The sequence below is a fragment of the Alteromonas sp. BZK5 genome, assembly GCF_014349115.1.
GTDB lineage: Bacteria > Pseudomonadota > Gammaproteobacteria > Enterobacterales > Alteromonadaceae > Alteromonas > Alteromonas macleodii.
The window spans coordinates 1-43,926 of sequence record NZ_JACSOE010000036.1 but is presented as its reverse complement, the minus strand read 5'-3'; the positions used below and the strand labels follow the sequence as shown (position 1 = coordinate 43,926).

General features: G+C 45.3%; 35 protein-coding genes. 24 read left to right on the top strand and 11 right to left on the bottom strand.

The genetic code is table 11. The features are described from left to right. Positions 1-233 precede the first annotated feature (233 nt). The 4 genes from BIZ39_RS11955 to nspC all read left to right on the top strand — a co-directional run bounded on the left by BIZ39_RS11955 (position 234) and on the right by nspC (position 4,749). Positions 234-1,268, top strand: coding sequence for an AraC family transcriptional regulator (locus BIZ39_RS11955; RefSeq protein ID WP_222936566.1), 1,035 nt, complete (start codon positions 234-236; stop codon positions 1,266-1,268). Positions 1,269-1,529: 261 nt separating this feature from the next. Beyond that, a complete protein-coding gene (locus BIZ39_RS11950) occupies positions 1,530-1,940 on the top strand; it encodes a hypothetical protein (protein ID WP_187447066.1) in 411 nt (136 codons plus the stop codon). Between the two features lie 299 nt (positions 1,941-2,239). Continuing rightward, positions 2,240-3,442, top strand: a complete 1,203-nt coding sequence (locus BIZ39_RS11945) for a saccharopine dehydrogenase family protein (protein WP_014950514.1) — start codon at positions 2,240-2,242, stop codon at positions 3,440-3,442. A 176-nt stretch (positions 3,443-3,618) separates the two neighbouring features. Continuing rightward, positions 3,619-4,749 (top strand): carboxynorspermidine decarboxylase, encoded by a 1,131-nt coding sequence (nspC, locus tag BIZ39_RS11940; RefSeq protein ID WP_187447065.1) that lies wholly within the window; start codon positions 3,619-3,621, stop codon positions 4,747-4,749. Positions 4,750-4,977: 228 nt separating this feature from the next. Here nspC and BIZ39_RS11935 read toward each other — a convergent pair whose 3' ends face one another. The 3 genes from BIZ39_RS11935 to rsmI all read right to left on the bottom strand — a co-directional run bounded on the left by BIZ39_RS11935 (position 4,978) and on the right by rsmI (position 7,283). Beyond that, entirely contained in the window at positions 4,978-5,814 is an 837-nt protein-coding gene (locus tag BIZ39_RS11935) for a glycosyltransferase (protein ID WP_187447064.1), read from the bottom strand. A gap of 270 nt (positions 5,815-6,084) precedes the next feature. Further along, a complete protein-coding gene (locus BIZ39_RS11930) occupies positions 6,085-6,348 on the bottom strand; it encodes a hypothetical protein (protein ID WP_014950517.1) in 264 nt (87 codons plus the stop codon). A gap of 98 nt (positions 6,349-6,446) precedes the next feature. Then, positions 6,447-7,283: a 16S rRNA (cytidine(1402)-2'-O)-methyltransferase gene (rsmI, locus tag BIZ39_RS11925; RefSeq protein WP_014950518.1), complete on the bottom strand. Its 837-nt coding sequence runs from the start codon at positions 7,281-7,283 to the stop codon at positions 6,447-6,449. A 141-nt stretch (positions 7,284-7,424) separates the two neighbouring features. Between rsmI and BIZ39_RS11920 the strand changes: the two genes are divergently transcribed. From BIZ39_RS11920 to BIZ39_RS11875, 10 genes are all read left to right on the top strand, one after another. Next, positions 7,425-9,425: a penicillin-binding protein activator gene (locus BIZ39_RS11920; protein ID WP_187447063.1), complete on the top strand. Its 2,001-nt coding sequence runs from the start codon at positions 7,425-7,427 to the stop codon at positions 9,423-9,425. A gap of 4 nt (positions 9,426-9,429) precedes the next feature. Further along, complete coding sequence (locus BIZ39_RS11915; protein ID WP_014977255.1) at positions 9,430-9,771, top strand: YraN family protein; 342 nt, start codon at positions 9,430-9,432, stop codon at positions 9,769-9,771. Between the two features lie 181 nt (positions 9,772-9,952). Further along, positions 9,953-11,041 (top strand): glycosyltransferase family 4 protein, encoded by a 1,089-nt coding sequence (locus BIZ39_RS11910; protein WP_014977256.1) that lies wholly within the window; start codon positions 9,953-9,955, stop codon positions 11,039-11,041. 178 nt (positions 11,042-11,219) lie between these two features. Next, positions 11,220-11,816 carry a phosphoheptose isomerase gene (locus tag BIZ39_RS11905; RefSeq protein WP_014950522.1) on the top strand — a complete coding sequence of 199 codons (597 nt, stop codon included), beginning with the start codon at positions 11,220-11,222 and terminating at the stop codon, positions 11,814-11,816. A gap of 23 nt (positions 11,817-11,839) precedes the next feature. Beyond that, a complete protein-coding gene (locus tag BIZ39_RS11900) occupies positions 11,840-12,415 on the top strand; it encodes a BON domain-containing protein (RefSeq protein ID WP_014950523.1) in 576 nt (191 codons plus the stop codon). A gap of 19 nt (positions 12,416-12,434) precedes the next feature. Beyond that, positions 12,435-13,817: an MFS transporter gene (locus BIZ39_RS11895; protein WP_332306399.1), complete on the top strand. Its 1,383-nt coding sequence runs from the start codon at positions 12,435-12,437 to the stop codon at positions 13,815-13,817. Between the two features lie 125 nt (positions 13,818-13,942). Beyond that, the gene (locus BIZ39_RS11890) at positions 13,943-14,539 is read left to right on the top strand and encodes a DUF7010 family protein (protein ID WP_014977258.1); all 597 of its coding nucleotides are present in this window, start codon (positions 13,943-13,945) and stop codon (positions 14,537-14,539) included. Positions 14,540-14,567: 28 nt separating this feature from the next. Then, positions 14,568-14,897 (top strand): DMT family transporter, encoded by a 330-nt coding sequence (locus tag BIZ39_RS11885; protein ID WP_014950526.1) that lies wholly within the window; start codon positions 14,568-14,570, stop codon positions 14,895-14,897. A gap of 16 nt (positions 14,898-14,913) precedes the next feature. Continuing rightward, positions 14,914-16,104 (top strand): sensor histidine kinase, encoded by a 1,191-nt coding sequence (locus BIZ39_RS11880; RefSeq protein WP_187447062.1) that lies wholly within the window; start codon positions 14,914-14,916, stop codon positions 16,102-16,104. Next, entirely contained in the window at positions 16,101-16,721 is a 621-nt protein-coding gene (locus BIZ39_RS11875; protein ID WP_014950528.1) for a DNA-binding response regulator, read from the top strand. Before BIZ39_RS11880 ends, BIZ39_RS11875 begins: the two co-directional genes overlap by 4 nt. 7 nt (positions 16,722-16,728) lie before the next feature. On the opposite strand, the gene BIZ39_RS11870 is transcribed toward BIZ39_RS11875, so the two are convergent. The 3 genes from BIZ39_RS11870 to BIZ39_RS11860 all read right to left on the bottom strand — a co-directional run bounded on the left by BIZ39_RS11870 (position 16,729) and on the right by BIZ39_RS11860 (position 19,776). Further along, positions 16,729-17,061, bottom strand: coding sequence for a hypothetical protein (locus tag BIZ39_RS11870; RefSeq protein WP_014950529.1), 333 nt, complete (start codon positions 17,059-17,061; stop codon positions 16,729-16,731). 51 nt (positions 17,062-17,112) lie between these two features. Further along, complete coding sequence (locus BIZ39_RS11865; protein WP_187447061.1) at positions 17,113-17,385, bottom strand: hypothetical protein; 273 nt, start codon at positions 17,383-17,385, stop codon at positions 17,113-17,115. 126 nt (positions 17,386-17,511) lie between these two features. Beyond that, positions 17,512-19,776 (bottom strand): TonB-dependent receptor, encoded by a 2,265-nt coding sequence (locus BIZ39_RS11860; protein WP_014950531.1) that lies wholly within the window; start codon positions 19,774-19,776, stop codon positions 17,512-17,514. A gap of 797 nt (positions 19,777-20,573) precedes the next feature. Here BIZ39_RS11860 and BIZ39_RS11855 point away from each other — a divergent pair. From BIZ39_RS11855 to BIZ39_RS11830, 6 genes are all read left to right on the top strand, one after another. Then, entirely contained in the window at positions 20,574-21,236 is a 663-nt protein-coding gene (locus tag BIZ39_RS11855) for a GntR family transcriptional regulator (protein ID WP_014977261.1), read from the top strand. A 65-nt stretch (positions 21,237-21,301) separates the two neighbouring features. Next, positions 21,302-22,177 carry a methylisocitrate lyase gene (prpB, locus tag BIZ39_RS11850; RefSeq protein WP_014950533.1) on the top strand — a complete coding sequence of 292 codons (876 nt, stop codon included), beginning with the start codon at positions 21,302-21,304 and terminating at the stop codon, positions 22,175-22,177. Positions 22,178-22,436: 259 nt separating this feature from the next. Beyond that, positions 22,437-23,561, top strand: coding sequence for a 2-methylcitrate synthase (prpC, locus tag BIZ39_RS11845; protein WP_187447060.1), 1,125 nt, complete (start codon positions 22,437-22,439; stop codon positions 23,559-23,561). A gap of 18 nt (positions 23,562-23,579) precedes the next feature. Next, positions 23,580-26,171 carry a Fe/S-dependent 2-methylisocitrate dehydratase AcnD gene (acnD, locus tag BIZ39_RS11840; protein WP_187447059.1) on the top strand — a complete coding sequence of 864 codons (2,592 nt, stop codon included), beginning with the start codon at positions 23,580-23,582 and terminating at the stop codon, positions 26,169-26,171. A gap of 11 nt (positions 26,172-26,182) precedes the next feature. After that, positions 26,183-27,364 (top strand): 2-methylaconitate cis-trans isomerase PrpF, encoded by a 1,182-nt coding sequence (gene prpF / locus BIZ39_RS11835; RefSeq protein WP_168462803.1) that lies wholly within the window; start codon positions 26,183-26,185, stop codon positions 27,362-27,364. A gap of 121 nt (positions 27,365-27,485) precedes the next feature. Next, positions 27,486-28,742, top strand: coding sequence for a response regulator (locus BIZ39_RS11830; protein ID WP_049588096.1), 1,257 nt, complete (start codon positions 27,486-27,488; stop codon positions 28,740-28,742). 10 nt (positions 28,743-28,752) lie between these two features. Here the strand turns inward: BIZ39_RS11830 and BIZ39_RS11825 are convergent, their stop codons facing one another. The 5 genes from BIZ39_RS11825 to BIZ39_RS11805 all read right to left on the bottom strand — a co-directional run bounded on the left by BIZ39_RS11825 (position 28,753) and on the right by BIZ39_RS11805 (position 36,256). Beyond that, positions 28,753-30,330, bottom strand: coding sequence for a sodium:solute symporter family transporter (locus BIZ39_RS11825; protein ID WP_187447058.1), 1,578 nt, complete (start codon positions 30,328-30,330; stop codon positions 28,753-28,755). Positions 30,331-30,431: 101 nt separating this feature from the next. Beyond that, entirely contained in the window at positions 30,432-32,138 is a 1,707-nt protein-coding gene (locus BIZ39_RS11820; protein ID WP_187447057.1) for a PH domain-containing protein, read from the bottom strand. After that, positions 32,138-32,692, bottom strand: a complete 555-nt coding sequence (locus BIZ39_RS11815) for a PH domain-containing protein (protein ID WP_187447056.1) — start codon at positions 32,690-32,692, stop codon at positions 32,138-32,140. Before BIZ39_RS11815 ends, BIZ39_RS11820 begins: the two co-directional genes overlap by 1 nt. 174 nt (positions 32,693-32,866) lie before the next feature. Next, on the bottom strand, positions 32,867-35,221 hold the full coding sequence (gene arcB / locus BIZ39_RS11810) for an aerobic respiration two-component sensor histidine kinase ArcB (RefSeq protein WP_187447055.1): 2,355 nt from the start codon (positions 35,219-35,221) through the stop codon (positions 32,867-32,869). Positions 35,222-35,320: 99 nt separating this feature from the next. Further along, positions 35,321-36,256 carry an N-acetylmuramoyl-L-alanine amidase gene (locus tag BIZ39_RS11805; protein WP_156086855.1) on the bottom strand — a complete coding sequence of 312 codons (936 nt, stop codon included), beginning with the start codon at positions 36,254-36,256 and terminating at the stop codon, positions 35,321-35,323. Positions 36,257-36,918: 662 nt separating this feature from the next. On the opposite strand from BIZ39_RS11805, the gene gltB reads away from it, so the two are divergent. From gltB to BIZ39_RS11785, 4 genes are all read left to right on the top strand, one after another. After that, positions 36,919-41,385 carry a glutamate synthase large subunit gene (gene gltB, locus BIZ39_RS11800; RefSeq protein ID WP_187447054.1) on the top strand — a complete coding sequence of 1,489 codons (4,467 nt, stop codon included), beginning with the start codon at positions 36,919-36,921 and terminating at the stop codon, positions 41,383-41,385. Between the two features lie 13 nt (positions 41,386-41,398). Continuing rightward, positions 41,399-42,814 (top strand): FAD-dependent oxidoreductase, encoded by a 1,416-nt coding sequence (locus BIZ39_RS11795; protein ID WP_187447053.1) that lies wholly within the window; start codon positions 41,399-41,401, stop codon positions 42,812-42,814. Between the two features lie 201 nt (positions 42,815-43,015). Then, positions 43,016-43,465 (top strand): hypothetical protein, encoded by a 450-nt coding sequence (locus BIZ39_RS11790; RefSeq protein WP_187447052.1) that lies wholly within the window; start codon positions 43,016-43,018, stop codon positions 43,463-43,465. 209 nt (positions 43,466-43,674) lie between these two features. Beyond that, the coding region (locus BIZ39_RS11785; protein WP_187447051.1) for a DUF2726 domain-containing protein at positions 43,675-43,926 on the top strand (252 nt) is incomplete at its 3' end.

The following is a 43,926-nucleotide window of genomic DNA, read 5'->3' as shown; positions in this document are numbered from 1 at the left end:
GCAGTATAGATGGCACAAAGGCGCTGCCCGAAGGGGTCGTTATGGAAGCCTTTTACTCTTTGTCACAGTCCTTTAACTTAGCCCGCTAGGCTTGCAGGAATGTTTCGCGATTAAAAGGCTTCCATTTAGACCAAAATTCGTACACCAAAGGTCAACAGGCCCTAGCATAAATTGACATTTCTATTTTATCTTGCGTTAATGCGACAGTGTTTTTGTTATTTTGCGACAAGCATATGCCATCAGTTTCCTCAGCCTATATCCAAAGTACGGTGAGCTATTTAGTTAGCTTAGGCGTTAATGCCGACAATGTTTCGTTAACTACCCAAAAGCATGACTCACTGTCTGGCTCTTCACGTGTTGATATGAATGTATACGTTGAGCTGTTAAACCAAGGGGTCGCATTAACCAACAATTCGCTATTTGGTTTTGAGTTGGGTAAACATATTCAGGCGAAAGATTACGGAGTACTGGGTTATCTTGTTGAAAGTTGCGAAAACTTAGCTCAAGCCATTAATGCGCTAACCCGCTTTGACGCTTTAGTCGCTGACATTGGCACCACTAGCGTGTTTTTCGAACCTGACAATACCCGCGTTGAGTGGGTACCCAAAAGCGCCGATTGCAAGCAGATGGTATTGCGCAACACCACAGCCTGGGTAGCAACTGTCTACAAGATATTAGGTTCTGCCTGTAAACTGAATGCCGTCACCTTTACGTTTCCTTTGAGCGATTCGGAAAAAGCCATGCTAGCGATGTGGTTCAATTGTGAGGTGGTTGATAACGCCAACACCAACGCCATTATTTTTCCTCAGCACCTTTTACATATTCCATTTACCAGCGAGAACAAAGCGATGTTTAGTGCGCTCGTAAAAGTGACCGAAGAAGAACTAATGGCGAGCAAAGGCGGCGACCGTGTTCAATTTGCCAATAGCCAGTTCACCGACAATCAGCATGAAGACATAAGTCACAGAGTCGTTGCGCTTTTAAAAGCCAATCCAACCTTAAAAGGCTGCGATCAGCAACGCGTAGCCAATGCACTTTTTATCAGTCCGCGCACCTTACAGCGAAAATTGAAGCAAAGTGGCACCAGCTTTCAACAAATTCTCAATAATGAGCGCAAAGCTCGCTTAAACGAATTACTGAAACATCACTCCATCGCTGATACCGCAGATTTATTGGGGTTTCAGGAGCAATCATCATTTACCCACGCCTTTAAAAAGTGGTACTCAACAACACCACTGAAATACCAAAAACAACTTTTAGCGCCTTAAAGCTAAAGTCCACTTCCTCATCGCTGAACTAATAAGTCGCGTTGAAAAACAACCGATAAAAAACATTCGCCTTGTCTAGATGGCACACAGACCGCTGCAAAAATGTACAACAAAGGTCAAAAGGCCCTAGGTTAGTCTCTTAATCTTTTAGTATGAAATGGTAATGTTTAGCTATCGCAATGGTGAATATTAAACTAATGTGACGTAGTAAGCGTAGGTATTAGCAAGTGTCCAGCAACGCTAACTCACAGGAGATGCGCTATGATCGACCGTCCAGTTACATTGCCAACGCCATTAAACGTACTCGTGTCGAAGTCACTAAGCTTATGTGAGCTTATGTTACCCGTATGCGATGTGTTTTACCCCTTTGCGGCCATCTATGAAAACGGCCGAGTAGGTTGTATTTTCAACGACGAAACACAAGGTCAAAAGCGAGAGTCACAGCTTATCGAGCAGCTTCAGTGGCGAATTATCGATACCACCACCGACACAAACAGCTACAGCGTATTGGTTTATGCTGCGGCAGTTAATACCCAAGACAGTAAAACCCTCGACGCCATTGCCATAGCCACTGCTACATCAAATCATGAAGAGCGTTTGATTCTTTACCCTTATTACAAAGTTGATGATAAGGTAGTCATATCGCCACCAATTGATACGGTTACCCGCTGAAACTCGAGCGACTTTATATTTTAAACCGAGCAGAATTGCAGATACGTTATTAATTTTAAAAACGTGTCTGCTTTCGTATTAGCTCAAACTTTTATTGAACGACGTATCTCGGCGTGAACCATAAACGGTCAATAATGAGGGCTTTGAAAGGTAGGCCGCTAGTAGGTGTGCAATACCTTTTACATTCGTTGTTACGATTAAAATTTTTTGTCTGTCATGGGCTGTCTTTGCTTGCCAAATCCCATTGGTCTGCTAGCATTCAGCCCAAAATTCATTAGCAAAATTAGGGATTAGTTATTATGTCTCGCGTTTTAATTATTGGTGCTGGCGGTGTTGCGTCGGTAACTGTGAAAAAATGTGCACGTTTACCGCAACATTTCGACGAAATTTACTTAGCAAGCCGCACGGTATCTAAGTGTGAAGCGCTACAGCAAGAAGTAGGTGCAGATCGCGTTAAGGGTGTTTTCGCTGTTGATGCCGACAACGCAAAAGAAGTGGAAGCACTTATCAACGAAGTAAAGCCAGACCTAGTAATCAACCTTGCGTTGCCATATCAAGACCTTCCAATCATGGATGCATGTCTTGCAACTAATACTGATTACCTAGACACCGCCAATTACGAGCCTAAAGACGAAGCGAAGTTTGAATACTCGTGGCAGTGGGCTTACCAAGACAAGTTTAAAGACGCGGGCATTATGGCCCTTCTTGGCAGTGGCTTTGATCCAGGTGTAACTAACGTTTACACAGCATATGCAGCTAAGCATTACTTCGACGAAATCCACTATCTTGATATCGTAGACTGTAATGGCGGCGATCACGGCCAGGCTTTCGCGACTAACTTCAACCCTGAAATCAACATTCGTGAGATTACCCAACGCGGTCGCTATTGGGAAAACGGCGAGTGGAAAGAAACCGATCCGTTAAGCGTACGTGAAGATCTGGACTATCAAAACATTGGTGTTCGCGCATCTTACCTGATGTTCCACGAAGAGCTAGAGTCTATTGTTAAGCATTTCCCTACCCTTAAGCGTGCACGCTTCTGGATGACCTTTGGCGATGCTTACCTTAACCACCTGCGTGTACTTGAAGGTATTGGTATGACTAGCATTGAGCCAGTTGAATTCCAAGGCCAGAAGATTGTACCACTAGAGTTCTTGAAAGCAGTACTTCCTAACCCAGGCTCACTTGCTGAAGGTTATAGCGGTATGACGTGCATTGGCACTTACATCACAGGTATTAAAGATGGCAAAGAAAAAACTATCTTTATCTATAACAACTGTGACCACGCGAAATGTAACGAAGAGGTAGGCGCGCAAGCAGTATCTTACACCACAGGTGTTCCTGCGATGATTGGCGCAGCGCTTATGCTTAACGGCACATGGAAAGAAGCAGGTGTATGGAACATGGAACAATTCGATCCAGACCCATTCATGGATATGCTTAACGAGCACGGTCTGCCATGGCACGTACTCGAATGTGAAGGTAGCCCTTTCACTAAATAATTGAAATATCGGGGCGCTTAATTCAAGCGCCCTTTTTTATTAACGCCACTATTTAAATCTAGATCAAATTACTGGAATGTAGGATACAGAGTAGTTTTGAGCTACGACCTGTAATGTAATACATTAGGCGTTTGATAAATGTTGAAAGCCGTTTTATTTTTTGGAGCTTTATCCCATTGACCGATTTAACTCAACGTACTGATATTCCCTCTCCTTGCTACGTGCTGGAAGAAGCAAAATTAATTAAAAACCTTGAGCTGATGAAACGGGTTCAAGACGAATCTGGCGCGCGTATTATCTTGGCGCTTAAAGGCTTTTCTATGTGGTCTTGCTTCGACATCATCAAACAGTACTTGCACGGAGCAACGGCCAGTTCGGTTTGGGAAGCGAAACTTGCTGCAGAGATGGGTAAAGAAGTTCACGCATATTCTCCTGCGTACAAGGTTAATGACGCAAAGGAATTGGCGGGTCTTGTTAATCACCTGTCCTTTAATAGTTTGACCCAGTGGAACGCGCATAAAGACGTGCTAGCAGGCGTGTCGTTAGGCCTTCGCATAAACCCTGAGCATCAAGAAGCAGATACGCCACTGTACGACCCAGCTGCACCAGGTTCTCGCTTAGGCATACGTGCTAGTGAGCTAGAAGGCGTAGACTTATCGGGTATTGAAGGTTTTCACTGCCACAACCTTTGTGAGTGTGATTCTTTTGCTACTGCACGCACCCTTGAAGCCATTGAAAAGCGTTTTGGCAAATGGCTTGGTCAATTAAAGTGGTTAAACCTAGGTGGCGGGCACCTGATGACCCGTGAAGGGTATGATGTTGAGCACCTCATCAACACACTAAAAGACTTTAAAGCCCGTTACCCACACCTAGACGTAATTCTTGAGCCAGGGTCTGCGGTAGCATGGCAGACAGGGCCATTAATTTGCGAAGTGGTTGATATGGTAGAAAATGACGGTGATATCGCTATTCTAGACATTTCAGCTACTGCACATATGCCAGATGTGTTGGAAATGCCTTATCGCCCTACAATTTTGGGCGCGGGTATGCCTAGTGAAAAAGCATATAATGTGAAGCTAGGTGGCAATTCGTGCCTTGCTGGCGATGTCATTGATACCTACTCATTCGATGCGCCGCTTAAGGCCGGCGATCGATTACAGTTTGAGGACATGATGCATTACACCATGGTAAAAACCACCTTCTTCAACGGTGTAGAACATCCTGCTATCGGTATTCTGCGTTCTAACGGCGACTTTGAGCTGGTTCGCGAATTCAGCTACGAAGACTTTAAAGGTCGTTTGTCTTAATTAGCTTTTTTGTAATTGGCTAATTGTTAATGAGCCTTTTTACGGGCAAGCTGTTTGATTAAACAAACAGCTTGCTAATTTGCACGGCTCACACAGTAAATTCCCTACTATCTGGTTCACCTTAATCAATGAACCCCTCATTTTTCTCAGGTAAATATTAAACCCAAATATGAGTTAATAGTCACCAGAGTAGACTGATGCGAACACTAAGTAGTTTTAGATAACTACTTAAGAAAATAACGCCCTCTTCATCAGCTTAAAATTCACCTTCCAATTTGTCTTAATTTTATGCTTTAGCGCGCTTTTTCTACTGATTTTGGGATCTTCAACGTTTGCAATAACGTCTTCAAGGGCAGCAGGGTGTAAATTAAAATCTTCAACCCTTTCTTTTGGAACATTTCCATAACCTTTATATTCATTCACCTTGTTTTCAAAATGAATAATCGACATCCACATTCGCTTTCCTCTGACAGGCGTCAGTTCTTTTACACCACTCCAATATCCGTGCCTTTCTTGACACCAGATGGTTTTAAAATCTTTACTTTTTTCAATTAAACTCATAAACGGATTATGCACATGTGAGTGCAGGCCTAGCCTTACACGAGGCGCTACCTGCAGCGTATATCCATCAACAAAGTCAATTGCCATAAAAGATTGCTCTGAAAATTGACTCTGTACTTCTTTAACGAAGTCTTGGTGAAGGCTATCATCGTTATCAAGCCTCGTCGTAATAAGAAAGGGGGCTGTTAATCTGGACGCTATTTCTTTTTTTATAGACGGGTAAAAGTTTTCCATTCCGTCTGCGTAAATAGGGATAAAATTGGAGAATTTTGAAGCTAGCTCGTTTATTTTTTCGCGATAAATTTCTGGTGTATTCGTATCGAAAAATACTAGCCATTCAAAGTTTTTTACCGTTTGAGATTTTATAGACGAATAACAGTACTGCTCAAACAGCTTCAATCTGTTTTCCATCCAGCTATCAGTTAAAACTTTGGATTGAGATTTGGTTTCATCCCAACCTTTTTTTCGAAGATTAAAGCGCGTTAATATGAAATGCTGAAACATGATAATGCCGTTGAATATAAGAAAATGAATTTACAAAGAAAAAGAATGCAAAAGGCATATTGAAATAATACCAATAAAAACTATTCTTTTACGAAATTTTTTCTTTTTCTTTGTTAACTAAGACCCACAAAACGTTAATTCGCTCACATTATTTCCTGAAAAAGGAAAAACTGAATTGATTTCAGGTCAGAGCGAGGCCTTAGCATTCAAGTAAACAACGTAGAAATTCATCGCGCATTGATTTTTATGGCGGCGCGATGGGGTCAGTGACTATACAACCCCACTTCCCGACGCCGCCTCAGATTTGTCGATCTCACCTTCAGCAAGCACTTCGTCATCTAACTCAATTTTAAATGACGTTCCTGCTTTTCCATGCAGGCTATAACGAAAGCCGTACATTTCGCCTTCATTAAGAGAAACTTCCGCAAAGGTATTAGGGTGGATTAAGTCGTAAACACCTGAGTCGTTAGCTTGAGAAAATATATCAACTAACCATTTTCCTTCTGACATGGTGATTTTGAGTGTTTTTGTCATATGAGCCTCCATAAACCTCAGTCCTTTTTGAACTGGGCAGTTGACGTGAATTACACTCCTTTGTATTTATTCTAAGGCCCTTAAGATCAACAACGTGTTTACGCTTTTGCGTCTAGCCCAGCTTGATAAAGCGCATTCTTTTTCAAGTCATAGTGAGTGGCGACCACCGCCGCGGCCTTTTTAAGCGGCATGTGCTCACACAATACACTTAGCAACGACATTGCCTCACTGGGTATCGCCTGGTCACTTACCTTCGCAGGGCCAATCATGACGACGAATTCGCCTTTCTGGTGCGCAACATCCGCATTGAGATAATCAATTACATCTTGCGCGCTGCCACTCACGTAGGTTTCGAAGGTTTTGGATAGCTCTTTCGCTACCACAATCTGGCGTTCGCCTAAAACGCGCTGTATATCAGTAACGGTGTCTAAAATTCGACGTGGCGCTTCATAGTAAACAGTGGTGAACGTTCTATCTATTAGCGCTGACAACACGCTTTCACGTGCCTGCACTTTAACCGGTAGGAATCCTTCAAATATAAACTTGTCTGTTGGCAGTCCCGAAGCACTTAATGCTGTAATTGCAGCACATGGGCCCGGCAGAGCGCTAACCGGAATACCTTGCTCACGGCACTTGCGTACCAAAACAAAGCCCGGGTCGCTGATTAACGGCGTTCCAGCATCACTTATTAATGCTACCGACTCGCCGCCCTTTAAACGCTCACAAAGCATTGCTGTGCGCTTATCTTCGTTATGCTCGTGCAGAGAAAGAGTTTTCGTTCCAATGCTAAAGTGCTGTAAGAGTCGAGCGCTGTGACGGGTGTCCTCGGCAGCGATCCAGCTTACTTCACTTAATACGCGTATTGCTCTGGCACTTATGTCGTCTAAATTACCAATAGGTGTTGGAACAATATATAAGGTGGCGGTGTCTGTCATAACAGTGATTAAGTCTTACGTTAATTTTGAAGAATATGCGATAAGTGTATCACGCCATTAGTCCAGATTATGCTGGCAAGCGTAGATTTTCACACTGGTTAAGATAAACTTGGCCTATAACGATGTAAAAGGAATGAAACTGTGCGTCATATTGGACAAGCTGGAAAAATCTTTACGCTATCAGCCGTCGCTTCTGTATTGGTGCTAACGGGCTGTGGAAGTACACCTAAAACCCAGTCAAAGCCTGTGGTAGTGGAACCTACCCCAATTGAAACCACACAGGTTGAAGATAACGTCACGCCTGAGCACAAACTCCTTGAAGCAAAAAAAGTATGGGAGCGCACCCGCAACAAAGAACAGCGCGATACGCTGTTGCTGCAAGCGGCTGACCTGTACCTTCAAAATCAACAGCCCGTTTTGGCTCAGCAAGTGCTATATGAGGTAAAAGAAGACGGTATTTCAGGTGTAAATCAATCTTATTACTCCCTTCTGGTAACCAAAGCCTATGCGGGAATGCCTGATGCCTCGGCAGAAGAATTGCTGGCTATGTTGGATGGCGTAACCGGTACAGGCGAAACCGCATTCCAAAAAGCGGAGCTTCAAACCCAGCTCTTCACGCAGCAAGGCAACCTGGCTGCGGCAGCGAATAGCGTATTAAAGACCAATCTTACTGACGATGAAAAAGTGCAACAAGTTTGGCAGTGGATTACCTCCATTCCTGCATCGTCACTAGATTCAGTAGGCAGTGCTTATCCCGACCTTTCTCCTTTCATTACTCTTCGCGAACTAACCGAAGAAAACGCGTCGTCACCGGAAAAATTAGCCAAAAGCCTACAGCAATTTAAGCAGGTTTATCGCGGTCATGTATTAGAAAACGCTTTGCCTGAAAACGTAATTGAAGCAACCCAGCTTACCGATGCTGGCGCCAACGATATTGCGGTTTTACTAACACTTTCTGGCAGGTTAGCTCGCACAGGACAAGTCGTTAAAAATGGCATCATGGCGGCTTATTACACCGATGTTGAAAAGCGCCAAGATGAACACCTTCTACCTCGTCTTCGTTTTATCGACACCAACGAAGTAGATACACAGCATTTACTCAGCGAAATTGGCGATACCAAGTTCATCATTGGCCCTCTTTTAAAAGACACTGTTGAACGTTTAATTCCCAGTTTGCCGCTTGGTGTGAACGTACTTGCATTAAACAGGCCTGACGAATTGCCAGACAATGCGTCTACTAAAGGGTTGGCAACAGGATCGTCAAATCCGGCGGTAGCCGATGATGCTCTTGCCTCTGGTACAGGTCTCGCAGGTGATGACACACAAAATGAACTCCACTCATTAGGCTTGCCTACCTCGCTGAATTATTACGGGCTAGCACCAGAAGATGAAGCAAAGCAGCTTGCTGAATTTATCTTTAATAAAGGATATCGTGCGCCTATCGTTATTGCCGCACAAAGCAGTCTGTACCAGCGAATGGACGACACCTTTAAAAAGCACTGGCGAATACTCAACAATCAGGAAAACAAGCAGCGCGCCAACATAACGTCGGTATCGTTTAACGACAGTAATTCACTTCGAGAGGGAATTACACAGGCGCTAGATGTGGCGCAAAGCAACGAGCGTATCAATCAAATTGAGTACATGACAAATGATGAAGTGTACAACATGCCTCGCAGTAGGCGTGATATTGATGCCATTGTTGCATTTGCCTCACCTCAAGACACAGAACTGCTTAACCCCATTATCGAAGCGAGCTTAAACCCATACGATGGCAAACAAGTCCCCGTGTATGCCACCTCTCGTTCAATGGATTACGACAGCGGGAAAAACCAATGGCGTGACCTGCAGAATGTACACTTTATCGACATGCCTTGGTTAATGCCTTCACATAGTTGGCAACCTCTTCAGCAGGAGGTTGAACAGGCTTGGCAAAATCAAAATACTATGCAAAAACGTTTATTTGCGTTCGGTTTTGATGCCTATCAGTTGTTGCCTCAGCTAGGCATGCTTAACACGCTGAAATATCTTTCATACGAAGGGTTAACGGGTACACTTTCCCTTAATCAACAAGGTGAAGTAATACGCAAACAGCCTCAGGCAATTATTCGTAACGAAAAAGTTCAAATGCTTTCGGAGTAAAATTATGTCAACACTGCAAGGGAGTGCAGCAGAAGACAAGGCCTGTAAATATCTGATGGAACAAGGCCTTACTCTTCGATGCCGAAATTACCACACTCGGCGTGGCGAGCTCGACATTGTTATGCAAGACGGCAGCACCATAGTGTGCGTTGAAGTTAAATACCGAAGACGAAATCAGTTTGGCAGTGCTCTAGAGTTTGTGACTGCCAAAAAGCTCCAGCGAATTCAGGCTGCGTTTGATTTCTATTTGTTAGATAATGGCTTAAATCCAGCGTCTACTTCTCTGCGAATAGACGTTGTTGCCATAGACGGAGACAACCTTCAGTGGTTGAAGAACGTGGGCTAAAGACTGACAATATCCAGCTTTTAAACTGATGTCCCCCAAAGAGGGCTAGAAGCGTACGCCAACGATGGGCGTGGCCGATATTGATGAAAATGTCTTTATGTCAGACGTATTCCGTTTGTTTTATCTTATGATTTGCAACCCTTCATCGGTTTGATGAAAGTTTCTTAGGTTCCCACAAATAATGAGTCATCCCAACAACAAGGTTTCGTCCAGCAGCGTTGATAACCAAGAAATAGAGCTAATAGTCGGCAACTCCAGCTCTAATTTTTCTGGCGTAACGTCTACGATGCTGCAAGTAACATCGCTACAGAAGCATATGATTAATTTGCGGATAATGGGCAAGCATTTTGTTCCAGACCCATCAATGACTATTACTTTTTGGGAGGTCGCCAAAATGTGTCGACGCCCGCTTAGTAATGGTAAGTGGCGAATTTTTCATGCACGTCGCGTTGACGAGATGATTCAGGGTGTGATCCTCAAATACGTGTTTCGCGCCAAGATAAAGCTTGTATTTAGCTCTGCCGCTCAGCGAAAGCGTTCGGCTTCTACGGTGTGGTTAAGCAATAAAATGGATGCGGTTATTGCAATGAGTAATCGCTCTGCAAAATATCTAAATAAGCCCCCCGCCAAGATAAATCTACACGGTGTGCAAATAGACAACTACACGCCAGCAGAAAACAAGCAAGAAGCATGGCAAGCATTAGGCTACGGCGGCAAGTACGGCATTGGTATTCTGGGCAGAGTTAGAGAGCAAAAAGGCGTTCATCTATTTGTTGAAGCATGCATCAAAGTATTGCCCAAATACCCTGACGTGAACGCAGTAGTTGTAGGTGCCATATCCTCGAGTAACCAAGAATTTGTAAACGAGCTTAAAGAAAAAATTTCTAAAGCCGGGTTAACTGACCGAATTGTTTTCACCGGTGAATTGCCGTTTGAGCAAATTCCTAGAATCTTCAGTGCACTGTCATTAGTAAGTGCACTTAGCTATAACGAAGGGTTTGGATTAACTGTACCTGAAGCCATGAGTGCTGGGGCTGCGGTATTAGCTACTCAGGCGGGCGCATGGGAAGACATCATCAGGCCAGGCGTTGATGGGTATATTGTTCCTACCAAAGACCAGCAAGCTGTCACAGAAAAGATGGATTTGCTGCTTTCGGATATGGACAAACTCGCAGAAATGGGCAAAGCCGGACGCGAACACGTTGTGAAAAATTTTAAGGTTGAAGATGAAGCTAGAAACCTGGTTGAGTTTTTTCGCACGCTTCAATAGTAAATGCGAGTTGATTATCGCGAGCGATAAACGTTAGGCCGTTTTTCTCTCGCGCTGAGGCCACAGTTTAAACCTCTGACTTTCAGATACTGGCCATTACAAAAATCAAGGCGCTGTAATGCAGCGCAAAAAATTTCACTAAATGGTCTGCCGTGTGGTGAAAACAAAGAGATGACACATGATTGAACAGATAAAAGCGAATTTTACCGAGAGCATACAAACCAAAATAGCGGCATCGGAAATATTGCCAGAGCATATTGAGAAAGCGGCGTACATGATCGTTGAAGCCTTAATTAGAGGTAATAAAGTACTGAGCTGTGGTAATGGCGGGTCTGCAGGTGATGCGCAACATTTTGCTTCCAACATGCTCAATCGCTACGAGCGCGACCGTCCCAGCTTACCAGCAATCGCATTAAGCACAGACACCTCAACCCTGACGTCTATTGCGAATGACTATAACTTCGAAGAAATATTTGCGAAGCAAGTACGGGCGCTCGGCCAACCCGGAGATATACTGTTGGCTATTTCAACCAGCGGTAACTCTCGTAACGTCATAGCAGCGATGGAAGCGGCATTATCTCGCGATATGACCATTGTCGCGCTTACTGGCAAAGACGGCGGTGAAATGGCGGGCTTCTTAAGTGAACATGATGTTGAAATTCGCGTACCGTCAAACCGCACTTCGCGTATTCAAGAAGTTCATTTACTGGTAATTCACAATTTATGTGAATGCATTGACGACAGCTTATTCCCTGCCGATCACGGCGACGAGTAGTAAAACAGATAACGAGGACACAAGTGAAAAATTTGGGACTACTGGGTTCTTTATTAGCCCTAATTCTTACATTACAAGGGTGTGTAGTGGCCGTTGGAGCTGCAGGCGCCATGGCTGCGAAAGTGGCTAATGACAGACGTACTGTGGGCACGCAGCTTGATGACCAAAATGCCGATGCTGCGGTATCGTATCAATGGTCGAAAAGCGATGCGCTCAAAGAGCAGGCTAACCTGCAAGTGGATGTTTATAACGGTGTAGCGTTGCTAACCGGGCAAGCGCCAAACCAAGGCTTAGTTGACGAAGCTGTGCGCCGCGCCCAAGAAGTAAGCTATATCAAAAAAATTCACAACCAAATTAGAATTGGCGAGGCGATAGGTGCAGGCACACAAGCCAACGACCTGTGGTTAGCGTCAAAAGTGCGTACTAAAATTGTGGCAGACGAACGAGTGCCTGCTCTACAAGTTAAGGTAGTGGTTCAAGATTCAGAAGTATTTCTGATGGGTCGGTTAACCAATTTAGAAGCCACAGCCGCTGTAGATATTGCTCGTAATATTACGGGTGTCGCGCGCGTAGTTAGAGCCTTTGAAATTGTTCAATAGGGAGTTCGCCACTGCCCTTTTGGTTGCAGGGGCACTCTTTATGGAAATTTTAGACGCCACGGTTATCACCACGGCGTTACCTGTCATTGCTGCCGACTTCAATGTGCCGGCAGCCCACTTATCTATTGGTGTATCGGCATACTTGGTAGCCGTAACACTCTTTATTCCATTAAGTGGTTACGCAGCCGATAAATTTGGCGCACGCACTATATTTGTAGCAGCGATTGCCGTATTCACTTTTGCCTCGGTGCTTTGTGGTCTGAGTACCAGCTTATTCGAATTTACCTTGTCTCGCATTCTTCAAGGTTTAGGCGGGGCAATGATGGTTCCCGTGGGAAGATTAGTGGTTCTGCGGGACTTGCCAAAGGAAAAGCTGGTAAAAACCGTGGCCATTATAACCTGGCCTGCGTTAAGCGCACCGCTACTAGGTCCTGTGCTAGGCGGTTACATCGCCACTCATTTCAGCTGGCAGTGGATTTTTTATATGAATATTCCACTGGGCATAATCGCTATCATCGCATCACTGTATCTCCTTAAAAACATCAAAGGCAATGTAGGTAAGTTCGATATTAAAGGCTTTTTGCTCACCGGTATCGGCTTTGCGCTGTTTATGGCGGGGATCGAGTTTTTAGCGAGTACCAGCGACAAGCTTATTCGACCACTTGGCATCATCGCTATTGGCTTAGTACTCATGGTATTGGCAGTCAAACACGTAAAAACGGCCAAGAACCCACTATTTTCTTTCGATGCGATGCAACACAAAACCTTCCGGCTTACTGTGTTTGGCGGCTCTGTTATGCGTGTCGCACTTGGCAGTGCACCGTTTCTTGTGCCACTCATGCTCCAGCTTGGATTAGGTTACTCACCTGTAGAAGCCGGCTCACTGTTGCTGTGGCTGTTTGCTGGAAACTTAGCGATAAAGCCAGCGACAACGTGGATCATGAATACCTTCGGCTTCAAACGCGTGCTTGTAATAAACGGCGTGCTCATAGCCCTTGGTTTTGTGGCGCTCGCGATGATAAATCACTCCACATCGTCATTTACTATTGCCGTTATTTTATTTGTTAACGGTATTACTCGCTCAATGCACTTAACGCTAATAAACACCATTGCTTTTGCCGACGTCCCCCCCAATAAAATGCGAGACGCAAACACGCTAGGCGCCATTTTAATGCAAATGAACCGCGGTCTTGGCATTACCCTTTCTGCGCTTGCTATCGCTGCTGCAGCATTCATTCTTGGACAAAGCGCCAATATGCCAAACCTACAAACGTTTACGCTATCTATGATGTTTATGGCCGCAGTAGCACTTGTCAGCATTTACGATAGCTTAATGCTGTCGAAGGAAGATGGCGATTCAGTGTTAAACAAACGAAAAGCGAAAAAAGCACGACAGACTTAGTTAATAGGCTTCATTAATTGAACTGATGACAATTGTCATACGCGATTGGTGACGTTTGTGACTAACGCAATCTGAGGTACCTCGGCATACTTTACCTATAGACATTACTACATCAGGTAAAGCTCATGGAACAAGTATCTCACGCTTCATCAATAACTCCCGTTCAAAATGCTTCCATCCCATTGGAACAGCAGCGGGAAGATTTTAAAAAGAACCGATTCATTGCCATGCCGCTGGCAGGCACTGTTGTTTGGGCTCTACTTGGTATCAGCGCTCCCTTTGTATCTGAATTAACCATAACCTGGTTGCTGTATATCGGCACAGGTGCCATCTTCTACCTCGGTGCAGGCCTTTCCTACCTCACCGGTGAGCGATTTTTTGCCAAAAAGCCGGCAAAGAACAGTTTTGACCGTCTTTTCTTCGTTGGCATGATCATGAGCCTAATGGTATTTGCCATTGCGCTTCCCGTTGCAGCCATCGACCACACCACCGTTCCATTGAGTATTGGCATTCTCGCAGGCCTGATGTGGATGCCTTTATCATGGGCTATCGAACACTGGATAGGCTACTTTCACACGCTAACCAGAACCTTCGGCATTGTCGCCGCCTGGTACTTGTTTCCCGATGCACGGGTAGAGGCAATATCGGCTGTGATTGTCGCTGTCTACATTGTGTCATTAATCACCCTTGAACGCCGTTTTCAATCAATCAAATCTAACTAATTTCACTTTAATTAAAAAGGAATGCACTATGACTTATTTACTTTTAGCAGTTGCAGTTATCACCGAAGTTACCGCTACCATGCTGCTTAAAATGTCGAACGGATGGGAGAAATGGGCTTTTGGGTACGGCGCTATCTTTTTCTACGCGATATCTGGAATGCTGTTTGCCATGGTCTTAAAGAATATGGGAATTGGGGTCGCCTACGCCATTTGGTCGGGCATGGGAATCGCACTTATCACCGCCGCTTCGGTGGTATTTTGGAAACAAACTTTCGACATTTATGCCGTGCTGGGTATTATGTTGATTATCTCTGGTACGCTGCTAATTACTAGCAAGTCTGCCGTTGTATTTCAGTAGGGACGAAGTACTCACAATGCTCAGCAATAAAAGCATACAAGATAGTAACAGCGCGGTGCCTGCCGTCAAAAACGAGAGCGCCGCGCCTGACATGCCCCTTTTGGCAAGTGGACGGAAAAAGCGCTGGTCTCACGGAAGCTTGTTTTTTTCACTGTTCTTTTTTGTTCCACTTATTATTTCCCGTTCTCTTCCCATCGAAACATGGGTGCTTCAAACCCTAGGATACCTTAGCTTTGTCATTCTTTACATTAAAGCCATAAACCAGCCTGTTAAAACACTGCCCACTTATTTGCTACTCATGTTTCTACTTTCGGTAGCATGCAGCTTTCAAAACCCTGGTGGCGCAACAATTATCGGCTTTATTGCTTTTATCGTAGGTTATTACAATTCGCTCAAGACAGGCATAATGAGCATAGGCGTGATGATGCTGGTACTCGTGTCACTGCACATTACCGTATTTAATAACGCACATTTTCTTTTAAGTGCTTCGTTGCTCAACAGCTTAGTGCTATTCGGGTTTGGTGTTATGGAGCGCAAAGAAACGCTCCATAGTCTGAAAGAGAGCCAGCAGGCCGAAGCACTACGAGTATTGTCTGCGATCGCTGAACGTGAGCGAATAGGCAGAGACTTACATGATGTTGCGGGTCACGCACTCAGCTCTATTTCGTTAAAGGCACAACTGGCCGATAAACTTATAAGCAAAGATAAGATTGAAGACGCGCATCGCGAGGTAAAAGCGCTGGCACAGCTTTCTCAAGCGCTACTGAGTGATATCCGTCAAGCAGTGTCAGATATCAAGCAGCTTTCTCTTAGCGATGAAATAGCAAAAGACAAATCACTGTTAGAAGAAAACGGCTTTAATGTTACAACCGATATTGAAGGCGGCGCTGAAGCACGTTTAAGCGCTAAACAAGAAAGCCAGCTTGCGCTTATTATCAAAGAGCTGACAACCAATACCTTACGCTATTCAAACGGTAACGCGGTATCCCTTGGTCTTGAAGTTAATGAGCAAACCGTGAAAATGACCTATAAAGATCATGGCGTAGTTGAGAACACCGCATCAATTAAAGAAGGAAACGGATTAATGGGAATTAGAGAACGCGCGGCGTCTATTCATGCGGATGTGGACATTTCTTTCCTTCCCCACCCTATTGTCAGGATTCAGCTTACTGCCGAGCAAGCTTTGTCACATAAGGCTTCCCTATGAACTCAAAAGCGCCAACTACTATTTTGATTGTTGAAGATCAGTCGCTGGTTCGCGATGCCATTGCCATGCTTCTGTCATTAGAAGACGACTTAACCATTGTTGAAAAGTGCAGTAATGGAAAGGAAGCCATTGATTATTTAAATGATAACCCTGCACCACACATTATTTTGAGCGATATTGAAATGCCGCTGGTTTCAGGGCTAGATCTAGCCGCCCACATTGCAAAGCAAAATCTCAATACCAAGGTGGTATTAATGACTACCTTTTCTAAACCAGGCTACATCAAGCGTGCATTAAGTTTAGGGGTTAAGGGGTTTATATTGAAAGAGTCTGACAGCGACTACCTGATAGATGCCATTCACAAAGTCTCTGCGGGAGAAAAGGTAATTTCGACTGAGCTCGCCATCATGGCTCTTGACGACAACAATCCACTGTCGCAAAAAGAAATGTCCGCACTAAAACTTGCTTCAGAAGGGCTTAAAACCCAAGGCATTGCTCAATCACTGTTTTTATCTGAAGGTACGGTAAGAAACTACCTCTCAGAGGCTATTTCAAAGCTCGATGCGACCAACCGCGTAGATGCTGCTCGCATAGCTAAACAAAAAGGTTGGCTATAATAAAGGCTTAAAACCACGTCGTAGCAATTGCTGTAGACGTCGGTATATTTAGCTTTTCAGACAAGCCGGTAAGCACGCGTTCGGGACCGTATACGATACCTTGCTGTTTAGCGGTCCATACGCAGGTTAAAATACTCGTACCTTTGCGTAATTCACACTGCCACTTAGCGGTCGTTTCAGCGAGCCTTTCATAGTCATCTTCTATTTCCCAACCTCCGTCTACATGGTCTACGATAAGTTGTTCAAATTGAGCGAACGGAATAGGTTGAATGATTACCCATTCGTTTTTCTTAAACTTTTTTTCTAACCGCGATTTTTTAAAACTGGTAAACAATCCCACGCTCCATCTCCGTATGATTGAAAGGCCCTACTTACTACAAAAGCACGTCTTCTATTTCGACACCGTTCCCATAATCTGCCCTGAAGGTGTTGGACAAGAACACGATGTTCCAACCATTTCACTATTTGACGTTGGGCACGCGCCATACTCACCGTTTCCGCTATAACGACATTGGTTACCAAATTCAGGTTTAGCAACTGCAACCTTGCCGTTTTTCTTCGCGTTTATATCTTCATCGTCGGGTAAACACACCGTGTAGGTACACCCTGACAAAAGCATATTAACAACAAGAAAACCAATACGGTAAAGTGCTTTCACTTTCATAAATAGTTGCTGGGCATTTTTAGAACAGTTTTAAAACTATGCTAATAATGAAGATAAAACAAGAAAAAATAAGCAAAAAAAAGCCAGTTTTTAGACTGGCTTTATAATTGTAACTCGTTGTAACTATTAGAATTCAGTTGAGAATCTAACACCAAACTCGCTTGCGTCGTTGCTTAGAATTTGCAGGATGTAGTCACCTGTATTCAAGCGTGCATTGTCGTAACGCTCATCAAAAATATTGCGACCGTAAAGTGCAACAGTATACGCATCATTCGCTGGCGTATAAGCGATGTCGAAGTTAACAAGCTCACGGCTATCAAGTTTAGTCATACGCTCAGGTGCTGAAGTAGGCTCACCATACATTTCTGCACGATATGAGTAATCTGCACGTACGCGAATTGAATCACCACCATCAAGCTCAAAGGTATACTGCGGACCAATTGCAAGGGTTAGGTCTGGAGTAAGTGGCGCTACAGGATTGAATCCATCTTGCTCTTCAACATCAACATCCATATAACCAACGCTGGTCATCATGCTGAAGTTGCCATAGGTAAACGTAGCATCAGCTTCAACACCACGAGATGTTTGCTCTACCACAAGGTTTGCGGTGTCGAAACCACCTTCGCTCACGCGACTTACTTGGTAAGGAAGATCTTCAAACTCAGTGTTAAATACTGCGACGCTAATGTCGAAGTAATCATTCACACGACCTTTAATACCTACTTCATAGTTAGTAGCAGTAATATTGTCAGACGCCGTAAAACAGTTATTTGCGCGAACCGCCGCTTGAGCGCCTTCGATATCATCAAAGCCACCTGCACCAAAGAACTCACCAATTAAGCAGTAAGGACGTGCTGGAAATTGGCCCGACTGGTAGCCAGACTGAATTGTCGCATAGCCTGTCATGCCATTTTCAAATGTGTAGTTAGTGGCGAGTTCCCACGTCACTTCGTCCCAATCATTTGAATCATAGATAGTACCAAGTGCTGAAAATACGTTCGCTGATGCTTCTTTTTCATCTTTCGTGTAACGAAGGCCACCAGAAAGGCTAAGCTCATCAGTTAAGTCACGGCGAACGTTAACGTAAACCGCTTTTGAAGTGGTTTCTTGATCGAGTTCTAGCAGGTTAGCCCCACCGTCAAAACTAGAGTCGTCACCTTGACGGTTGCTACCTTCTTCGTTGAAGTAGTAAACACCAGCAACAAAGTCAGTGTATTCGTTGATATAGCCGTTAAGCTGAAGTTCGATTGATGTTTGATCGGCTTCGCCACGCTCAGGGAACTGATCTAACGAGTAAATTGTACCGTCATCATCAAGACCTGCTTTGTACTTAGATGTACGCTGGCTTGCAACAACCTTTGCAGTGTAGTCTTCGTTAATGTCCCACTCAGTAGTGAGTGAAAGACCACGCGCTTCGTTCGACACGCCAGTTACTGCTTCAGTACCTGTTGCATTGTCGTAGATATCAGCGCCTTCAGGTGTCACATCTGTGTTACGTAACGGTACGCCAACACCATTCTGACCACCGAAGTAGCGATCTGAACCCACTTCATCAATTAGCACAGTGTAAGGACGCAGACCGCCGTCACCATTGTTAGCATCTGCAGTTAATACCATGCGGAAGTCATTTGATGGCTCCCACTTAAGAGAAACGCGGCCAGAAACATCTTCAGTCTCACCAACATCGTACTCGGCGTTAGGCACGTTGATGAACTCACCAAGACCATCGCGCTTGTTAAATGACAGGTTCATGTTAAACGCTACGGTTTCTGAAAGACCGTGGTTAACAAAAAGATCAGCTTTAACGCGACCACGTGTACCAAATTCAGTGTTGATTTTGGTTACATCACCTTGGTCTGGCTCTTTTGTGATGATGTTAATTGCACCACCAATCGAGTTACGACCATATAGCGTACCTTGAGGGCCACGAAGTACCTCAATACGCTCAATATTATTTAGGCTCCAGTTTTGACCAACCTGACGGCCCAGATAAACACCGTCTACATAAACACTCACACCCGGATCGGTTGTGATTAGGTGATCTTGAAGACCAATACCACGAATAAATGGGTTTACAGACGATGTGTGGCCGGCAGAGAAACCAGTAACATTTAGGTTTGGAACGAATTTACCAACGTCAGTCAGGTCAGTAATACCTTGGTCAGCTAACTTGTCGCCATCGAAGGCGCTAATAGCAATTGGAACTTCATAGATAACTTGAGGGCGTTTTGTTGCGGTAACGGTAATGGCTTCAAATTGTTGCTCTTCAGTTGCTTCTGCTTCTTGGGCAACGGCAATATTTGAAATTGCTGGAACGGTCATCGCTACTGCTAGTGCGACAGGTGAAAGCTTACTGGCGAGTGCCTTAGACACGTCAGTATTGGTTTTCATGGTATAACCCCTTTGCGTGAGTGTTAGGTGTAATAATATTTTTAGGCCGCTTCAAGTTCTTCTTTGGAACTTTGAAAGACTAAACTCACTAATTTAAGAGGCGCACATAACCTTGTGCTTATACTGGATTACAGGCAATAAAAAAGTAAGTCGCAATAAAACATTACAAACTTACTTTCAATGAAACTCTGCTTTAAAAGTAGAACTTACTTTTCCAGCCCTCTAAAATTCAGTACGAAGAATTTAGGCTTGAAGACTGGAACGATATGTTACCGTTAGATTACGATCTTGCAAAGTAAAATATTACACTTTTACTAAAATAAGACTTCAAAATTAGACTAATTGGTTAGGTTAAGCATCAAACAAAAAGTATATATAAATTCCATAAAAACAATTAGATATCATAAAGATAATTTACTCTATCTCTTCACAACACCTAAGCGAATAAAGTAAAGAAGACCTAGACCAGATGGACAAACTTTAAACAAATCACCATTGGCTTGAATCATTCTTTAGCTCAGAACCTCTGTATGTAACTTTCGTTACCAAATTCCCTCTTCCGTCCGGGCAGTAGCTATCAATATGGTTGCGCAAGGTTCGCCTAATAGACGTAAGCTGACACATGGCTCTGTTTGCGTATCGCATTAAACCATTGCACAACTGTCAACACAGGCCGCTAAACAAGACTATCAGACTAATATCTTACTCTCGTTGTCGACAATCCAAACCTTTTAAGGTTGAAAAAACGCCAAAATGGGTATATATTGTCGACATTAGTCATTTTAAGATTCTATACAGTGTTAGTAAAAAGCGAACAAGCCATCACCAATGCCGACCGCACTTTCTTTCAATTAAGAAAGGATATTGTTGAGGGTATCATTCCAGCAGGCAGTAAGCTGAGTGAAATGGAATTGTCGACAAAGTATGAAGTCAGTCGCGCCGTTATTCGTGAAGCCATCAATCGTCTCGCTACCTGTCACTTGGTGGAACGTAAAGCTAACGTGGGTGCCCGTGTGGTTGCACTGTCCCCCGAAGGCCTTATTCAGCTATACCAAGTGCGCGAAGCATTAGAGGGTATGGCCGCCCGCTTGGCTGCACGCTACATGAGCGATGAAGAAATTGCCGACATGCAGGCGTTGCTTGATAGCCACTTCGATAAAGTAAAAGACGGTCAAAGCTATTATCAAGAAGCCGGCGATGTAGACTTTCACTACAGAATTGTAACCGGCAGTAAAAACGATCATCTCATCAGCGTACTTGTAGACGGGCTTTACCATCTTGTTCGTATGTATCGCGTACAGCTCGGTATGGCTGGCCCTCGCGTAAGTACCGCCTTTGATGAACACAGACACATTGTAAATGCCATTGCCAATCGCGACGAGGAACTGGCTGAAATGCTAATGCGTCGCCATATTCTTTATTCAAAAAATAATATTGAGAAGAAGCTTAATCATGGTTAACACCACTCAGTCTTCTTCATACCTAATTCACCTCTACCCTACTTTCAAATAAGCGAGTGATTATCATGAGTGCAGGAAAGAAATTCAGAACCGCATTAGAGAACAACAAACCGCTACAAATTGTCGGCACCATTAACGCCTATACTGCCATGATGGCAAAGGCTATTGGGCACCAAGCGATTTATCTTTCAGGTGGAGGCGTAGCGAATGCGTCTTACGGCCTACCGGACTTAGGCATGACGTCACTTAATGATGTGATTGCAGACGTTCAGCGCATTACCAGCGCGTGCGATCTTCCGCTAATGGTAGACATCGACACCGGTTGGGGCGGAGCATTTAACATTGCCAAAACTATTCGCGACATGGAAAAAGCAGGCGCGGCGGCAGTTCATATGGAAGACCAGGTTGCGCAAAAGCGCTGTGGTCACCGTCCTAACAAAGAAATTGTTAGCACAGAAGAAATGGTAGACCGCATAAAAGCTGCAGTTGACGCCAGAACTGACCCAGACTTTTTCATTATGGCGCGCACCGACGCGTTCGCACAAGAAGGTTTAGACAAAGCCATTGAACGTGCAAAAGCCTATGTTGCAGCAGGTGCTGACGGTATTTTTGCCGAAGCAGTGCAAACCGAAGAACATTACCGTGCATTTGCTGAAGCGCTAGACGTTCCGATCCTTGCCAATATCACTGAGTTCGGCAAAACCGAACTATGGAATAAAGAAGAGCTTGGTGAATGGGGTGCCGACATGGTGCTTTACCCACTAAGTGCATTCCGTGCGATGAATAAAGCAGCAGAAATGGTTTACAAATCTATACTTGAAAACGGCGACCAAAAAGCCGTTGTCGACAGCATGCAGACACGCATGGAACTGTACGATTATCTTGGCTACCACGAGTACGAGCAAAAACTAGATGCTCTATTCGCAGAAGGTAAGAACTAACACGAATACGAAACAGCAGGAAGCGAGTGAGGTGCGAGGCACCATTGAAGTTGAAACGGTACACAGGGCGTTACCACGCCGTGAACCCATCCATGGGGGCTCCGTTTCGGCATCCATGCCTCAAAGGGGTAACGCCCCGTGCACCGCCCCCACTCTCTCGGTGCCTCGCACCCCACTCGCCTGATGAGTTCAATATAGTTTTTATTTCTAAATTTTTAAAAAAGTACCTTACAAATTTTACAAGACCGGAGACAACAAGATGACTAAACAGTTAAGTGGCGCGGGTTTACGCGGCCAAGTTGCAGGCAAAACAGCATTATCAACCGTAGGTAAATCAGGTTCTGGTTTAACGTATCGTGGCTACGACGTAAAAGACTTAGCGCAAAACTGTCAATTTGAAGAAGTAGCGTACCTTATTCTAAAGGGCAAGCTACCTAACCAGTCTGAGCTAGACGCTTATAAAACAAAACTTCGCAGCATGCGCGGCCTTCCTACCGCGCTTAAAGAAGTGCTAGAGCGCATACCAAAAAATGCTCACCCAATGGACGTACTTCGCACGGGTTGTTCAATGCTAGGTAACCTTGAAATGGAAACCAGCTTCGACCAGCAACAAGATGTTACGGATCGTATGTTAGCTTGCTTCCCAAGTATCATTTGTTACTGGTACCGCTTCTCGCACGACGGCGTGCGCGTAGACGTTGAAACCGATGACGACTCAATTGGAGGTCACTTCCTTCATATGCTTCATGGCGAAAAGCCACGTGAACTTCATGAACAGGTTATGCATGTATCGTTAATTCTTTATGCAGAGCATGAATTTAACGCGTCTACCTTCACTGCACGTGTTTGCGCTTCAACCTTATCTGATATGCATTCTTGTGTAACGGGTGCTATCGGCTCACTTCGCGGCCCGCTTCACGGTGGTGCTAACGAAGCCGCCATGGAAATGATCGAGGGCTTTACCTCTGCTGATGACGCAGAAGAAAAAATGATGGGCATGCTTGAGCGCAAAGAGAAGATCATGGGCTTTGGCCATGCTATTTACTCAGACTCTGACCCGCGTAACGAAATTATCAAGCAATGGTCTGAAAAACTGGCTGCTGATGTGGGTGACGACGTACTTTACCCTGTGTCTGTTCGCTGTGAAGAAGTGATGTGGCGCGAGAAGAAACTTTTCTGTAACGCCGATTTCTTCCATGCCTCTGCGTACAACTTCATGGGTATTCCTACGCCGTTGTTCACACCAATCTTCGTAATGTCTCGTCTAACCGGTTGGGCAGCACACGTTATGGAACAGCGCGCTGACAACCGTATTATTCGTCCGTCAGCAGAATACACAGGCGAAGAACTTCGCCCAGTCCCTGCTATCAGCGAACGCGCTTAAGATTAAGGTTGGGGTTTTATGAATATTGATTACCGTAAACCGCTTCCAAACGCGGGTATCGATTTTTTCGATACCCGTGAAGCGGTAGATGCTATTGAGCCTGGCGCCTACGCCAAGCTGCCTTACACCTCACGTGTACTGGCTGAGAACTTGGTGCGCAAATGCGCCCCTGAAATGCTTACCGACTCACTTAAACAGCTGATTTATCGTAAGCGCGACTTGGACTTTCCGTGGTTTCCTGCTCGCGTAGTGTGTCATGACATTTTAGGTCAAACGGCACTGGTAGACTTAGCGGGGCTTCGCGATGCTATTGCCGCAAAGGGCGGCGATCCGGCGAAGGTTAACCCCGTAGTTCCAACACAGTTGATTGTGGATCACTCATTAGCTGTAGAGCATGCTGGTTTTGAGAAAGACGCGTTTGAAAAAAACCGTGCAATTGAAGACAGACGTAACGACGACCGTTTCCACTTTATCAACTGGACAAAAACGGCATTTAAGAACGTGGATGTTATCCCCCCGGGTAACGGCATTATGCACCAAATCAACTTGGAGCGTATGTCGCCGGTTATTCAAGCTCGCGACGGCGTAGCCTTCCCTGACACGCTAGTAGGTACAGACAGCCATACGCCGCATGTTGATGCACTTGGTGTAATTGCCGTAGGCGTTGGCGGCCTTGAAGCGGAAAGCGTTATGCTAGGCCGGGCGTCTTACATGCGTTTGCCTGACATTGTAGGTGTTGAACTTACCGGCAAACCACAGCCTGGCATTACCGCAACCGACATTGTATTAGCGTTAACTGAATTTTTGCGTAAAGAGCGCGTAGTCTCCGCGTATCTTGAATTCTATGGTGAAGGTGCATCGCACCTAACGCTGGGCGACCGCGCAACCATTTCGAACATGACACCGGAATATGGCGCCACTGCAGCCATGTTCTACATTGACCAGCAAACTATTGATTACTTGCGCCTAACAGGACGTGAGGAAAAGCAAATTGCGCTAGTTGAGCAATATGCTAAGCACACAGGTTTATGGGCTGATGATTTAGAAACTGCCGAGTATGAGCGGGTGCTTACGTTCGACCTTTCTGCTGTTGGACGTAACATGGCTGGCCCTTCTAACCCACACGCACGTTTACCTACCAGCGATTTAGAAAGTCGCGGTATAGCAGCGAAGTGGACCGAGGAGGAAGGCAAAATGCCTGATGGCGCGGTTATTATCGCGGCTATCACAAGTTGTACCAATACATCTAATCCACGCAATGTAATTGCTGCAGGTTTACTTGCTCGAAATGCCAACGCGCGCGGTTTAACCCGTAAGCCGTGGGTTAAGAGCTCACTAGCACCAGGCTCTAAGGCCGTTAAGCTGTATCTTGAAGAAGCTAACCTGATGAGCGAGCTGGAAGATTTAGGCTTTGGCGTGGTTGCCTTTGCGTGTACTACCTGTAACGGTATGAGCGGCGCGCTAGACCCCAAAATTCAGCAAGAGATCATCGACCGCGATCTTTACTCAACAGCAGTATTGTCGGGTAACCGTAACTTCGACGGCCGTATTCACCCTTACGCAAAGCAAGCATTCTTAGCATCGCCACCACTGGTTGTAGCTTACGCCATCGCCGGTACCGTGCGCTTTGATATTGAAAAAGACGTATTGGGCACCGACAAAGAAGGCAACCCAGTAACGCTTAAAGACATTTGGCCAAGCGACGAAGAAATTGACGCTATTGTAGCGAAATCGGTGAAGCCAGAGCACTTCAGAAAAGTGTACGAGCCAATGTTCGACCTTAGCGTTGACTACGGAAAAGACATTAACCCGCTTTATGACTGGCGTGAAATGAGCACCTACATTCGTCGCCCGCCCTATTGGGAAGGCGCAATGGATGCTGAGCGCACCATGAAAGGTATGCGTCCACTGGCTATTTTGGGAGATAACATCACCACCGATCACTTGTCGCCTTCAAACGCTATTTTAGCCAGCAGCGCGGCAGGTGAATACCTCCACAAAATGGGCTTACCGGAAGAAGACTTTAACTCGTATGCCACACACCGTGGTGACCACTTAACCGCACAGCGCGCTACCCTTGCGAACCCGAAAGTGTTCAACGAGATGGTGCTGGAAAACGGTGAAGTGAAGCAAGGTTCACTGGCGCGCGTTGAGCCAGAAGGACAAGTTATGCGCATGTGGGAAGCTATTGAAACCTACATGAACCGCAGACAGCCGCTGATTATTGTAGCCGGCGCTGACTACGGTCAGGGCTCGTCACGAGACTGGGCAGCTAAAGGCGTACGTCTTGCGGGTGTTGAAGTGATTGTAGCTGAAGGTTTCGAACGTATTCACCGCACTAATCTAATTGGTATGGGCGTATTACCGCTTGAGTTTAAACCAGGCACAACACGTAAAACCCTTGAGCTAGATGGCACAGAAACCTACGACGTAAGCGGCGAACCGTCACCAGGGGCAACGCTTACGCTAGTAGTAAACCACCAAAACGGTGAGCAGCTAGAAGTACCAGTAACCTGTCGCTTAGACACAGCAGAAGAAGTCTCTATTTACAGCGCAGGCGGTGTATTACAACGCTTTGCAAAGGACTTCTTAGAAGCTGGAGCTAGCTGAGGGGAAAAAACATGACAAAGTATGCGCCACAACTTCGAGTACCGGCTACCTACATGCGTGGCGGTACCAGTAAGGGTGTGTTTTTCAATTTAACCGATTTGCCAGAAGCCGCGCAAAAGCCAGGTCCGGCGCGCGATGCCCTGCTTCTGCGCGTAATTGGCAGCCCCGATCCGTACGGTAAACAAACCGACGGTATGGGCGGTGCTACATCAAGTACCAGCAAAACCGTTATCTTAAGCAAAAGTGAACGTGAAGGTTACGATGTCGACTACCTATTTGGTCAAGTAGCCATAGACAAGCCATTCGTAGACTGGAGTGGAAACTGCGGAAACCTAACGGCAGCCGTAGGCGCATTTGCGATAACCAATGGGCTAGTGGATAGAAGTAAAATACCAGAAAACGGCATCGCCACCGTCAATATTTGGCAAGCCAATATCAACAAAGCCATTATCGCTAGGGTGCCAATGACTAACGGGGAAGTACAGGAAACCGGCGATTTTGAACTAGACGGTGTCACCTTCCCTGCCGCAGAAGTTGAAGTGGCCTTTGTAGACCCAGCTGACGGTGAAGGGGCAATCTTCCCGACAGGACGATTAGTCGACACACTTGAAGTTCCAGGCGTAGGCTCACTTCAGGCGACCATGATAAACGCGGGTATTCCGACTATTTTCATCAACGCAGAAGATATTGGCTACACAGGCACTGAACTGCAGGATGATATAAACAGCGACTCCGAGGCGCTGTCCAAGTTCGAAGCAATTCGTGCACACGGCGCGGTTCAGATGGGGCTCATCAATGATGTGGGTGAAGCTGCAAACAGGCAGCACACACCAAAAGTCGCGTTCGTTGCACCTCCAAGAGGTTACCAAGCTTCCAGTGGCAAAGATATTTTGGGTTCAGACATTGATGTATTGGTTCGCGCATTGTCTATGGGGAAACTTCATCATGCTATGATGGGCACGGCAGCAGTCGCGATCGCAGCGGCTGCGGCGATACCCGGCACTCTTGTAAATATCGCAGCTGGCGGCGACGAAAGAGACTCGGTTACTTTTGGGCATCCATCTGGAACGCTTAGAGTAGGAGCAAGAGCTACGTTTGAAGACGACAAGTGGCAAATTAAGCAAGCTGTAATGAGCAGAAGCGCGCGTATTTTGATGGAAGGCTCCGTGCGTGTTCCCGCTGAACAAAGTTAGTACAACGCAATGTTACATAAGAATAAAATTATTTAGACATAAGTATAAAACGCCCTCTCTTTGAGGGCTTTTTTGTCTATAATTGGTTATTATCGAAGCCTAAGTGCCGAGAGTAAATCACATGTATAAAGTTCTTGTAGTAGAAGACAGTCTCACTGTCCGAAAGATTGTAAACAAACTTATTGAGGATAATCCTCACTTTACGTGTGATCTGTGCGAAGATCTTGCGGAAGCTAAAAGTGCCCTCGAGAGCGATACCGACTACTTGGCAGCTATCGTCGACTTAAACCTTCCCGACGCGCCCAACGGCGAGAGCGTTGAACTTGCACTTTCCTACAACGTTCCAACAATCGTGCTTACTGGGAATTTCGACGAATTTACTCGTGCTCAGCTACTCGATCAGGGCGTACTGGATTACATCACAAAAGAGTCTCGCTATTCATACCTTCAAGTGTCTAAACTTGTAGACCGCTTAAGAAAGAACCTCACTACCAAAGTGTTGGTAGTGGAAGATTCTAGAACGAGCCGAAATCACATTTGCTCATTACTTCGCAAATTCCAATTTCAGGTGCATGAAGCGAACGATGGCTTAGAAGCGTTGGAAGAGCTTGATAATCACCGCGATATTAAAATGGTTATTGCCGATCACCGTATGCCCAATATGGACGGTTATGAACTGGTTAAAGCAATACGCCACGAAAAACGCATGCAAGACTTGGTATTTATCGGTTTATCGGCAAACGGCGATAGCGTGTTGACTTCGAAATTCATTAAAAGCGGCGCCAATGACTTCTTGTCCAAACCGTTTTATCACGAAGAATTCTACTGCAGAATTATGCAAAACCTTGAATCACAAGAAATGATTCAAACTATTAGAAATTCAGCAAACTTAGACCCGCTAACCAAGGTATATAATCGCCGTTTTCTCTACGAAAGAGCAGAAGAGTTATTTGCAAATAAAGCGTCGAGAAAGGATGTCATTGTGTCTATGATCGATGCTGACAACTTCAAGAGCGTAAACGATACGTACGGCCATAAAACGGGTGACATGTTATTGCAGGAATTTGCTGCATTGTTAAAAGATTACTTCCCTGACGACCTAATTGTGCGCTACGGTGGCGAAGAATTTACGGTGGTATCGGTGAGGCCGCCCAAGGTGTATTTATCGGCGCTTTCAGCGTTTATGGATGCAGTGCGCTCTACTATTTTTACCAATCACAAGTTTAATATTACGTGCAGTATCGGTGTATGTACTGAGGAGCACAAGTGCTTGGAGTCGCAGTTAGAAGTGGCTGACGCGCGCTTGTACGAAGCTAAGCACGCGGGCAAAGATCAGGTTATTCTGAGAGACGCAGTCGCCAAAACAGTAGAGGCGTAAATCACTGAGTCTACTGCAGCCAACGCGGCATTAAGTAGCAAACAACGACCAATAAGCAAAAATAGCCAAGCAATAGGGTGGCAATCGGCTTATCAATCAGTAAGCGTCGTTGACCAGAGGTGGTGATCGTCGCTGTATCGTTTTCATCATTAGCTGATAAAGCAGACAAGATAATAGCGGGTATCACTGTGCTCGCGAACCCCGTTACATTCCACCAAAACCAAAACACGTCCTCGACAAAAAATGCGAACGACAAATTAGTCAGCACGCCACACATCAGGCCGGTATTGACCTGTGTGGCATTTATCTTCTTCGTTAGCATGCCAAGTAGAAACACAGCCAAGACAGGACCAAAAAAAACAGAGCCCACTTTGTTCACCGCTTCTATTACGGTAGGCGCTATATCGCCAGCGTTGAGCGAAAGCAGCAAAATAATCCCTCCCCAAAGCAAGCCCGCAAACTTAGCATGACTCAGGTAGCCTTCAGGTTTTGCGCGTTTCCGAGTGAGTTTGAAATAATCTTCAAGCGAAACAGCGGCAAGAGAGTTTATTGCTGAGCTCAGTGATGACATGGCTGCAGCAAGAATAGCGACCACAAGCAAGCCGATAAGCCCATGAGGTAAATAATTAAGAATAAAGACCGGCATAAGCCAGTCCGGATTATCTTTAGGAATTTGCGATAGCAAGTTGGCGTCGTTAAACGTTAGTGTGCCGACCACCAAGCCTGCTAAACAATATAGAAGTGTTATAGGGAACCTAAAAATGCCATTGGCTAACATCATCTTTTTAAGATCGCTTTCCGATTTCGCTGACAATGCCCTCTGTGCTTCTGATTGATCACAACCGTAGTATGAGGCGTAAAGGATCACGCCACCTAGCACCATAGGAAAAAAGCCGAAGCCGTCACCATCAAAACCCAGAGATGAAAAATTAAGGGTAGAGACCCGCTCGCTTGGAAGTAACTGTAAAAAATGCTCCCAACCGCCTAATGCGTTAAGACCAAAAGCAATGCAGATAGCTGTGCCCAAAACGATGACAACCATTTGTACCGCGTCACCATATACAACTGCTTTCATGCCTCCTTGTAAGGAGTACAAAACGGTAATCACACCAATGAGTAATATTGCCTGCGTGGATGAAACCTGCATGGTTCCTTGCAATATAATGGATAGCGCGTAAACCATTATGCCGGTAGCGAAGGCTCTGCTAAATTGAAATACAACACTGATACAAATACGGGTAGAGGTAGAGAAACGTCGCTCAAGATAGTCATAAATACTCACCACACCGCTTCGGTATAATGTAGGCAACACGGTGGTAATGAGTAAAAGCATGGCTAACGGAACTGCTAGTTCATAAGAGAGCCAAATCAGCCCTCCACCCTCACGGAAGCCGACAAATGCAGGAGCGGAAATGAAACTGACCGCCGAGAGTTGCGTCGCCATCACTGAAAGTAACAGCGGTTTCCAACTTAAGCTTCTTCCAGCGAGAAAATAATCTTTCTTTGACTGCTGTCCACGCAAGCTAAAGCCGATGACGAGTAACGTGATGAGGTAAATCGCGATGACACTGTAATCAAGAATATCCATATAGACGCAAGGTTAAGCAACTAAATACCTACCATTACATAAACTCGGTCTATTTGCATAAAAAACGTATAAAAAAGCAGCGCTCAAAGAAACAGTGTACGTTACATCCAAGACCTTCTGGTTGACTCCACCTCGAATAGCACACTATCTGCTAGTTTATTAACGTAGTCTTCTGGTAGAAACGGCACAGTCACCGCCCCCGAAGCCAGTACAAACTTAACGGTGGCCTGTTTTCTTCGCTTCATAAACACGCTTTGCTTAACGATAACTTGCTGCGCTTTATAGGGCTCAAAGCATTGATAGTCGATGCCTATTCTACCTCGCCTTATATAAACGTACTTACTGTCGTAGGCTATACCCCATCGCCACCACCTAAGCGTGAGTAACAGCGATACCGCACTAAAGACAACGAGTGAACCTAGCATAATATCTAGATGGGATGACACAGCGCCAATAGTGAAAAAGGTAATAAAAGGCAACGTCCAGCCCGCAAGCAACCAAAAAGTAATAAATCGCTTACTAATGGTTTGATAATCTTGACCTCGCAGGTCACATCCAGGCATCACTTCTTGACTAAGCGCGAAGGCTTCATCTTCGGTTACCGATGGCACAATAAGCTTATTTGGCGACATCAGTTCTTGCATTTGCTGCCCAGCCGTTGAGTTCTGCTCAAAATACAAATTCACCCGCTTTAGTATTTTATCCAGCCAGTCTTGCTTCGCCGTAATCATTTGGATGCGTGAAGCTCGCATGCTGACTTCCAGTTTATTAAGCAAGCCGCTGCGACGGATATAGCGATCACCTGTTCGTGAAAGTGTGTAGCCGTAAAAAGTGAAAAGCGCGCCACCAACACTCAGCAGTGCCACTAACGCCATAAGCATCATGAGAATGACAAAGGCATACAATCCAAATTGCCACCACGCAACCGTTTGTTCCCCAACCAGCTGATTAAGCTGCAAGCCTTTATCGGCTAACCACTCTGAAACCAGACCGAACACATCGTCATAAAAAGGTGCCGCAGCACCCAGTATGATCCACACGCGATTGTTGGTGATACCGTGAATAATAATGTCTTTCACGGACCGTCGATTTAATACTTCTTCATTTGAATGGGAAGAATCTACCGCTTTAGCGCGCGTTCGTGGCGTGGGAAAAGATGAACTCTGCTCGTCGGATAAATCTTCATTTGGCAAACAATCCAGGTCACCTTCATCGTGCAGCGCTTTTTCATACAACACCTGCTTTTTTAGCGCTTCAGCATAATCTTCAGGAACCGCTACAATTTTAGCTTCTTCTTTCCCACTTCCTGCGGTATCAAGCACCACTAGCGCGTACCCAAAAGGTCGGTAATAAAAAGGGCGTTCTATCTTAACGTTTTGAATACGCCACAAGGGCAAGTTGGTATAGCGGCGTTGAAACACGCCATGATGAATCTCAACGTGCTGGTTGTGCACGCGAAACTTGTACATTAAAAAGCTTATTACGCCGCTGACACTGGTAGATAGAAAGAGGATTCCAGCACCGATTAGTACTTCAGGCGACAGCAGGTTATCCCAAATATTGAACGATATGGCTAAGGCGGGGATGGTATAAATAAGCACTTGAGCCGAGTTGGTAAAATTGCGAATAGTAAAATACAAAATAGAAATTAGAGAGAGGCGCTGCCACTCATCACCCGTCTCTACTTTAAGTTTCGGTTCTTCCATATTAGCATCTTGCCCATGGGATTTGAGCACAGCATCTTCTTTCAGCTCTTTTGGCTGATTAAGTGTAGGCGCTTGGTGTGAGGGCGTTTCTGATACCGTCATTAGCGTGCACCTATGGCTTTATGAGCAAGAATGAACTCACGCAACTGCTCTGCCCTTTCAATGCTTAACCCAGGTATTTCAAACGTGTGCATTTCACCACCAGCCGAAAACACCTGAAGTGAGGCAAGACTCGCCCACCTGTCCAATGGACCGCGATTAACCTCTACATGCTGAACACGCAAAATAGGTTGGCACGAAAGTTTTCTAAAAATTAGCCCTGACTGCTTACTGATGTCTTGCTCTCGAATCGCATAAAATATGCGTACATCAGCAAAAAAGTGGTACAGCGCCCATAGAGAGCCTACAGCGACGATACCAGCAACAACATACGGGTAAGCTTGCAGCAGTCCTTCTGGCAATGACCAAAAGCTTTGGAATCGTAACGCAGAAGCAATACCTATTAGCACTGAGGCTATCAATCCAATGGAGAGGATATTTAGTGTCCGGTACTTTTTGGATATAGGAAGTAATGCGAGCGTTTGAAGTGAGGGAATTTCCTCAACACTGAGCTGATTATTTGAAAACACGGTTTCTTGTTGTGCGCTAATTGTCATCGCATTAATTCCTTTTGCCACTGTATAAATAAGATCAGCCTGCCGCTTTTTTTAAGGAGAGGCTTAGCTACTTAGCAACGCTGCTCTGACCGCTTTCTCTAGCGCAGTTTTTATAACAAAAAAGAGGGCAAGCCCTCTTTTTTACGTTTCCTATTAAAGAGCGCGTTATGCTAACTAGTCATCAACCTGCTGTTCATTCAGCCAATCGTGTAGTGCCTTCATGTCGTGCTGAACCGCCATTTGTAGCTCTTCCACCCAATCATGCACGTTCTCCCACCATGTAGGGTGGTCGCCCTGTTGAATTTGATTAGCAATACGCTGTACACGAGCCAAACCAACAGAGCCAGCGGCGCCTTTAATTTTGTGAGCCTGTGAGCACACTTCTGACTTTTCGTCCGCACTTAAACTTAGCTGCAGTATTTCCATGTATTCAGGCATTTTTTCTTGGAATACTTTAACGCTAGCGCGCACCATTTCATCCCCTATGGTATCAACTAACATCTGTAACAAGTCCATATCTAAAATGTTACTTAATGTTTTGTTAGGTTCAGGGCGCTCTACTTCGCCATCAATTTCAAGCGGTGCAGGTGGTGCATGGAACAGCTCGTTAAACACCTCGATAACGCGAGATTTTTTAATCGGCTTCGCAATAACGTCATCCATACCGTTTTCTAAGTATTCATCACGCTTTTTAATGACGTTTGCCGTTAGCGCCACGATAGGCGTTTGCATAACCAGATCTTCTTCAATAATCGTACTTGCCACATCGAATCCTGTCATGTCAGGCAATTGAATATCAAGCAAGATAAGGTCGTATTGGTTTTCCCTGACTTTGTCTATGGCTTCTTGACCGGTCATTGCTACATCGACTTTCTGGCCAAGCTTCTCGAGCAAGGCTTTAGCGACCATTACGTTCAATTCAATATCTTCTACTAACAAGATATTGAGCCCTGTTACTTGAAGCTGCGCGACTTTCATCGGGCTATTAGAAATTTGAACAGGCAACACAATTTCAAAACGGGTGCCTTTACCCACTTTACTTGAAACGTGAATTTCACCTTTCATCAAGTCGACCATTTGCTTACAAATTGCCAATCCAATACCGGTACCTGTGGCCGATTGGTGGTCAGGGTGATCAACCTGATAGTACATGGCAAAAATCTTATCAATTTCGCTTTCAGGAATACCTACGCCCGTGTCTTCAATCACAAATGTTACATACGCCTTATCACCATCAGGTTTCGTCGATGAAACCGTTAGACTTACGTGACCTTTTTGTGTGAACTTCACTGCGTTAAACAGGATGTTCCATAATATCTGACGAAGGCGCGTACCATCTATTTCAACAAGACGGGGAAGCGGCTCGTTAATTGTCGTTTTAAGCTCTAGCTGTTTGTCGGCTGCAAGTAGACGAATAATGCTGCTAAGTTCTTCGGTAAAGTCTTTCAACGATATGGTTTTTAGACTCAGCTCAAGCTTATCTCTGTCTAACTTATCAAGGTCGATAATATCGTTAAAAATATTACCTAATGTTATAGCGCTGGCGTATATCGTACTTACCCAGTTAAATTGTTCTTCACTCAACTCGGTATCACGCAGCATACGGCTTAAGCCCACAATACCGTTCAGCGGTGTGCGTAGCTCATGACTTATGGTTGCGATAAAGCGGGTTTTGTCGGTACTTGCTTTTGCAGCAGCGTTTTCAGCCTGCTTACGCTCAGTCATGTCTCGACCGAACGACAACAAGCCAATGCGATTACCGTCTTTATCGAAGAAAGGTACACGCTTCATTTCGAAGTAACGACGACGTCCATCAGCGAAGCGAAGCCACAGCTCTTCTGTGATACTGGCGTTGGTTTCTAGAACTTCGTGATCACTCGCTACAATTTGGCGGGCAAGCTCTTCCTCATATACGTCTTTTGGCGTTAAGCCAAGCAGCTCTTGCTCGGTTTTGCCCGTCATAAGCTCCGCTATACGGTTACAACCAGCAAACCTGCCTTCTTCATTTCGGTAATATATTAAGTCTGGTGAGGCATCGATGATTGAACGTAATAAGGTTGATAAGCGGCGTGCTTGTGCTTCTTGTTCTGATTTATCCTGAATTTCTTTTTCTAAGTCTTTAAACAGCGCCTCACGCTCTTCTTGTGCTTGCTTGCGCTGCTCTATCTCGTGATTAAGCTGTCTGATGTTGCTTTGAAGTTCGCGGTTAAGAAAGACATCTTCTTCACGCAAACTTTCCAACTGGCTTACCACTTCCTTTAAGTTGGTACGTGAGTTTTCTAATTGCTTGATTAACTCACTAAAGAAATAAAGTACCCAAGGCGCAGATAACATGGTCAGTACTACAGCACTGATGAAGTCATCGGGCTGAACCTGGCTTCCCATGCTCACGCGAATTACGTATGAGCCCCCTAGCGTAAACACAAGCGAAAGAACAACAAACAATATGCTGAGCTTTAGAGTGCCAAAACGCTGAACAAATTGGGCAAAGCGAATTGCCCAAGAATCGTTTGGTGAATCTGAATGCATGTACGTCTAATTTAAGCTTATTTTGCGGTTATCCTATCAGGCTTTCCTCTTTTCGGGAATGCGGTTTGTCAAAGCATAACTCTGTGGCCCTGCTCAGAATTAGGATTTGAAAGGCGACTTTTCAGTAATTTCATTAATGTATTTGGTATTCACCCATCCCACCTTCGTGTAAGACACTTTCGCCCACTCCCCTCGCTTTTCCAGTATTTTTAGCACTTCGCCCTTATTCAAACCGTTCTCGACAGTTGGGTACGAAACATCTGGCCCTTTTCTCACATTCAGCGAATTGGCACTTACATTGGCCACCCGCTTTACAGGGCTAGCGAGATCCCGCTGAATTTGATCATGCGCCTCTCGCTGTGAATTCGAATCACTTGACTCAGTTGCCCACCTTTCACTATCACTTTGCAAAACAGCGGCTTTGAGTCTTTGAAGGGGAAAAGCGGGGCCAGGATCGACCTTTCGTGACGGCGCTATTTCTTCATGCCCGACGATAGTAGAGATGTTGTAGTGGCTACACAACGCTTTACACAGCGATAGCGTCCTAACAATTTGTACGTCGGTGTACTTGTGCCAATAGCCCATAGACTGTTGGTTAATGTGCTGGGCAGCTAATACTTCATTCTCGCCAAAAATTTCGCCAAACCAACTTTCAAAGGTGCCGTCTCCTCTAGCCTTAAGCTGGCCGGCATTGTCTAATTCAATGCCGATAGAGTACTGATTCAAGCCACTACGCCCCTCGTAATAACTTTCTCCTGCGTGCCACGCTATTTTATTAGTCGGAAGCATTTGAACAATGTCACCATTGCGTCCAACGGCAAAGTGAGCTGACACACCGCTATCGGCATTGGTCAAGACATTCACCGAAGATGAAAGGCTACTACCGGCGGTAAAATGAATAACAATAGTATCGGGAGATCCAGATTGAAAACGCCCAGATGTGTTAGGAGAAAGCCTGAAGGTGATATTGTCGCCAGTTAGAATATGATCATCTATACTAAATAAAGGCAGTGGTGAAGCATGTAGTGTATTCATACAATAATCCTTATTGTCTTAACAGCACGCCACCACAGTGAATTTTTATTCTTCGCCTTCCACATAAGCGTACACTCAATTCACACACAGGGCTCTCTATCAACATCCTTCAGCGCACCACGAGCCTTACCTGTGGTTAATTTTCAACCAACATAGCAAACTACTTATATTAGTGGAACCATAGCTTTACAAATTAATAAAAATACACCGCAAACCGCTATTGACAACATAAAACATCAATTTCAAAGCATATTTATTCATTAATAAAACGCAAATGAGAAGTAATATCATTTATAAGGGATGAGTTATTAACTTTGCAATACTGATAACATTTTTGTTACAAACATAAATGATGACACGTAAACAACTGATTAATATCGACTTAATTATATTTATACTAATTCACTATAAAGCTTATACTTTTAGCGTTTGATTTTAGTTTTCAATGTGGGTATTTTGTACGGCCCGCATGGCAATAATGCATAAAAATGCGGAAACGACTGGTATCCTCTAATAATAAATAAACGACAAGAAAGACGCATATTGCGAGCAATACCGCGCGCAAGCAAAAAAGACGTCTAACAATGTTGTGATACGCACACCTAGGCGCATCTACACGCAACGCATACCTTGCCCAGTCTTAAGGTTGAAGGAGTTAAGAGATGAGTTTATATAATCCCAATGATTCCCGGGACAACTGTGGGTTTGGCTTAATCGCTCACACTCACGGGGAAGCCAGTCATGAATTGGTAACCACTGCAATACACGGCCTTGACCGTATGCAGCATCGTGGCGGTATCGCCGCAGACGGGAAAACCGGTGACGGCTGTGGTTTATTACTACAGAAGCCGGATGCGTTCTTCCATGCAATCGCCGAAGATAATGGCTGGAAACTCAGCAAAAAATACGGCGTGGGCATGATTTTCTTAAGTCAGGACCCTGTACTTGCGCAAGCCGCGCGTGAAGTACTTAATGAAGAACTTGAAAAAGAAACACTTTCAGTAGTGGGCTGGCGCGAAGTGCCTGTTGACCGCTCGGTACTGGGTGAATTAGCGCTTACAGGCGTTCCACAAATTGAACAAGTATTTGTGAACGCACCAGCGGGCTGGAGAAAACGCGACCTTGAGCGTCGCTTATATATGATCCGTCGCCGTGCTGAAAAACGCCTTGAAGCAGATCCAGATTTTTACGTAGCGTGTTTATCAGGCTTGGTAACGATCTATAAAGGCTTAGTGATGCCAAAAGACTTGCCAGCCTTCTATCACGATCTTGCCGATGAGCGCATGCAAAGCGCGATCTGCGTTTTCCACCAGCGCTTCTCGACAAACACGTTACCACGCTGGCCGCTAGCTCAACCCTTCCGTTTCCTTGCGCATAATGGTGAAATTAACACCATCAAAGGCAACCGCGACTGGGCAATGGCACGTGCAGCGAAATTTTCAACGCCGCTTATCCCCGACCTTAAAGATGCTGCACCTTTCGTAAATACTGAAGGTTCAGACTCATCGTCATTGGATAACATGCTGGAGCTATTCCTAGCCGGTGGTATGGATTTATTCCGTGCCATGCGTTTACTGGTTCCACCAGCCTATCAAAACAACAAAACCATGGATGATGACCTTCGTGCATTCTACGAGTTTAACTCAATGCACATGGAACCATGGGATGGCCCTGCCGGTATCGTTTTAACCAACGGCCGTCACGTAGCCTGTAACCTTGATAGAAACGGCTTGCGTCCAGCTCGCTATGTCATTACCAAAAATGGGTTTATTACTCTAGCCTCAGAAGTAGGTATTTGGGACTACGAGCAAGCTGACGTGATTGAGAAAGGCCGCGTTGGTCCAGGTGAAATGCTTGCCGTAGATACTTACACGGGCAAAATCTGGCGCTCTACAGAAATTGATGATGACCTTAAAGCTCGCCACCCTTATAAAGAGTGGTTAGATAAGCACATTCGTCACCTTACGCCAATTGAGCAGCTTGATGCCTCGCTTATTGGTAAGCGCGTATTTGATGACGATGCCATGGCGGTCTACCACAAGCTACACGCCTACAGCTACGAAGAAATTCAACAAGTTGTAAAAGTTCTCGCGAAAGACGGTCAAGAAGCCGTTGGCTCTATGGGCGACGATACGCCAATGGCGGTAATGTCATCGCGCCAGCGCACGGTTTACGATTACTTCCGTCAGCAGTTTGCCCAGGTAACCAATCCACCTATCGACCCGCTACGTGAAAACCACGTCATGTCGTTGGCAACCTGTATTGGCCGCGAGCAAAACGTATTTAGCGAAACATCGGGTTACGCTGACCGCGTGTTATTCGACTCGCCGGTATTAATGTATACCGACCTTAAACAATTGCGTGAATTTAACCCAGACAACTACTACTCAGAAGTAGTAGAGCTTCAATACGCGCCGCAAGAGGGCTTGAAAAAAGCCATTGAGCGCGTGTCTAACGAAGTAGAGATGCTGGTTAAAAATAAGCGGGCTGCGTTTGTTATTCTGTCTGACAGAAACATCAAGCAAAACCGCTTGGTGATCCCAGCCGCGATGGCCGTGGGTGCGGTACAGCGACGACTGGTTGAAAAATCACTGCGCTGCGACGCGAACGTTGTTATAGAAACAGCGAGTGCCCGTGACCCGCATCACTTTGCCGTACTTATTGGCCTTGGTGCAACGGCGGTTTACCCATTCCTTGCCTATGAAACTATCGAACAGCTTTGCGAAAAAGGCGAGTTAGATATTGCTCCTATGCAGGCTACGTTGAACTACCGTAAAGGTATCAACAAGGGCTTGTATAAGATCATGTCTAAGATGGGTATCAGTACAGTCGCGAGCTACCGTAGCTCTAAGCTCTTCGAAGCCGTGGGGATTAACAATGAAGTAATGAATCTTTGCTTCAAAGGCGTGACCTCACGTATTCAGGGCGCAGGCTTTGATGATTTCCACCAAGATCTCATCAACCTGAATCGCATTGCATGGCTTAAGCGTAAGTCTGTTGATCACGGTGGCTTACTTAAATATGTGCACGGTGGCGAATATCACGCCTATAACCCAGACGTAGTTAGCACGCTGCAAAAAGCGGTTGTGTCGGGTAACTATGACGACTACCAGCAATACGCCAAGCTTGTTAACGAGCGTGCCCCTGCACACATTCGCGACTTGCTGGCCATTAATCCAGACTGCGATCCTATTGATATTAGCGAAGTAGAAGCACCGGAGAACTTGTTCCCACGTTTCGATACTGCGGCTATGTCAATTGGTGCATTAAGCCCAGAAGCCCACGAAGCGCTGGCTATTGCAATGAACCGTTTGGGCGGTCAGTCTAACTCGGGCGAAGGTGGCGAACACCCTTCTCGTTTTGGGACTGAAAAGAACTCTAAGATTAAGCAGGTTGCGTCAGGACGCTTCGGTGTGACACCTCACTATTTGGTTAACGCTAACGTTATTCAAATTAAAGTGGCGCAAGGTGCTAAACCGGGTGAAGGCGGTCAGCTTCCTGGTGATAAAGTGAATAAATACATCGCACAGCTTCGTTTCTCTGTGCCAGGTGTAACCCTTATTTCACCACCACCGCACCACGATATCTATTCAATTGAAGATTTGGCTCAGCTAATTTTCGATTTGAAGCAGGTTAACCCAACGGCGCTAATATCAGTAAAACTGGTATCTGAACCGGGTGTTGGCACCATTGCAACGGGTGTAGCAAAAGCCTATGCAGACCTTATTACCGTATCAGGGTACGACGGCGGAACAGGTGCAAGCCCATTAACGTCAGTTAAATATGCGGGTAGCCCGTTCGAGCTTGGTTTATCTGAAACTCAGCAAGCGCTTATTGAAAACGGCTTACGTCACAAAGTACGCGTTCAAACCGACGGTGGTTTGAAAACAGGCTTAGACGTAGTAAAAGCCGGTATTTTAGGCGCTGAGAGCTTTGGTTTTGGTACAGGTCCAATGGTGGCTTTAGGCTGTAAATATCTACGTATTTGCCACTTGAACAACTGTGCGACCGGTGTTGCAACGCAGGATCAAAAACTGCGTGACGACCACTTCATTGGCTTACCTGATATGGTAATGAACTACTTCAAGTTTATTGCTCAAGAAGTGCGTGAAATCATGGCGTCTATGGGTATTGCTAAGTTCGACGACCTTGTTGGTCGCACAGAGCTACTTAAAGTTCTAGATGGCATTACCGCTAAGCAAAACCGTTTAGATTTGTCTCCGTTGCTAGCGCAGCCTAAAGCAGGCGACCATACGCGCTTATTCTGCTCACAAACGACCAACGCACCTATCGATAAAGGTGAATTGAACGCGCAGATGCTTAAAGACGGCCAGCAAGCGGTTGTTGACGGTAAATCTATTACCTTTAAATACCCAATCCGCAATACGGATCGCTCTGTCGGCGCATTGCTATCAGGTGAAATCGCTAAACACCACGGTAACCACGACTTTGAAGATACACCTATCAAAGTTGAACTTACCGGTACAGCGGGTCAGAGCTTCGGTGTGTGGAACGCTGGCGGCCTACATATGCACCTTGAAGGTGATGCCAACGATTATGTAGGTAAAGGGATGACCGGCGGTAAGCTTGTTATTCACCCACCACGCAATATCTCTTACGACGCCCACGACAGCGCCATTATGGGTAACACCTGCCTTTACGGTGCAACAGGCGGTAAGCTGTTTGCTGCTGGCCGTGCTGGCGAGCGCTTTGGCGTACGTAACTCTGGTGCTATTGCGGTAGTTGAAGGCATTGGCGATAACGGCTGTGAATATATGACAGGCGGCATCGTGGCTGTACTTGGTCCGGTTGGTGTTAACTTCGGTGCAGGTATGACTGGTGGTTTTGCTTATCTTATGGATGATGGCGACGACCTTGATAACCGTGTAAATGCGGAACTGGTCGATGTAATGCCAATTGAAGATAAAGCGATTCTTGCTGAGCACTTACGTGGCTTAATTAATCAGCATTACGAAGAAACAGGAAGCGAGCACTCGTTGTCGTTGCTTACTGACTTCGCCGCAACGCTGAAACGCTTCAAGCTTATTAAGCCAAAAACCAGTGATGTGAAAAACTTGCTTGGTCACATCAGTCGTTCAAGTGCTGAATTACGCATTCAGGCTCAGTAGGAGGATTTAGTTTATGGCAAAGAACGTATATCAATTTGTCGATGTTGAACGTATCGATCCGCCGAAAAAGCCGATCATGGTACGTAAACAAGAGTTCGCGGAAATTTATCAACCGCTGAGCCAATCTCAAACCGAAGGCCAAGCAGATCGCTGCTTGGACTGCGGTAACCCATACTGTGAATGGAAGTGTCCTGTACACAACTATATTCCACAATGGTTAAGCTTGGCGAACGAAGGCCGTATTTTGGAAGCTGCGGAACTCTCTCATAAAACCAACAGTTTGCCGGAAGTATGCGGCCGCGTATGTCCACAGGACAGACTGTGCGAAGGTGCATGTACACTGAATGACGATTTTGGCGCTGTGACTATCGGTAGTATTGAGAAGTACATTACCGATACAGCATTCAAAATGGGCTGGCGCCCAGATATGTCTGACGTGGTATGGACCGACAAGAAAGTGGCGATTGTAGGTGCCGGCCCTGCTGGTCTTGCATGTGCTGATATCCTGGTTCGTAACGGCGTTAAACCTGTTGTTTACGACAAATACGAAGAAATTGGTGGCCTACTTACATTTGGTATCCCGTCTTTTAAATTAGAGAAAGACGTAATCAAGCTACGCCGCCAAATTTTTACCGAGATGGGTGTTGAGTTCGTACTTAACACTGAGATTGGTAAAGACATACAGTTCCAGGACTTAATCGATAAGTACGACGCCGTTTTCTTAGGCATGGGTACGTACAAGTCAATGCAAGGCGGCTTTGACAACGAACACGTTGAAGGCGTATATGATGCACTTCCTTTCCTTATAGCCAACACCAACCGCGTAATGGGTCTTGAAAAAGATCCTGCTGATTTTGTTGACATGAAAGGCAAGCGTGTTGTTGTGCTAGGTGGTGGTGATACCACCATGGACTGTGTACGCACCTCAATTCGTCAAGAAGCTGCACAAGTAACCTGTGCATATCGTCGTGACGAAGAAAGTATGCCTGGTTCACGCCGCGAAGTGGTTAACGCTAAAGAAGAGGGCGTTGAGTTTAAATTCAACCTACAGCCTCTTGATATAGCCGTTGATGAAAACGGAAAAGCCTGTGGCGTTAAGTTCGTTAAAACCGAAATGGGGCCGCCAGATGTAAATGGTCGTCGCCGTCCTGTTGAAGTAGAAGGTTCTGAACACGTACTTGAAGCAGATGCAGTTATCATCGCATTTGGTTTCCAACCAAGCCCTGCGCCATGGTTTGCTGACTTCGGCATTATGCTTGATGAAAAAGGTCGCGTACGCGCGCCATCTGCTGGCAAATTTGCTTACCAGACCTCTCACCCGCAAGTCTTTGCCGGTGGCGATATGGTACGTGGTAGTGACTTGGTTGTTACTGCTATCGACGAAGGCCGTAAAGCCGCAGAAGGGATTATGGACTATATTGGCGTTTAACCTTCGCTAACTAAGGCCTATTGTCCATTTACGAAAAGCTCGATAGTTCTGCTATCGAGCTTTTTTTATGCACACTTCGATGATACGGAAAACGCTAAAAGTATACGTTAATAGACCAAGGTTTAGTTGAAGCGCGAGCGTTACGACTCTACTATCGTTTAAGCAATTAAAGACATCGCACATCGGGTGAAGAATCTATCTATGCAGCATTTAAACATTAAGAAACTTACATTGTGTCTAACACTGGCGATAGCAGCGAGCAATGCCAGCTTAGCTGATACCGTTGCTGTTGACGCTTCATTAAATGCGCAAGTTAACAACCAAACCAAGAAACAAAGCGTCAACTCTTCACCTAGTAAGCCAAGCATCATGTCTTGCCCTTCTGATTTTCAGCAAGTTAAAATTTCTGATGATGCAAGACAATGCCAAGCATTTGACGAAAGTAAGACAGCAGTAATGGTTTACCACTCTCCTCGCTCCCCGAGTGAATTACTGAATGTTTACCAAACGGCGCACCCCGCTTTAAAAACTCACACGCCAATTAGCGGCCGCACGTTGTTATCCTCAGAAGATAAAGGGGTCAGAGTAATAATCAGCCCAGATAATACTGGCTCTCAAGTGGATATTCTTGTTACATCCACAACGAAATAAGCCCTTTTAGCAAGACAACTACGAAATCTACTCATGTTGGCATCTGCTTTGCAAAATCATCAATAACTACTCCACGGTAACAGTGAGTGTCATTTTTATGACGCTCAAACTGCAAACGGAGCCCAAGCTTTTTTCGATATAAACACTTTAGCGGGCTTCTTTATTATGCATTCCGTGGGCTTTAACTATTGAAATTTGCGAGGGTTACGATGGAATTGGCAATTATTCTAATGATGTTACTTATTGTCGTTGCACTGGGTGCCATAAAGTTGTCAGACGGCGGTGTCGCATTTCCATTTAGGCGAAAGCCGCAATTGTTCACCCCCGTTGAGCACTCTTTTTTAAACCTTATCGAACAGGCTATGGGAAGAGAGTTTCGCATAGTGTGCCGTGTGCGTCTTAACGATTTAGTGGCGGTTCGCCAGTCTGCAAATAAAAAGACGGCAAGCCAAGCCATCAGC

What these genes read in the sequence shown, in the direction of transcription:
- BIZ39_RS11955 (WP_222936566.1), top strand. Translation starts at nt 234, where the DNA reads ATGCCATCAGTTTCCTCAGCCTATATCCAAAGTACGGTGAGCTATTTA.
- BIZ39_RS11950 (WP_187447066.1), top strand. Translation starts at nt 1,530, where the DNA reads ATGATCGACCGTCCAGTTACATTGCCAACGCCATTAAACGTACTCGTG.
- BIZ39_RS11945 (WP_014950514.1), top strand. Translation starts at nt 2,240, where the DNA reads ATGTCTCGCGTTTTAATTATTGGTGCTGGCGGTGTTGCGTCGGTAACT.
- BIZ39_RS11935 (WP_187447064.1), bottom strand. Translation starts at nt 5,814, where the DNA reads ATGTTTCAGCATTTCATATTAACGCGCTTTAATCTTCGAAAAAAAGGT.
- BIZ39_RS11930 (WP_014950517.1), bottom strand. Translation starts at nt 6,348, where the DNA reads ATGACAAAAACACTCAAAATCACCATGTCAGAAGGAAAATGGTTAGTT.
- rsmI (WP_014950518.1), bottom strand. Translation starts at nt 7,283, where the DNA reads ATGACAGACACCGCCACCTTATATATTGTTCCAACACCTATTGGTAAT.
- BIZ39_RS11915 (WP_014977255.1), top strand. Translation starts at nt 9,430, where the DNA reads ATGTCAACACTGCAAGGGAGTGCAGCAGAAGACAAGGCCTGTAAATAT.
- BIZ39_RS11910 (WP_014977256.1), top strand. Translation starts at nt 9,953, where the DNA reads ATGAGTCATCCCAACAACAAGGTTTCGTCCAGCAGCGTTGATAACCAA.
- BIZ39_RS11905 (WP_014950522.1), top strand. Translation starts at nt 11,220, where the DNA reads ATGATTGAACAGATAAAAGCGAATTTTACCGAGAGCATACAAACCAAA.
- BIZ39_RS11890 (WP_014977258.1), top strand. Translation starts at nt 13,943, where the DNA reads ATGGAACAAGTATCTCACGCTTCATCAATAACTCCCGTTCAAAATGCT.
- BIZ39_RS11885 (WP_014950526.1), top strand. Translation starts at nt 14,568, where the DNA reads ATGACTTATTTACTTTTAGCAGTTGCAGTTATCACCGAAGTTACCGCT.
- BIZ39_RS11880 (WP_187447062.1), top strand. Translation starts at nt 14,914, where the DNA reads ATGCTCAGCAATAAAAGCATACAAGATAGTAACAGCGCGGTGCCTGCC.
- BIZ39_RS11875 (WP_014950528.1), top strand. Translation starts at nt 16,101, where the DNA reads ATGAACTCAAAAGCGCCAACTACTATTTTGATTGTTGAAGATCAGTCG.
- BIZ39_RS11865 (WP_187447061.1), bottom strand. Translation starts at nt 17,385, where the DNA reads ATGAAAGTGAAAGCACTTTACCGTATTGGTTTTCTTGTTGTTAATATG.
- BIZ39_RS11860 (WP_014950531.1), bottom strand. Translation starts at nt 19,776, where the DNA reads ATGAAAACCAATACTGACGTGTCTAAGGCACTCGCCAGTAAGCTTTCA.
- prpB (WP_014950533.1), top strand. Translation starts at nt 21,302, where the DNA reads ATGAGTGCAGGAAAGAAATTCAGAACCGCATTAGAGAACAACAAACCG.
- prpC (WP_187447060.1), top strand. Translation starts at nt 22,437, where the DNA reads ATGACTAAACAGTTAAGTGGCGCGGGTTTACGCGGCCAAGTTGCAGGC.
- acnD (WP_187447059.1), top strand. Translation starts at nt 23,580, where the DNA reads ATGAATATTGATTACCGTAAACCGCTTCCAAACGCGGGTATCGATTTT.
- prpF (WP_168462803.1), top strand. Translation starts at nt 26,183, where the DNA reads ATGACAAAGTATGCGCCACAACTTCGAGTACCGGCTACCTACATGCGT.
- BIZ39_RS11830 (WP_049588096.1), top strand. Translation starts at nt 27,486, where the DNA reads ATGTATAAAGTTCTTGTAGTAGAAGACAGTCTCACTGTCCGAAAGATT.
- BIZ39_RS11825 (WP_187447058.1), bottom strand. Translation starts at nt 30,330, where the DNA reads ATGGATATTCTTGATTACAGTGTCATCGCGATTTACCTCATCACGTTA.
- BIZ39_RS11820 (WP_187447057.1), bottom strand. Translation starts at nt 32,138, where the DNA reads ATGACGGTATCAGAAACGCCCTCACACCAAGCGCCTACACTTAATCAG.
- BIZ39_RS11815 (WP_187447056.1), bottom strand. Translation starts at nt 32,692, where the DNA reads ATGACAATTAGCGCACAACAAGAAACCGTGTTTTCAAATAATCAGCTC.
- arcB (WP_187447055.1), bottom strand. Translation starts at nt 35,221, where the DNA reads ATGCATTCAGATTCACCAAACGATTCTTGGGCAATTCGCTTTGCCCAA.
- BIZ39_RS11805 (WP_156086855.1), bottom strand. Translation starts at nt 36,256, where the DNA reads ATGAATACACTACATGCTTCACCACTGCCTTTATTTAGTATAGATGAT.
- gltB (WP_187447054.1), top strand. Translation starts at nt 36,919, where the DNA reads ATGAGTTTATATAATCCCAATGATTCCCGGGACAACTGTGGGTTTGGC.
- BIZ39_RS11795 (WP_187447053.1), top strand. Translation starts at nt 41,399, where the DNA reads ATGGCAAAGAACGTATATCAATTTGTCGATGTTGAACGTATCGATCCG.
- BIZ39_RS11790 (WP_187447052.1), top strand. Translation starts at nt 43,016, where the DNA reads ATGCAGCATTTAAACATTAAGAAACTTACATTGTGTCTAACACTGGCG.